This is a genomic window from Brachybacterium epidermidis (assembly GCF_015209585.1).
In the GTDB taxonomy this organism is placed as follows: domain Bacteria; phylum Actinomycetota; class Actinomycetes; order Actinomycetales; family Dermabacteraceae; genus Brachybacterium; species Brachybacterium epidermidis.
This window is the reverse complement of record NZ_JADEYR010000002.1, coordinates 115,344-173,014: the sequence shown is the minus strand read 5'-3', so window position 1 is coordinate 173,014 and position 57,671 is coordinate 115,344. Positions and strand designations below refer to the sequence as shown.

43 protein-coding genes, 1 tRNA gene and 2 pseudogenes (2 of these 46 cut by a window edge) are annotated in these 57,671 nt (G+C 70.6%); 19 read left to right on the top strand and 27 right to left on the bottom strand.

Annotated features, from left to right (window positions below; all coding sequences use genetic code 11):
• Nucleotides 1–971, bottom strand: partial view of a lactate racemase domain-containing protein gene (locus IOE58_RS03445; RefSeq protein ID WP_193865030.1) — the 5' portion only. Its footprint begins 370 nt before the window's first position; the window shows 971 of its 1,341 coding nt (coding positions 1–971); its start codon is at nucleotides 969–971; its stop codon lies beyond the left edge, outside the window.
• Nucleotides 972–1,277: 306 nt separating this feature from the next.
• On the opposite strand from IOE58_RS03445, the gene IOE58_RS14170 reads away from it, so the two are divergent.
• Entirely contained in the window at nucleotides 1,278–1,523 is a 246-nt protein-coding gene (locus IOE58_RS14170) for a hypothetical protein (RefSeq protein WP_228018777.1), read from the top strand.
• A gap of 12 nt (nucleotides 1,524–1,535) precedes the next feature.
• Nucleotides 1,536–1,850, top strand: coding sequence for a CueP family metal-binding protein (locus IOE58_RS14165; protein WP_228018852.1), 315 nt, complete (start codon nucleotides 1,536–1,538; stop codon nucleotides 1,848–1,850).
• A 13-nt stretch (nucleotides 1,851–1,863) separates the two neighbouring features.
• Here the strand turns inward: IOE58_RS14165 and IOE58_RS03435 are convergent, their stop codons facing one another.
• A complete protein-coding gene (locus tag IOE58_RS03435) occupies nucleotides 1,864–3,801 on the bottom strand; it encodes a heavy metal translocating P-type ATPase (RefSeq protein WP_396121469.1) in 1,938 nt (645 codons plus the stop codon).
• Between the two features lie 30 nt (nucleotides 3,802–3,831).
• Between IOE58_RS03435 and IOE58_RS14610 the strand changes: the two genes are divergently transcribed.
• The gene (locus IOE58_RS14610; protein WP_193865028.1) at nucleotides 3,832–4,128 is read left to right on the top strand and encodes a hypothetical protein; all 297 of its coding nucleotides are present in this window, start codon (nucleotides 3,832–3,834) and stop codon (nucleotides 4,126–4,128) included.
• A gap of 182 nt (nucleotides 4,129–4,310) precedes the next feature.
• Nucleotides 4,311–5,690, top strand: coding sequence for a nickel pincer cofactor biosynthesis protein LarC (locus IOE58_RS03425; RefSeq protein ID WP_193865027.1), 1,380 nt, complete (start codon nucleotides 4,311–4,313; stop codon nucleotides 5,688–5,690).
• 11 nt (nucleotides 5,691–5,701) lie between these two features.
• On the opposite strand, the gene IOE58_RS03420 is transcribed toward IOE58_RS03425, so the two are convergent.
• A complete protein-coding gene (locus IOE58_RS03420; RefSeq protein ID WP_193865026.1) occupies nucleotides 5,702–6,085 on the bottom strand; it encodes a hypothetical protein in 384 nt (127 codons plus the stop codon).
• Between the two features lie 302 nt (nucleotides 6,086–6,387).
• Between IOE58_RS03420 and IOE58_RS03415 the strand changes: the two genes are divergently transcribed.
• Nucleotides 6,388–6,756: a cupin domain-containing protein gene (locus IOE58_RS03415; RefSeq protein ID WP_193865025.1), complete on the top strand. Its 369-nt coding sequence runs from the start codon at nucleotides 6,388–6,390 to the stop codon at nucleotides 6,754–6,756.
• Between the two features lie 69 nt (nucleotides 6,757–6,825).
• Here the strand turns inward: IOE58_RS03415 and ppsA are convergent, their stop codons facing one another.
• From ppsA to IOE58_RS03365, 10 genes are all read right to left on the bottom strand, one after another.
• Nucleotides 6,826–9,201: a phosphoenolpyruvate synthase gene (ppsA, locus tag IOE58_RS03410; RefSeq protein WP_193865024.1), complete on the bottom strand. Its 2,376-nt coding sequence runs from the start codon at nucleotides 9,199–9,201 to the stop codon at nucleotides 6,826–6,828.
• Nucleotides 9,202–9,271: 70 nt separating this feature from the next.
• Nucleotides 9,272–10,078: a pyruvate, phosphate dikinase/phosphoenolpyruvate synthase regulator gene (locus tag IOE58_RS03405; RefSeq protein WP_193865023.1), complete on the bottom strand. Its 807-nt coding sequence runs from the start codon at nucleotides 10,076–10,078 to the stop codon at nucleotides 9,272–9,274.
• A 271-nt stretch (nucleotides 10,079–10,349) separates the two neighbouring features.
• Entirely contained in the window at nucleotides 10,350–11,009 is a 660-nt protein-coding gene (locus tag IOE58_RS03400; RefSeq protein WP_228018775.1) for a class I SAM-dependent methyltransferase, read from the bottom strand.
• Nucleotides 11,006–12,046 carry a hemolysin family protein gene (locus IOE58_RS03395; RefSeq protein ID WP_193865022.1) on the bottom strand — a complete coding sequence of 347 codons (1,041 nt, stop codon included), beginning with the start codon at nucleotides 12,044–12,046 and terminating at the stop codon, nucleotides 11,006–11,008. Before IOE58_RS03395 ends, IOE58_RS03400 begins: the two co-directional genes overlap by 4 nt.
• Nucleotides 12,043–13,509, bottom strand: a complete 1,467-nt coding sequence (locus tag IOE58_RS03390) for a CNNM domain-containing protein (RefSeq protein ID WP_193865021.1) — start codon at nucleotides 13,507–13,509, stop codon at nucleotides 12,043–12,045. Before IOE58_RS03390 ends, IOE58_RS03395 begins: the two co-directional genes overlap by 4 nt.
• Before the next feature lie 275 nt (nucleotides 13,510–13,784).
• On the bottom strand, nucleotides 13,785–14,447 hold the full coding sequence (locus IOE58_RS03385; RefSeq protein WP_193865020.1) for an alpha/beta hydrolase: 663 nt from the start codon (nucleotides 14,445–14,447) through the stop codon (nucleotides 13,785–13,787).
• Between the two features lie 29 nt (nucleotides 14,448–14,476).
• The gene (locus IOE58_RS03380) at nucleotides 14,477–14,878 is read right to left on the bottom strand and encodes a hypothetical protein (protein WP_017823556.1); all 402 of its coding nucleotides are present in this window, start codon (nucleotides 14,876–14,878) and stop codon (nucleotides 14,477–14,479) included.
• Between the two features lie 163 nt (nucleotides 14,879–15,041).
• A complete protein-coding gene (locus tag IOE58_RS03375; protein ID WP_193865019.1) occupies nucleotides 15,042–16,613 on the bottom strand; it encodes an HNH endonuclease signature motif containing protein in 1,572 nt (523 codons plus the stop codon).
• 393 nt (nucleotides 16,614–17,006) lie between these two features.
• Nucleotides 17,007–18,437, bottom strand: a complete 1,431-nt coding sequence (locus IOE58_RS03370; protein ID WP_193865018.1) for a PGAP1-like alpha/beta domain-containing protein — start codon at nucleotides 18,435–18,437, stop codon at nucleotides 17,007–17,009.
• On the bottom strand, nucleotides 18,434–19,294 hold the full coding sequence (locus IOE58_RS03365) for a hypothetical protein (protein WP_193865017.1): 861 nt from the start codon (nucleotides 19,292–19,294) through the stop codon (nucleotides 18,434–18,436). Before IOE58_RS03365 ends, IOE58_RS03370 begins: the two co-directional genes overlap by 4 nt.
• Nucleotides 19,295–19,661: 367 nt before the next feature.
• On the opposite strand from IOE58_RS03365, the gene IOE58_RS03360 reads away from it, so the two are divergent.
• Entirely contained in the window at nucleotides 19,662–20,033 is a 372-nt protein-coding gene (locus IOE58_RS03360) for a hypothetical protein (protein WP_193865016.1), read from the top strand.
• Nucleotides 19,996–21,471, top strand: a complete 1,476-nt coding sequence (locus tag IOE58_RS03355; RefSeq protein WP_348981850.1) for a DUF4091 domain-containing protein — start codon at nucleotides 19,996–19,998, stop codon at nucleotides 21,469–21,471. Before IOE58_RS03360 ends, IOE58_RS03355 begins: the two co-directional genes overlap by 38 nt.
• Nucleotides 21,472–21,503: 32 nt before the next feature.
• Here IOE58_RS03355 and IOE58_RS03350 read toward each other — a convergent pair whose 3' ends face one another.
• The 3 genes from IOE58_RS03350 to IOE58_RS03340 all read right to left on the bottom strand — a co-directional run bounded on the left by IOE58_RS03350 (nucleotide 21,504) and on the right by IOE58_RS03340 (nucleotide 24,099).
• Nucleotides 21,504–21,755, bottom strand: coding sequence for a hypothetical protein (locus IOE58_RS03350; protein WP_193865014.1), 252 nt, complete (start codon nucleotides 21,753–21,755; stop codon nucleotides 21,504–21,506).
• 43 nt (nucleotides 21,756–21,798) lie between these two features.
• Nucleotides 21,799–22,356: a DJ-1/PfpI/YhbO family deglycase/protease gene (locus tag IOE58_RS03345; RefSeq protein ID WP_193865013.1), complete on the bottom strand. Its 558-nt coding sequence runs from the start codon at nucleotides 22,354–22,356 to the stop codon at nucleotides 21,799–21,801.
• Between the two features lie 204 nt (nucleotides 22,357–22,560).
• Nucleotides 22,561–24,099, bottom strand: a complete 1,539-nt coding sequence (locus tag IOE58_RS03340; protein WP_193865012.1) for a protein adenylyltransferase SelO — start codon at nucleotides 24,097–24,099, stop codon at nucleotides 22,561–22,563.
• Nucleotides 24,100–24,210: 111 nt separating this feature from the next.
• Here IOE58_RS03340 and IOE58_RS14160 point away from each other — a divergent pair, with 111 nt between their 5' ends.
• From IOE58_RS14160 to IOE58_RS03310, 5 genes are all read left to right on the top strand, one after another.
• On the top strand, nucleotides 24,211–26,325 hold the full coding sequence (locus IOE58_RS14160; RefSeq protein WP_228018773.1) for an ROK family protein: 2,115 nt from the start codon (nucleotides 24,211–24,213) through the stop codon (nucleotides 26,323–26,325).
• 106 nt (nucleotides 26,326–26,431) lie between these two features.
• Nucleotides 26,432–27,493, top strand: a complete 1,062-nt coding sequence (locus tag IOE58_RS03325; protein ID WP_193865011.1) for a Gfo/Idh/MocA family protein — start codon at nucleotides 26,432–26,434, stop codon at nucleotides 27,491–27,493.
• 360 nt (nucleotides 27,494–27,853) lie between these two features.
• Nucleotides 27,854–28,492 carry a RodZ family helix-turn-helix domain-containing protein gene (locus IOE58_RS03320; protein WP_193865010.1) on the top strand — a complete coding sequence of 213 codons (639 nt, stop codon included), beginning with the start codon at nucleotides 27,854–27,856 and terminating at the stop codon, nucleotides 28,490–28,492.
• 8 nt (nucleotides 28,493–28,500) lie between these two features.
• The gene (locus tag IOE58_RS03315; RefSeq protein ID WP_017823543.1) at nucleotides 28,501–29,049 is read left to right on the top strand and encodes an NYN domain-containing protein; all 549 of its coding nucleotides are present in this window, start codon (nucleotides 28,501–28,503) and stop codon (nucleotides 29,047–29,049) included.
• 62 nt (nucleotides 29,050–29,111) lie between these two features.
• The gene (locus IOE58_RS03310; RefSeq protein WP_193865009.1) at nucleotides 29,112–30,185 is read left to right on the top strand and encodes a hypothetical protein; all 1,074 of its coding nucleotides are present in this window, start codon (nucleotides 29,112–29,114) and stop codon (nucleotides 30,183–30,185) included.
• 30 nt (nucleotides 30,186–30,215) lie between these two features.
• On the opposite strand, the gene IOE58_RS14605 is transcribed toward IOE58_RS03310, so the two are convergent.
• The 8 genes and pseudogenes from IOE58_RS14605 to IOE58_RS03270 all read right to left on the bottom strand — a co-directional run bounded on the left by IOE58_RS14605 (nucleotide 30,216) and on the right by IOE58_RS03270 (nucleotide 38,863).
• Nucleotides 30,216–32,651, bottom strand: a complete 2,436-nt coding sequence (locus tag IOE58_RS14605) for a TIM-barrel domain-containing protein (RefSeq protein WP_193865008.1) — start codon at nucleotides 32,649–32,651, stop codon at nucleotides 30,216–30,218.
• A 187-nt stretch (nucleotides 32,652–32,838) separates the two neighbouring features.
• A tRNA-Leu gene (locus IOE58_RS03300) sits at nucleotides 32,839–32,922 on the bottom strand.
• 142 nt (nucleotides 32,923–33,064) lie between these two features.
• On the bottom strand, nucleotides 33,065–34,495 hold the full coding sequence (locus tag IOE58_RS03295; RefSeq protein WP_193865007.1) for an amino acid permease: 1,431 nt from the start codon (nucleotides 34,493–34,495) through the stop codon (nucleotides 33,065–33,067).
• A gap of 179 nt (nucleotides 34,496–34,674) precedes the next feature.
• The gene (rplI, locus tag IOE58_RS03290; RefSeq protein ID WP_193865006.1) at nucleotides 34,675–35,145 is read right to left on the bottom strand and encodes a 50S ribosomal protein L9; all 471 of its coding nucleotides are present in this window, start codon (nucleotides 35,143–35,145) and stop codon (nucleotides 34,675–34,677) included.
• A gap of 17 nt (nucleotides 35,146–35,162) precedes the next feature.
• A complete protein-coding gene (gene rpsR, locus IOE58_RS03285) occupies nucleotides 35,163–35,399 on the bottom strand; it encodes a 30S ribosomal protein S18 (protein WP_010533203.1) in 237 nt (78 codons plus the stop codon).
• Nucleotides 35,400–35,505: 106 nt separating this feature from the next.
• Nucleotides 35,506–36,066, bottom strand: coding sequence for a single-stranded DNA-binding protein (locus IOE58_RS03280; protein ID WP_193865005.1), 561 nt, complete (start codon nucleotides 36,064–36,066; stop codon nucleotides 35,506–35,508).
• 45 nt (nucleotides 36,067–36,111) lie between these two features.
• Nucleotides 36,112–36,405 carry a 30S ribosomal protein S6 gene (rpsF, locus tag IOE58_RS03275; protein ID WP_193865004.1) on the bottom strand — a complete coding sequence of 98 codons (294 nt, stop codon included), beginning with the start codon at nucleotides 36,403–36,405 and terminating at the stop codon, nucleotides 36,112–36,114.
• 161 nt (nucleotides 36,406–36,566) lie between these two features.
• Nucleotides 36,567–38,863, bottom strand: a pseudogene (locus tag IOE58_RS03270) (catalase).
• A 376-nt stretch (nucleotides 38,864–39,239) separates the two neighbouring features.
• Between IOE58_RS03270 and IOE58_RS03265 the strand changes: the two are divergent.
• Nucleotides 39,240–40,298 (top strand): 3-isopropylmalate dehydratase small subunit, encoded by a 1,059-nt coding sequence (locus tag IOE58_RS03265; RefSeq protein ID WP_228018769.1) that lies wholly within the window; start codon nucleotides 39,240–39,242, stop codon nucleotides 40,296–40,298.
• Nucleotides 40,299–40,593: 295 nt separating this feature from the next.
• Here the strand turns inward: IOE58_RS03265 and IOE58_RS03260 are convergent, their stop codons facing one another.
• A complete protein-coding gene (locus IOE58_RS03260; RefSeq protein ID WP_284690631.1) occupies nucleotides 40,594–43,092 on the bottom strand; it encodes a transglycosylase domain-containing protein in 2,499 nt (832 codons plus the stop codon).
• 208 nt (nucleotides 43,093–43,300) lie between these two features.
• A pseudogene (locus IOE58_RS03255) lies at nucleotides 43,301–44,715 on the bottom strand (CCA tRNA nucleotidyltransferase).
• A 239-nt stretch (nucleotides 44,716–44,954) separates the two neighbouring features.
• On the opposite strand from IOE58_RS03255, the gene IOE58_RS03250 reads away from it, so the two are divergent.
• From IOE58_RS03250 to IOE58_RS03225, 6 genes are all read left to right on the top strand, one after another.
• Nucleotides 44,955–47,375 (top strand): DUF6049 family protein, encoded by a 2,421-nt coding sequence (locus tag IOE58_RS03250; RefSeq protein ID WP_193865003.1) that lies wholly within the window; start codon nucleotides 44,955–44,957, stop codon nucleotides 47,373–47,375.
• Nucleotides 47,372–49,099, top strand: a complete 1,728-nt coding sequence (murJ, locus tag IOE58_RS03245; protein WP_193865002.1) for a murein biosynthesis integral membrane protein MurJ — start codon at nucleotides 47,372–47,374, stop codon at nucleotides 49,097–49,099. The genes IOE58_RS03250 and murJ overlap by 4 nt, the downstream gene beginning before the upstream one ends.
• A 1,373-nt stretch (nucleotides 49,100–50,472) precedes the next feature.
• Nucleotides 50,473–51,708, top strand: coding sequence for a discoidin domain-containing protein (locus IOE58_RS03240; protein WP_193865001.1), 1,236 nt, complete (start codon nucleotides 50,473–50,475; stop codon nucleotides 51,706–51,708).
• A 44-nt stretch (nucleotides 51,709–51,752) separates the two neighbouring features.
• A complete protein-coding gene (locus IOE58_RS03235; RefSeq protein WP_259890427.1) occupies nucleotides 51,753–52,235 on the top strand; it encodes a hypothetical protein in 483 nt (160 codons plus the stop codon).
• A 57-nt stretch (nucleotides 52,236–52,292) separates the two neighbouring features.
• On the top strand, nucleotides 52,293–53,465 hold the full coding sequence (gene trxB / locus IOE58_RS03230) for a thioredoxin-disulfide reductase (protein ID WP_193864999.1): 1,173 nt from the start codon (nucleotides 52,293–52,295) through the stop codon (nucleotides 53,463–53,465).
• Nucleotides 53,466–53,757: 292 nt separating this feature from the next.
• The gene (locus IOE58_RS03225; protein WP_193864998.1) at nucleotides 53,758–54,108 is read left to right on the top strand and encodes a hypothetical protein; all 351 of its coding nucleotides are present in this window, start codon (nucleotides 53,758–53,760) and stop codon (nucleotides 54,106–54,108) included.
• Nucleotides 54,109–56,519: 2,411 nt separating this feature from the next.
• On the opposite strand, the gene IOE58_RS03220 is transcribed toward IOE58_RS03225, so the two are convergent.
• On the bottom strand, nucleotides 56,520–57,671 hold the 3' portion of the coding sequence (locus IOE58_RS03220) for a ParB/RepB/Spo0J family partition protein (RefSeq protein WP_193864997.1). Its footprint extends 630 nt past the window's final position; the window shows 1,152 of its 1,782 coding nt (coding positions 631–1,782); its start codon lies beyond the right edge, outside the window; its stop codon occupies nucleotides 56,520–56,522.

Genomic DNA, 57,671 nt, shown 5'->3' with positions numbered 1-57,671 from the left:
ATCACCTCGCCGCCGTCGGCGCACACCGGCTCGGACTTGTAGAAGCCCTTGGCGCCGGTCCAGATGTCCTCGTACATCTCCGGCACCAGCGCCACGATGCGCTTGAACGGCTTCTCCACGTAGGTGATGTGGGTGAGCGCGGAGATCCTCGCGATCGCGGCCCACGCCGCCTGGGGGTCGCCGAAGGCGAGGGCGTTGAGGTCCTTGCCGCCGGAGATCACGTCCATGGTGAAGCAGAGCTTGTCGGTCTCCACCAGGTCGCTGGCGGCGTCGATCAGCTGGCGCACGGGGGTGATGCCCAGGGTGCCGATGATGCGGCTGGCGGTGATCAGGGCCCCCACCCAGTGGGACACGTCGATCACGTCGTGCACGGAGCAGCCGGGAAAGAAGTACTTGTTGCCGCCGGAGAATCCCACCACCTCATGCGGGAACACGGGGCCCACGATCAGGTCCACGTCGGACTCGACGCACAGCCGGTTGATCTGCACCCGCATGGGGGTGTCGGCCAGCAGTCCGGCGGTGAGCTCGCTGATCCGCTCAGCGGGGATCTCGCCCAGGTCCGCGATCTGCTCGGGGTCGTCCCAGGCGTGGTTGACGATCTTCCAACCGGGGTAGGCGGCCGCGATGCCGTCGGCATCAGGGGCGCCGACCAGGCGGGCGATGGCCTCTGGTGCCATGGCGGCGTGGGTGCCCAGGGCGATCAGCACCGTGACGGAGGCGGCGCGGCCGGCGAGCGCAGCGTGGATCGGCTTCAACACCCGCGGCAGGGGCACGGCGCGGGTGCCGTCGGGGATGATCAGGCACACGCTCTTGCCGTCGAGGTCCTGGCCGGCCAGCTGCTGGGCAACGAACTCGTCGATCTGCTCCTGGGCGAGGATGCCGCCCGGGCCTCCGAGGAGGGCGGCGCGTTCGGCCAGGCCCTCGGGGATCGGGTGGATCGCGGGCTGCTGGGTCGCCGTCGTCTCGCTCATGGCTCCCACTATGCGCCGTGGCCTGGCCGGGAACAAGGACGGCCCGGCCCATGTCCGTCTCCGAGCTGCCGCCGCGGCCGCCCGAGGCGTCGGAGCTCGCGACCCTCGCAGCCCACCCCTTGGTGCTCCACGCCCTCACCTCACCGCATCGGCGGTGCCCGGACGGCCGAGCAATCGGCGTGGCCTGGCTGGCCGAGGCGCGGACTCGCGTCGACGGGTGGGGCCGCGGGACCGCGGTCCCAGCTCGCGCATACCCTGCCCGGGTATGGTCGGGGCGTCCTCGCCGTCGTCCCGAAGGATCCTCCGATGACTCTCGCCCTGCCGCGTCGGACCCTGCTCGCCGCCCTCGCCGCGACCCCGCTGGCGCTCGCCGGCTGCTCCGCCGGCCCGTCGGCCGCGGAGGAACTGCTCTCCGCCCACGACCTGCCCGCCGGCACGGCCCGCGAGGTGATCGACGCGCTCGAAGCGCTGCCGCTCGACGAGCGGCCCTCGGAACTGCTCGCCTCCGTTGGCACCGACGTGCTCACTCTCTCCGACACCGCAGGGCGGTAGGCGACCCTCGAGCTGCCCGCGGAGGAGCTCTACGTCTCGGTCGCGCCGTTCGTGTCCAGCACCCATGAGTGCTTCCTCCACAGCCTCACCACGTGCCTCGGCGAGCTGGCGGAGGAGGAGCTCGCGGTGCGGGGCGAGGACGCCTCCGGGACGGTGCTGATCGACGAGGAACGCACCACCGCACCGAACGGCTTCCTGGGCCTGTGGCTGCCCCGGGAAACGGAGCTCACGCTCACCCTCGCCGGAGCGGCAGGCGAGGCCACGACGACGCTGCGCACCGACGCCGAGGCCCCCACCTGCATCACCACGATGCAGCTGGGGGCCTGAGCAAGGCAGGGCCTCAGCGCCGGGCGGCGACCGCCTCGGGACGCAGGTCCAGACGGCGCAGCAGCTGCGCGTTCAGCGCCACCACGACGGTCGAGGCGCTCATCAGCAGCGCGCCGACGCTCATCGGCATGACGAACCCGATCGGGGCAAGCACACCGGCGGCGAGCGGGACCGACAGCAGGTTGTACCCGGCCGCCCACCAGAGGTTCTGCCGCATCTTGCGGTAGGCGGCGCCCGACAGCTCGATCACCGACAGCACCGCGCGCGGGTCCGAGGAGGCGAGCACCACCCCGGCCGAGCCGATCGCGACGTCGGTGCCGGCACCGATCGCGAGGCCGACGTCGGCCCGGGCGAGGGCGGGGGCGTCGTTGACGCCGTCGCCGACCATCGCGACCTTGCGGCCCTCGTCCTGCAGCGCGGCGACGCGGCTCGCTTTGTCCTCGGGACGCACCCCGGCGAAGATCCGGTCGATGCCGAGCTCGGCGCCGACGTGCTCGGCGACGTTCTGCGCATCGCCGGTGATCATGACGACCTGGATGTCGCGGGCGTGGAGCGCGTCGATCGCCTCTCGGGACTCCCGGCGCACCGCGTCGACGAGCTTGAGGGCGCCGACGGCCTCGCCGCCCTGCAGCACGTGCAGCACGATCGCGCCCTCCTCGCGCCAAGCGGGGGCTTCCTCGAGCTCCGCGGCGCCGGTCTCCTCGAGCAGGCGCGGCCCGCCGACGCGGATCTCGTGCCCGTCGACCTGCGCGCTCACGCCGAGCGCGGGGGCGGAGGCGACCTCGGAGGCGGCGGGGACCGCGACCCCGTCGGCCGCGGCCCGTTCACGGATCGCGCCGGCGAGCGGGTGCTCGCTCTCGGACTCGGCCGCGGCCGCCAGGCCCAGCAGGTTCTGCTCGTCGAGCCCGCTGCCGGGGGCGACGGCGATCTCGGAGAGCTCGGGCTCGCCGCGGGTGAGGGTGCCGGTCTTGTCGAACAGCACGGTGTCCACGGTGCGCATGCCCTCGAGGGCGAGCCGGTCGGTGACGAGCACGCCGGCGCGGGCGGCGCGCTCGGTCGCGAGCGAGACCACCAGCGGGATCGCCAGGCCCAGCGCGTGGGGGCAGGCGATGACCAGCACAGTGACGGTGCGGATGACGGCCTCGTCGGGCATGCCCAGCAGCGCCCAGACGAGCGCGGTGATGACGGCGGCGCCGAGCGCGAACCAGAACAGCCAGGCGGCGGCCCGGTCGGCGATGCGCTGGGCGCGGGAGGAGGAGGACTGCGCCTCGGAGACCAGGCGCTGTATCCCGGCGAGCGCGGTGCCCTCTCCCGTCGCGGTGACCTTGATGCGCAGGTTCGAGTCGGTGGCGACGGTGCCGGCGACCACGCGGTCTCCCGTCGTGCGCGGGACGGCCCGGGACTCGCCGGTGATCATCGACTCGTCGACGTCGGCGCGGCCCTCGACGATGGTGCCGTCGGCCGGGATCGAGGCGCCGGGGCGGACCAGCACGACATCGCCCTCGCGCAGGTCGGAGGGGGCGACGGTGACGATCTCGTCCCCCTCGATGCGCTCGGCCTCATCGGGCAGCAGCGCCGCGAGGGAGTCCAGCGCGGAGGAGGTCTGCGCGAGTGAGCGCATCTCGATCCAGTGGCCGAGCAGCATGATCACGATCAGCAGCGCGAGCTCCCACCAGAACTCGAGCTCGTGGTGGAGCAGGCCCAGGGTCGCGCCCCAGGAGGACAGGAACGCGACGGTGATGCCGAGGCTGATCAGCAGCATCATCCCCGGTGCGCGGGAGCGGAGCTCGGAGAGCCCGCCGCTGAGGAACGGCTTCCCGCCCCACGCGTACATGACGGTGCCGAGGATCGGTGCGATCCAGCCGAGACCCGGCACGTCAGGGATCGTGTAGCCGATCAGGTGCGCGAACATCGGCGAGAGGCCGACGACCGGCACCGCGAGCACCAGCATGATCCAGAACATCCGACGGAACTGCGCGACGTGATCGCCGTGCCCGCCATGTCCCCCGTGCCCGTGGTGCCCGGCGTGCATGTCGTGACCGGCGTGCGCGTCGTGACCGGCGTGCGTGTCGTGGCCGCCGTGATCGTGGTGAGCCCCGCTCCCGTGATGCCCGGCTTCCATGTCGCGCCCGGCGTGCGCGTCATGGCCGTCGTGGCCCCCGCGGCCCTCGTGCTGGTGCGTGCCCCGATCGCCGCCCTCGCCGCCGAGAGCGACGTGGGAACCCTGTCGTCCGTGCCCCTCGTGATGCGTGCTCATACCGAGACCATTTACCCCTAGGGGGTATTGACCAAGGGCGGGGGGCCGACGCCACCCACCACTCCTCACCGAACGCCGGCCTGGTGGCCGCCATGCTGGCGCTGGGCGAGGTCGCCGTAGAGACCGTAGGGGTCTCCGACGAGGCGTGAGCGACCGCGACGGCCTGCTCGATCTCGGCGAGCCCGGGCCGATACGATCCGGTCATGGATCCCGCCACGCCCCGCACCGCCTATCTCGACGCGACCGCCGGGATCGCCGGCGACATGCTGCTCGCCGCGCTCGTCGACGCCGGCGCGGACCTCGCGGGCGTCCAGCGCGTGCTCGACGCGCTGGTCCCGGACTCGGTGCGCTTCGTCCGCTCCGACGTTGACCGCGGCGGGCAGCGCGCGGTCAAGGTCGACGTGGAGGTGCTGGTCGACGACCCGCCGCACCGCACCTGGGCCTCGATCCGGGAGCTGCTGGAGCGTTCCCGTGGGAACGTCGACGTCCCTGAGCGCACCGTCGACCTGGCGCTGGCGGTGTTCGGCCGACTCGCCGAGGCGGAGGGCGCCACCCACGGGGTGCCGGCCGACGAGGTCCACTTCCACGAGGTGGGAGCGCTGGACTCGCTGGCCGATGTGATCGGCGCCTGCGAGGCGTGGCGGCAGTTGGGCATCACCGAGGGCACCGCGAGCGTGATTGCGGTCGGCTCCGGGCGCATCCGCGCCGCTCACGGGGACATCCCGGTGCCGGTGCCGGCCGTGGCCCGCCTGGCCATCGGCTGGCCGACAGTGGCCGGGGAGATCCTGCCCGGGCGCGGCCATCACCACGCGCACGACCACGACCACGACCACGACCACGACCATCATCACTCTCACGACGAGCACCTCCCTGCCCACGCACAGGGCGGCCCCCACGCGCACGGCAGCCGGAAGGTCCCCCCGGGCGTCGCCCCCGGCATCGGCGAGCTCGCCACCCCTACCGGAGTGGCCCTGGTGCGCGGCCTGGCCACCACGGCGGGCCCACAGCCGGCGATGACGGTGCTGGCCCTCGGGATCGGCGCCGGCACGAAGGACACCCCGGGCCGACCGAACGTGGTGCGCGTGCTGATCGGCGAGCCCGTCGGCCATCCCACCGGCTCGCCGCTCCACGACGTCCATGACACCCCCACCTCCGCCGTGCAGATCGAGGCGAACGTGGACGACTTGGATCCGCGCCTGTGGCCAGGGGTGGTCGACGCTCTCCTGGACCACGGCGCGCTGGACGCGTGGCTCACGCCGATCGTGATGAAGCACGGCCGCCCTGCCGTGACCGTGCACGCCCTCGCCAGGCACGACGCCGCCGATGAGCTCGCCGATCTGCTGATGCGCTCCACGGGCACGCTTGGCGTGCGGATGCATGCCGTGGAGCGCCGCATCCGCACCCGGTCCTTCGAGCACGTCGAGGTGCGCGGCCAGCGGATCGCGGTGAAGGTCGCCCGCGACGACGACGGCACTGTGGTGCGGCGGGAGCCCGAGTTCCGGGACGTGGCCGCTGCGGCCCGCGTCGCGGGGCTCACGGAACGGGAGATGCTCCACCTGGCGCGCACCGCGGCGGAGGGGTAAGCGCCGTGTGATCAGATGTAGGTCTCGAACGCCAGGAACTCGCCTGGATCGCCAGTGCGGCACAGGTTCAGCTCATAGAACTGCACGTTCTCCACATCCCATCTGCACGCGGTGGGGTGCACGTCGCTGACGTCGTCCCCGGTCTCGCCGGCTTCCTCGATCAGCTGGTCCAGGTGGGCGGCGTCGCCACCATCGGCTGCCCGGGTATACGTCTCCGGGTCGAACAGGCTTCCGGGCGCTGGATCAGGAACTCGGATGCGGTAGATGGTGACGAAGTCGGTCGTGAATCCCCCGTCGGAGCGCGCCACCATCGTGAACTCGGCATCCGCGGGCAGCTCTATCCCGGACTTCTGCTCGAAGACGGCCCGCCAGTCAGGTTCCTCGACGGCATCCATCAGGCTGCACCCGGTCACTCCCACGCCGAGGATCACCGCTGCGAGAAGGCTCCGCGCACTCCTTCCCCTGCTCGCCCTCAGCTCTTGGATGTCCATGGCGACCTCCGTCGGGTCCAGTGCCTGACCGTGCTCTCCACCTGACCGTAAGGGGCCGCCGCCGATGCGTCTCGACATCCACCATGTCCGCGCTGAACCTGCACCAGTCCTCCCCTGCGCCGACCGCTTGCCCGGTGATTCACCTGACGGATCCGCTGTCCTGGCGGATACTGTGCAGGGACATCCGCCGCTCCCCAGGAGGAATCATGGCCGCCCTGTCCGACACCATCAGCCTCGCGATCGACAAGGCCCTCGCGGCCCCCCACGGCCGCCACGCCGAGATCCTCGTGAACGACGGCCCGCTGCGGCAGACGGTCATCGCCCTGAAGAAGGGGGTACGCCTGGCCGAGCACAACTCCCCGCCTGCGGCGTCCATACAGGTGATCCGCGGGGTCCTCCAGGTCTCCGGCGAGGACGAGGTGGTGATCCAGGAGGGTCACGTCGAGGCCCTCACCCATCAGCGCCACGCGGTGGAGGCGCTGGAGAACACCGTGTTCCTGCTGACCACCGTCACCAGCATCCCTGGCCGGACCAGCCACACCGGCCAGATCCCGGTGGTGGACCCCGAGGTGTGAGGCACCCGGCGGTATTGCCGGGTCACGTCCGGGGAGCCGGTCCCACGGGCCAGTGCTGCCTCCGTGGTCTCACCCCCGTCGCGCGATCCTCAGCCAGGTGTCCACCACCGTGTCGGGGTTCAGGGACATCGAGGCGATGCCCTGGTCCACGAGCCATTGGGCGAGGTCCGGGTGGTCGCTGGGGCCCTGACCGCAGATGCCCACGTACTTGCCAGCCACGCGGCATGCCTCGATGGCGCGCGACAGCATGAACTTCACGGCCGGGTCGCGCTCGTCGAAGGTCTCTGCCACCAGGGCGGAGTCGCGGTCCAGGCCCAGGGTCAGCTGGGTCATGTCATTGGAGCCGATGGAGAACCCGTCGAAGTGCTCGAGGAACAGCTCGGGGGTGATGGCGTTGGAGGGCACCTCGCACATCATCACCACCTGCAGGTCGTTCTCCCCGCGGCGCAGGCCGTGCTGGGCCAGCAGGTCGATGACGCCCTTGCCCTCCGCGGGGGTGCGCACGAAGGGGATCATGATCTTCACGTTGTCCAGGCCCATGTCCTCACGCACGTAGCGCAGGGCCTCGCACTCCATCGCGAAGCAGTCCGCGAAGTCCTTGGAGAGGTAGCGGGAGGCACCGCGGTACCCGATCATCGGGTTCTCCTCGTGCGGCTCGTACACCTCGCCGGCCAGCAGGTTCGCGTACTCGTTGGACTTGAAGTCGCTCATCCGCACGATCACGGGGTTGGGGGCGAAGGCTGCGGCGATGGTGGCCACGCCCTCGGCGACACGCTGCACGAAGAAGTCGCGGGGGCTGTCGTAGGCGGCGATGGCCTCCTTCACCTTGGCGGCCACGTCCGGGTGCTCGGCCTGGAGGGTGTCCAGCTCCAGCAGGGCGCGGGGGTGGATGCCGATCTGGCGGTTCACGATGAACTCCAGGCGGGCCAGGCCCACACCGGCGTTGGGCAGGCGGGAGAAGGCAAAGGCCTGGTCGGGGTTGCCCACGTTCATCATGATCGAGGTGGGCACCTCGGGCATCGAGTCCACCTGGGAGGTGGAGACGTTGAAGTCCAGCAGCCCCTCGTACACGAAGCCGGTGTCGCCCTCGGCGGCGGAGACGGTGACCTCCTCACCGTCCTTGAGCTCACGGGTGGCGGTGCCGGTGCCCACCACGGCAGGGATCCCCAGCTCACGGGCGATGATCGCGGCGTGGCAGGTGCGGCCGCCGCGGTTGGTGACGATCGCGGAGGCGCGCTTCATGATCGGTTCCCAGTCGGGGTCGGTCATGTCGGCCACCAGCACCGAGCCGGGCTGGAAGTCGTGCATCTGGTCGAGGGAGGTGAGCACCGAGACGGGGCCGGAGCCGATCTTGGCGCCGATCGCGCGGCCCTCGGCGCGCACGGTGCCGCGGGAGGACAGGTGGTACTTCTCGACGGTGGAGCCGGCGCGGGACTGCACGGTCTCGGGGCGGGCCTGCAGCACGTAGATCTGCCCGTCGGCGCCGTCCAGGCCCCATTCGATGTCCATGGGGCGGCCGTAGTGCTCCTCGATGATGAGGGCTTGGCGGGCCAGGTCCAGCACCTGCTCGTCGGTGAGGGACAGCTTCGCCTGCTCGGCGGGAGCCACCTCGACGAACTCGGTGGTGCGACCCACGGCGGTGTCCTGGGCGTAGATCATCTTGGTGGCCTTGTCGCCCACGGCCCGCTTGAGGATCGCGGCCTTTCCGGCGCGCAGGGCGGGCTTGTACACGTAGAACTCGTCGGGATTGACGGCCCCCTGCACCACACCCTCGCCCAGTCCGTAGGCGGAGGTGATGAACACGGCCTGGTCGAAGCCGGACTCGGTGTCCACGGTGAACATGACGCCGCTGGCGCCGATGTCGGAGCGCACCATCTTCTGCACGCCGGCGCTGAGTGCGACGGAGGCGTGGTCGAAGTCGTGGTGGACGCGGTAGGCGATGGCGCGGTCGTTGTAGAGGGAGGCGAACACCTCGCGGATCGCGGTGAGCACGGCGTCGATGCCGCGCACGTTCAGGAAGGTCTCCTGCTGGCCGGCGAAGGAGGCGTCTGGGAGGTCCTCGGCGGTGGCGGAGGAGCGCACCGCGAAGGATGCCTCGGCGCCGCTGCCGGCGGCGAGCTTCTCGTATGCCTCGCGGATGTCGGCCTCGAGCTGGGCGGGGAAGGGCTGGGCGACGACCATGTCGCGGATCTTCTTGCCGGTGTCGGTCAGCGCCATGGTGTCGTCGGTGTCCAGGCCGGTGAGCATCCCGTCGATCCGCTCGGCCAGGCCGGTGGCACCCAGGAACTCCCGGTAGGCGTCGGCGGTGGTGGCGAAGCCGTCGGGCACGTGCACGCCGAGGCGGGCGAGGTTGGAGAGCATCTCGCCGAGGGAGGAGTTCTTGCCTCCCACCTGCTCGAGGTCGGCCATTCCGAGTTCGGAGAACCAACGGATGCTGGAGGTCATGGTCATGCTCCTTCCGGCGGCGGTGCCGCGATGGGTGCGCTTCGTTGCGTCGTACAGCAGGATCGGGGGGTCAGGGGGCGGGGCGGTCGGTGAGGGACTGCAGGATGAGTGTGGACATCTCCTCGACGGACTTGCTCGAGGAGTCCACGAACGGGATGCCGTAGTAGTCGTAGATGCGGCGGGCGCGGGAGAGCTCCCAGTGGGTCTGGTCCACCGAGGCGTACCGCGAATCGGGCCTGCGCTCCCCCCGCACCTCGGAGAGGCGCTTCGGGCTGGTGAGCAGGCCGAAGCAGCGATCGGACAGGTCGGCGATGGTCTGCGGCAGGTTGCCGTTCTCGAAGTCCTCGTCCACCAGCGGGTAGTTCGCCACGAACACGCCGTGCATGAGGGCCAGGTACATGCTGGTGGGGGTCTTCCCGCAGCGGGAGGGGGCGATGAGGATCACGTCGGCCCGTTGGATGGCGCGCACGGACTGGCCGTCGTCGTGCTCGATCGCGAACTCGACGGCCTGCATCCGCCGGTTGTAGCGGCGCACGTCGCCCACGCCGTGCAGGCGGGCGGGGGCGTGGTCGCTGGAGAGACCCAGCTGCGCCTCGATGCGGGCCAGGTGCCCGGAGACGAAGTCGATCACGGGGGCGCGGGTGCCCAGCAGCACCTCCCGCACCTCCTCGTCCACCACGGTGAGGAACACGATCGGCTCCACGGGCCCGTCCATCGCCTGGTTCAGCTGCTCGCGCACCTCCTCCGCCTCCCTGGTGGTGCGCAGGAAGGGGATCAGGCGGCGTTCGAACGGGACGGTGGGGAACTGGGCGAGCAGGGCGTTGCCCATGGTCTCGGCGCTGATGCCGGTGGAGTCGGAGATGAAGTACACGGGCACGGCACCGTGGGTCTCCTGGACCGGTGCGTCACTGCCATCGGGGGCGACGGTGGGGGCCGGGGCGGCGGGTGAGGTGATCTCCCGGCTCTCGGCTCGGGGCAGCGGCCGGGAACAGGCAGCGGAGGGGCCATCGTGGACCTTTCCGTCGGGCGAAGGAACTGACCCGCAGCGACACGTCGTCGTGCTCGCCCTCACCGTAACGCCGGTTTCGCCGCGGCCGCAGGCCGTTCCGCCCGGTGGTACGTCACATCCGGTGCGTCACCCCACGGCATCAGGCCTGCGTCAGCACCGCCACCAGGAACTCGTCGTCACCCTCGGCTCCCTCGCCGCGGGGCTGCAGGTCCCAGCCGGCGAAGCGCTGCTGCACACGCAGGCCCGCGCTCGCGGCATCGACCTCGAAGCGGCCGACGGGGTATCCGTGCCCCGGGCCGAAGCCGGCCACGAACCGCCCGTCGGGCGCCAGGTGCTGCGCGATCCGGGTGAGGGCCGGGACGCGCTCGGCGCCGGAGAGGAAGGTGAGCACGTTCCCGGCGCACACCACCAGGTCGAACAGTTCGCGCTGCCCGTGCTCGTCCCGCAGGTCCAGCTCGGCGAGGTTCCCCGTCTCCCAGCGTGCGGCGGGATGGTCCTGGCGGGCCACCCCGATCAGGGTGGGGTCCAGGTCCACGCCGGTCACGTGGTGCCCGACGCCGGCGAGGTAGCCGCCCAGTCGGCCGGTGCCGCAGCCGGCGTCCAGCACCCGCGAGCCCCGGGCGGCCATGGCGTCGATCAGCCGTGCCTCACCGTGGATGTCCTGGCCGGAGGCCTCGATGCGTCGCCACCGGTCCGCGTAGCCCCGGGCATGCTCGGGGTTGCGGGCCACTGCCGCTTCCCAGAGGTTCTGCGCCGGGCCCGACGCCGCAGAGCCGGGCCCGGCAGGCGCGGGGCTCATGCCGCGGCCCGGGAGTCGTCGCGGATCTGTCCCACCAGTTCCTCCAGCATGTCCTCGAGGGTGACGATGCCGATCACGCGACCGGTGCGGTCGGTGGCGGCACCGAGGTGGGCACCGCTGGCCTGCATGCTGGCCAGGGCCGCACGCAGCGGCTGGTCGGCACCCACGCGGGGCAGTGCGCGGATGCGGTCCGCGGGGATCGGCAGGTTGCGGGCCTCGGCGGCCGACTCCAGCAGGTCCTTGATGTGGACGTAGCCCTCGAGAGTGCCGTCGGCCGCCTTGATGGGGAAGCGGGAGAAGCCGTCGATGGCGGCTTCCTCCGCCTGGGCGGCGCTGACCCCGGCGGGCAGGGTGGAGACCCGGTCCAGGGGGATCACCAGGTTCACCAGGCTGCGCTGCTCGAAGGTGAGCGCGCCCAGCAGCAGGGCCTCGTCATTGTCCTCCAGCAGGCCGCCGTCGTGGGACTCGCTCACCATCGCCGCCACCTCGTCACGGGTGAACACGCTGGTCACCTCGTTCTTGGGAGTCACGCCGAACATGCGCAGCACCAGGTTGCCGATGCCGTTCATGGCCCACAGCACCGGGCGCAGCACGAACACCACGCCGGACAGGATCGGGCCCAGCACCAGGGCCATCCGCTCGGGTCCGGCCAGGGCGATGTTCTTGGGGATCATCTCGCCGAACACCACGTGCAGGTAGGTCACCAGGGTCAGGGCGATCGCGAAGGAGATGGGGTGCACCAGGGCGTCGGGAACGCCCAGCCACTCGAAGGGGCCCTCCATGACGTGGGCGATGGCGGGCTCGCTGATCGCACCGAGCGCCAGGGAGCACACGGTGATGCCCAGCTGGGCTCCGGCCATCATCAGCGAGACGTGCTCCATCGCGTTCAGGGTGACCTTGGCGGCCCATTTCCCCTCGTGGGCCTGGGGCTCGATGATCGAGCGGCGGGCGCTGATCAGGGCGAACTCGGCGCCCACGAAGAACGCGTTGGCGATCAGCAGCACGATGGTCAGGGCGATACCGGTGAGGAAGCTCATCGCTGTGCCTCCTCATCGCTGGAGCGCCGGGATGTCGCGGCGTGGGAGCCGCCCGGTCCGTTCGGGGTGCTCGGGGAACTGGGCGAGTGCGGCGACCGCGGGGAGCTCGGGGAGCGCGGGCCGTCGTCATCGGCGGGAGGCTCGATGCTGACGTGCAGGGTCTCGATGCGCAGGCCGTCCATCTCGCGCACCTCGAGGCGCAGCTGGGCGGGGTCCTCCCCCGGTTCGGGGTCGGTGGGGACGACCACTTCGTCGCCCACCTCGGCCAGGCGTCCCAGTTCCATGGTGACCAGGCCGCCCAGGGTCTCGTAGTCCTCGTGCTCGGGAACGGTGACACCCAGGCGGTCGCTGGCCTCGTCCGGTCGCAGGATCGCGTCGAGGTCCCAGGAGCCGTCGGGGTCGGGCACGTCGTCGGTCTCGTCGTCGTGCTCGTCGCGCACCTCGCCCACGATCTCCTCGACCAGGTCCTCCAGGGTGATCAGGCCGTCGGTGTCGCCGAACTCGTCGACCACCAGGGCCATCTGCAGGCCTCCGGCACGCAGGGTGTCCATCAGGTCGTCCAGCGGCACGGTGTCCGGGACGAAGGTGGCACTGCCCATCACGGAGTCCACGCGGGTGGTGGGGCGCTGCTCGAAGGGAACCGCGAGGCCGCGACGGATGTGCGCGACCCCGGCCACCTCGCCCTCGTCGTCCAGCACGGGGAAGCGGGAGTGGCCGGTGGTGCGGGCCAGTTCCAGCAGGTCCTGCACGGAGTCGTCCACGTCCAGGGTGTCCATGCGGCCGCGGGGCACCATCGCGTCGTGGGCACGGCGGTCGCCGAAGGCGAGGGTGCGCTCCACCAGGTCGGCGGTGTCAGCGGTCAGGGCACCCTCGTCGGCGGAGCGCCGCACCAGGGCGGAGAGCTCCTCGGGGCTGCGGGCGGAGCTGAGCTCCTCCTGCGGCTCGATGCCCATCTTGCGGATGATGGCGTTGGCGTTGCCGTTGAACAGTCGGATCGGCCAGCGGAACACCGAGGTGAAACCGCGCTGGAAGCCGACAACGGCGCGGGCGGTGCGCAACGGTTCGGCTATCGCCAGGTTCTTGGGGACCAGCTCACCGAAGATCATGGTGAGCCCGGTGGCGAGCACCAGGGCGATGGCCACCGAGACCGAGCGGGCGGCGAGATCGCTGAGACCGGCGTCGATCAGCGGCGGGCCCACGAGCTTGGCGATCGCGGGTTCGGCGAGGAAGCCGATGCCCAGGTTGGTCACGGTGATGCCGAGCTGGGCCCCGGACAGCTGGGTGGAGAGGGTCTTCATGCCCTCCAGCACTCCCTGGGAGCGCTTGTCGCCCTTGGCCGCAGCGGCTTCGACGTCGTTGCGGTTGGCGGTGATCAGGGCGAACTCGGCGGCGACGAATCCGCCGCAGGCGGCGATCAGCAGCAGGCTGACCGCCAAGGATATGAGGGGGCCGATCAGATCCACGGACGGATCCTCCCGGTCACTGGTGTCACGTGCAGGCCCGAAGGCCTGGGACTGTCACCGGGTGCGTCGCTTGCGGCGCTCATGTTCTCCTGGTTCTCCTCGATCCGCGGCGTCTCTCGGCGCGGAATGAGAGCAGACTACCGGCTGCCCCCTGTGCCGTCACCGGTGATGTGGACGGCGCTCGCAGCGGCGCGGAACCGTGGGCTGATCCGTGATACGGCGTGCGGCGGCGCCTGGCAGATGGCAGCCGGGAGCCTCAGGCGCGGGAGGAAGCCTCAGGCGCGCTCGTCGGCCCGACGCTGCAGGAAGGCGGCGATGGCGCGCAGCTCCACCTCGTCGACGGCGTGGCCCAGATGGGGGCGGCGTTCCTCCTCCAGCGTGGTGTGGGCGCGCATGTACTCCCGCACCCGCTGTTCGCGGTCCTCGTCGAACAGGGGGTCCAGGCCGCCGTGGCCCCACAGGGCAGGGGGCTTCACCTCCGCGAGCGCCGCATCACCGGGCATGGCCGCAGGGAAGGGGGCGCCGGAGAGCTGCACGATCCAGTCCAGGGCGTGCGGGTCCCGTCGCAGCAGCTGCAGGCCCAGGATGCCGCCCTGGGAGAAGCCGATGGCGCCGACCACGGGGGCGGTCTGCTGGGCGATCCAGGTCTCGACGGCAGCGGCGGAGGTCTGGATCTTCTCGGTCGCGGCGGGGCCGATGTCGGACTCGAGCCAGGCGTAGCCCTGCACGTAGCGGTAGATGCCGCGCAGGGATGCGTAGGCGAAGCTCGGCGGGAGGTAGGGCACCAGTCCGGTGAGGTCGCGCTCGTGACTGCCCAGGCCGTGCAGCAGCAGCACGACGGGGGCCTCGGGATCGCGGGAGCCCATGCGCACCACGGCGGTCTCGTCGATCTCCGGGGCGATCAGTTCGACGGGCGGGTTCATGGGGGTGCTGGTCATGCCTCGAGGGTACTCAGGTGCCGTCGTGGTCAGGTGCCGTAGTGGGCGGCGAGGTCGTCGGTGTCGGGGTGACCGGCGGACGCCGGGGGCACGACGTCCTCGGCGGCGGCGGAGAGACCGCGGTCGGCCTCCGCACGCGCGATGACGGCGACCTGGGCGGGGTCCTTCGGCGACAGCTCCCGGTAGGCGGCCGACAGGCGCTGCAGGACGTCGTCGTAGGCGGTGAGCAGTTCGTCGTGGTCCGCGGCGCGCAGGGTGAGGGCTCCGTCGATCGCGGTGCCTCGGCTGAAGGAGCTCAGGTAGCGGATGCTGCCGACGACGTAGTGCTCGCTGCCCTCGACGGCCTGCTGCAGGGCGGCGGTGACAGTGGCGTCATCGGGCCCGCGGTTCACACCGCAGGCGGCCAGCAGGGTGCCGAGCAGTCCTGCCATGGCGATCCTCCGTCCCATAGGTTCCATCCCCTGATTGTCCCCGACGCCCGGGCCATCGCGTATCAGGGCGGCAGGGGGTCAGGGCACCGGGACGCGGGGCCGGCAGGGCGACACGGCCCGTGCTCAGCTCAGTTCAGTTCAGTTCAGTTCAGTTCAGTTCAGTTCAGAACGGAGGATCGCCGTACTGGCTGATCGGATCGTCAGCCCCGGTCAGGTCGTTCCCCGCAGCACCCGGGGTGTTCGCATGCCTGTTCCCGGAGGGATCGTCGTCCCCCGCTGCGGAGGTGTCACCGCGGGGGCGCCTCCGGGGTCCATGACGGCCCTGTTGCTCGCGCCATTCCTCGTTCATCTCGGCGGCGAGCTGCGGGGCGACCAGGTCGCGGTCGTCCCACGTGGTGGTGGTGATCTTGCCGTCGATGGTCCACAGCGTGCGGTCCATGCCCGAGGGCCAGCTGTTGTGGAGATCTGCGTCGTCGCGCACGGGGTCGAGCCGACCCAGGGTCTTCCACTTGCGGTGCAGCCAGCACAGCAGGTGAAGGTTCTCGAGGCTGGTGGGGCCGCCACCGCTGGGGTCGAGGTGGTTGAACTCGATGATGTGGTCGGCCTCGCTGGCGAGGATGGTGGGCCTGGTGCAGCCCGGGGCGTTGCAGGTGGGATGCCGGAACCGGAGCTGTTCGAGAAGAGCCGCCGGGGGCCGGTAGGTGGTGGGCGCGGCGGGCAGGTACGCACCTGTCGCCGGATCGGTGAGGATCCGGAACCAGGTGGACTCGCCGCCGGCGAGCGCGCGGGCCTGATCGACGGGGACGGGCACCAGGCCGTTCAGCATCCCCGGCATCTCCGAGCGACCCTGCAGGGTCAGCGCCGGGACCGTGACGTACAGCTTGAACCGTGGGGCCGGCACCTGCACGGTGCCCGTCTCGAGCACGGAGCGGGTGAGGATCGCGTAGCGGATCGCCGCCAGCGACAGTGGGCGGCCCCGCTCGAGCACGTCACCGTCGATGTCGAAGGGGATCTCCGCTCCGTTCTCGTCCTGCAGGGCGGCACGCTGCGCCTTCTGCACGGCATGGGCGCACACGTCCAGACGGTGTGAGAGGGCCATGATCTCCGGGATCGGGCCGGTGATGGTGAGGGAGGCCGTGCCCAGCTCGGGATCGGCGAGGTGGAGGTCCACGCTGCGCAGTGCCGACGGCGGTTTCGGGGTATCCAGTGCGGTGACCATCGCGACCAACCGGCGCAGGTGGCGCACAAACTGATCACGGGAGATCGAGGCGAGGTCCCAGCTGGCCACGTGCTCGTCGATGTGCTGGACGTGGCCCTCGTCCAGCGGCCGCACCAGGCGCAGCAGGTGCACGTGCCACTCCTCTGGCAGTTCCCCCTCGGCCAGGCGGTGGAAGGTGCCTGGCATCTGCTCGACGGCGCGGTGGGCATCCCGGATCATGGCGCCGGCCCGGAAGGATGAGGTGCGAAGGCCCACGGCGATCTTCATCGCGGAGATGTCGGCCTCGTCCAGTGCGCCCTGGGCATCAGGGTCGTAGTGGAAGAACGTGGCCATGTCGCGCAGCTGCCGGGCGTACAGGCGGGTGCGGGTCTTCATCCGCTCGTGCATGCGGCAGGCCAGAGCGGCTTGCGGGTCGCCCGACGGAGCGTCCACCTCGTCGATGATCCGCTCCTGCGTGAGGGGTGAGCGTGCGCGCACGGGCCAGCGCCGTACCGGGGTGAACAGTTCCCCACCCATGCCTCCACCTCCCCACAGCCGATCAGTACATCCAGACTACTCTTTCGAATGCCCGTACGAAAGGGCCACCGAGAATCTGTGGATAAGCGTATCGGGGAGCATGAAAGCGAACATGAGTGGGGACAGAAATGTGGACGAATATGTGCACAAGTGCGTTCTGGGGAGGAACTTCAATACCCCCTACTACCTGCGAGATGTGGAGAGACATGTGGAAAGCCGTGGCATGGGGAGGAACCTCGACAGCCTCGAGCACCCCGGGACTGCAGCCCCCTGCGTCCCGAGCTCTAACGCGAAAGGGCTGTGGACGACAGGGCGCCACCGGCGACCGCCGGGTCAGGGCGCGAGGCAGGCCTCAGCTGTCTCGACCCAGGCCTCAGCTGTCGCGACGCAGGCCTAGTTGTTGCGATGCACGTCGGAGACGTAGTGATCGGCATAGCCGGTGTCCCCCACCAGGAAGTCGGCCACTGATCCGCTGTGCTGATACTGATGCAGCTGCGAGCCGTTCTGCGCCAGCTGCTCGGTGACGGTGGTGTGGTACTCCCCGGAGGAGTGGTTGTCGCCCGGCGAGAAGATCCCTCCCGGGGAATCCGCCGTCACCGTCGTCACATTGGGCGAGACCACAGGGGGATTGAGGAAGATGTCGCGCCCGCCGGCATCTATCTTCGGGACCAGGTCGTTCCCGTGCTGGATGTGCAGATAATCCGTCCCGGAGTTCACCGGATCGTTCTGCACGGGAGAACCGTAGGTCATCACATTCGTGACGTTGAACTGATTCGAGAAATCCGGGTCCCCAGCGAGGCTCGAGGCGATCATCCCGCCCTGCGAATGACCGTTCAGCATGAGAGGCGTGCCCGGGGGGAGGTCCAGGTCGGAATAGAGCTGTGCGATCGCATCGGCCGTCGCCTCCGAGCCCGCGGACCACCCGTTGGGGCCCGCCTGCGCGGCGTTGCCCGAGAGGTCCATCGGATTGTTCGAGGCGAACGGGCTCCACTGCTCCGTCCCCGGGATGTTGGCGATCACCCCGGTGGGGTTCCCCTGGGCATCGCGCACCACGGTCAGCCCCACCTGCCCGTCCTCCGGTGCACCGTAACTGGCATTGGTGTTGTTGATGATGTCTGCCAGGGAGTGCGGATCGACGTAACCGGGATCACCCGGCCCGCCCAGTTCCACCTGCTGAGGGGCGTCGGCATAACCGGTCCCGTCGTCGGCCAGATTGAGGTCCAGGCCGGTCGTCGCGTGCACCAGGGTGTTGATGCCGTCGAGACCGGCATCGATCAGGCCCACCCCGAGCTCGGTCAGGCGCGGCCACTCCCCATTCATGACGGCGTCGGCGGCCATCCCGAGCAGGCCGGTGGTGGACCTGCCCAACTCCTGCAGGTTGCCCAGCAGGATGCCCGGGTAGTCCCGCAGGTCATCCGGCCACCCGGCGATCTGCTCCCCGATCTCATCGGCCACCCAGTCCACCACCCCGGCCACCCCGGAGGCGAAGTCGGAGATCTTCTCCGCCGCACCGCTGAAGAAGTCAACCACGCCGTCCCAGAACCCGCCCCCGGAGTCCCCGTTGGAGGAGGCCTTGTCCTGCTCCTCGGCGTGACGCTCCAGCTCGCCGGAGCGGTCCCGAATGCCCGGGACCACCACCGACTCGCCCTGGCTGCGCACCACGTGCCAGTTCTCGCGGAACGAATCGGCATCAGGGCCTCGCCATTCCACGGCGTGGGTGGCGGCGTCGAGCCGGTCCAGCACCTCCCCCAGTCGCTCAGCTGCGGTGCGGAGCCCCTCGGCCTGGTCGCGCACCTGGTCCGGGTCCATCCCCTGGAAGCTCATCGCTCATCCCCCTCGGTGGTCTGCCCGGCACCCTCAGCGTTGTCAGCGCTGTCCGCCCGGTCGGCCGTGACGTGGTTGATGGCCGCGATCAGGTCGGCCTTGAGGATCTCGGTGAGCGCGCCGACGGGGGCGGGCTCGGCGGTAGTGGCCTCGCCAGTGCCGGGGAGCGTCGCGGGCACCGTTCCGTCGGCCCCGAAGGCGTACCAGGAGCGGGCGCGGATCATAGGCTCGCCGGTGGCCGGGTTCGCGGAAACCACGATCTGCACCTGGGCCACGGATGGCGGGTCCACCGAGGGCGGGTCCGTCGTCGCTCCGGGAGCCTCCGGCGCCGTCAGGGATTCGGACGGATCCGCACCGAAGGCGGGGCGCTGGGGCACCAGCGCGGTGATCAGGTCGGAGAAGTGCTCGATGCGGCCCACGGCCAGGGTGAGCGCCGAGCTGCGGGCACCGAGGGACACCGTGGAGTCACTGGAGGTCACCTCGCGCACCTGGTCGATCACCAGCTGGATCTCTCCGGCCACGTGCACGGTGGTGGCCCACGCCCGCGCGCCGTCCACGCTCACCATGTCGATGCGCACGGGGGAGGTGATGGCGCGGCGCAGGAGGGCGTCCCAATGGGGTTCCACCTCGACGGGGTCCGCGGATTGCAGCAGGCCGGCCTGATGGGCCTGGGCGGCCGCGGTCTCCGAGCTCGGGGCACTCCCGTCCCGCACCTGTGCGATCACCCAGGCGAAGGTGGACTCGTCGATCCGCAGCAGACGCGAGGCGCCCGGCAGCTCGGTCAGTCGCGGGGAGTGGTCGAGTGTGCTGGTGGCGCCCATGAGGGCACGGTACGTGCGACCTGGGTCGCCGTCCATGGGTACTCCTCCCCATGGTCACCGCCCAGGCCCTGTGCTGCGCAGGATCGGCCGGCCGGGTCGGTGCACTCGGCGTATCCGGGCATGGGCAGACCCGCAGGTCGCGCTGGGCGCCGGTCGGGGGACGAGTCCGACCCCTGCGGGTCCGGGCAGCTCGAGTGGATTCGCTGCGGTCCGTCGATCCGATGAGCCGCCGGAGCGATCCGACGGTTCGGGCCGATGGTCGCCTCAGCGGCGAGCCACCTCACATGTCCGATGGGAAATCATTCCTCGGATCACCTCCTTTCGGTGTGGGATCACCGTAGGACCGTCGGGGAACGTGCGCAACGGTTTTTCCTGTCGGTCGGCATGCCCGAGCAGACGTCCGATGAGAGGATGGAGGGCCGACGTCGTCGCCCCCGCCCCCGCCGCAGGAGTGAGCACCGTGCAGACCGTTCTGATGGACAGCCTCGAGAAGCTGATGGGCAGGGCGGAACCCCGCCCGGCCTCATTGATCGGAGGTGTGCACGCCTCCGGCTTCCTCGGGGAGCGACTGTCCGTGCAGATCGCGGTGAGGCTCGAGGCCGGGGAGGGCTGCGCCGACGCGCTCGCGGACGGGGCCGGCGAGCGCCCGGCCCCTCGCAGCGCGGGCATGACGGCGGCGGTCGAGGTGGAGCTGCTGGGAGACCTCGCGGCACACACGACCCTGAGCGGTGCGGCGCGTGCCGGTCTCGACCCCCGCCCCCGAGGACCCCGATGAGCACTACCTGGTCACCGAGCCAGGCGAGTACCCCGACGTGCTGGAGCCGCTCACCGGGGAGGCCGGCGCGGGCGGTCCCGACACCGATGCCGGCGACCGCACCGTCGTGCTCGCCCCCCTCACCCCCGGGTGCTGGGAGGCGCTGTGGATCGACGTGCTGGTGGAGGACGCCCTGCTGGCCGGGGAGCACGAGCTGCTGATGCGGCTGCGGCCCGCCGGCAGTGACGGGCCCTGGGAGGAGCACACCCTCCGCCTGCAGATCCATCCCCATCAGCTGCCGCCGCTGGAGATCGTCAACACCCACTGGTTCCACGCCGACTCCCTGTCCTCCTACTACGACGTCGAGGTGTTCTCCGAGCGGCACTGGGAGCTGATCGAGGCGTTCCTGCGCTCAGCCCGCGAGATGGACGTGAACTCCGTGCTCACCCCCACCTGGACGCCTCCGCTGGACACCGCCGAGGGCCACAAGCGCCCCACCGTGCAACTGGTGGGCATCAGCGAGGAGAGCGGTGAATACCGCTTCGACTTCACCGAACTGGACCGCTGGCTCAGGATCTGCCGCGAGGTGGGCATGGTGTCGATCGAGGTGGCGCACCTGTTCACCCAGTGGGGTGCCCGCTTCACCCCCGCCATCCAGGTCCGCACCGCCGACGGGATCGAGGACCGCTTCGGCTGGCACGTGGCCGCCACCGACCCCGAGTACCGCCGGTTGATGGTGGCGCTGATCCCCGCGCTGCGCGAGCATCTGGCCGCCACCTGGGAGGGCCGCGTGCTGCGGCACATCAGCGATGAGCCCAGCGTGCAGGGCCTGGAGGACTACCGGGCGGCGAAGGAGCAGGTGAGCGACCTGCTCGAGGGAGCCGATGTGGTGGACGCGCTCAGCTCACTCGAGTTCGCCGAGCAGGGGGTGGTGGACATCCCGATCGTGGCCACGGACCATGTGGAACCGTTCCTCGACGCCGGTCGCAACCCGTGGGTGTACTACTGCGTGGCGCAGGACCGCGAGGTGGCCAACCGCTTCATCTCCCTGCCCTCGGTGCGCAACCGGGTGCTGGGCCGGCAGCTGTTCGTCCACCACGCCCCGGGGTTCCTGCACTGGGGCTACAACTTCTGGTGGGCACAGTTCGCGCTGAAGCCTATCGACCCGTTCACCGAGACCTGCGCGGGCGGCGGCTTCTACGGGGGCGACTCCTTCGCCGTGTACCCCGGGCCCGACGGCACCCCCTGGGTATCCCTCCGGCACCGCGTGTTCGCGCAGGGGATGGCCGACCACCGGGCGCTGACCTGGCTGGCCTCGCTGGTCGGCCACGATCGCGCCGCCGCCCTGGTGGACGAGGGCGGCGCCCTCACCTACGCGCACTTCAGCTACGACGTCGAGGAGCACCTGCGGGCCCGGCGGGCCGTCGACGAAGCGATCCTTGAGGCACTGGGGAGCTGATCTGCCCAGCGCCTACCAGCTCCCGTCAGGGGTCAGACCAGCGGCTGGTTGCCGGCCAGGTCGTCGATGTCGTCGCCCTCGGAGCGCATCTCGTCCTGATCGCGGTTGCCCTGCTCAGCAGCGGCGAGGTCCTCCTGGCCGCGCTCGACGGTGCGGTCCAGGCCCACGCCCTCGGCCTCGGCCGGGGCGGGACGCTCCGGGTCGCCGGGGCGGGCGGCCTCGAGGGCGTCATCGATGCTCTCGCCGGTGGTGGGCTCGGTCTGGAAGTCCGGGTTCTCGGTCATGGCGTTGCTCCTTCGTGGGTCAGGGGGCGGGCCGTCAGGGCCTTCAGGCGGTCAGGGCCTTGATGATCGCACCGTTGAAGGCGTCGAGATCATCGGGGTTGCGGGAGGTGATCAGCGGGAAGCCGCCGCCGGTGTCCACCACCACTTCCTGATCCGTCCAGGTGGCGCCGGCGTTCAGCAGGTCATTGCTGATGGTGGGGACCGAGGTCATGTCGCGGTCGTCCACCAGGTCCGAGTCGATCAGCAGCCAGGGGCCGTGGCAGATCGCGGCGACCGGCTTCCCGTCGGCTGCGAAGGCCTTGACCAGCTCCTGGGCGGATTCCTCGGCGCGCAGCGTGTCGGCGTTGAGGGTGCCGCCGGGGATCACCAGGGCGTCGTACTCATGGGCGTCGGCATCCTCCAGCAGGATGTTCGAGGGGACCTCCGGGCCGGGCTCGCGGTCGAGCTTCAGGGTCTTGACCGGGCCTGACTCGGCGGCGGCGACGACCACCTCAGCGCCTGCCTCCTTCAGCTCTGCGAGGGGGCGCTGGATCTCGTCGGTCTCGGTGCCGAAGTTGGTGGTGATGATCAGGATCTTGCGGCCTGTGAGCGTCGCGGTCATCGTGCATCTCCTTGTGTAGAGCGGTCGATGGACGGCCCTGCTGCACGGGCGCCGAGCTGAACGCGGGGCTGTGGGAACAGGTGCCGACCCGTGTCGCGACCGTAGCACCGCGCGCCCGGAAGCCGCCGACCGAGCGGTGGGAGCCAGCGGAGGGAATGGGCAAGGGTCCGAGCACGAACAGGGTGGGGCAGCGGTCGCTTCCCCTCAGGTTCCGCAGTAGATGAGGAACACGTCCCCACCCTCACCCGGCCCCGCCAGATGCTCCAGGTGGGCGCGGGCGTGGAACGGCGAGCGCACGGCCTCCATCATCTCCTCGACGCCGGAGAGGTCGCCGAGGTGGGCCCCGCGCAGCGCGGCGTCCAGATGGACGTTCCGTGGGATGTACACGGGGTTAACATCGTCTCGGGGCGAGGATCCACCCAGGCCAACGCGTCTGCGGTCCCATTGCTCGAAGGGGGCGGGATCCGCGAACAGCTCGCGCGCGGTGCCGCCCGTGAGGGCGCGGAAGAACCTCGTGTGGTCCACTGCCTGGGCTTCGAGGAGGGCCAAGAGGTCCTCCCCGAGTGCGCGGACCGCCGCGAGCTGGACGCCAGCGCTGTCGGAGGCGGCATCAGCGTCGGAGGCGGCATCAGTGCTGGTGCCGGCAGCCGCGCCAGGTCCAGGGCTCTCGGGGACCCCGAGCTTGGCCGCCATACCGCGGGTCCAGGCATCGAGGTACGCGGGCTCGTAGCCCTGCAGCACGGCAGTGGCAGCCTCGATCCCCGCCTCCGGCTCGTCGGGGGCGATGACCGGCAGCAGGGTCTCGGCGAAGCGGGAGAGGTTCCACAGGGCGATGCCGGGCTGGTTGCCGTAGGCGTAGCGCCCCTGCTGGTCGATCGAGCTGAACACCGCGCGGGCCCGGTGCTCGTCCAGGAATGCGCAGGGCCCGTAGTCGATCCCCTGCCCCGAGATGGTCATGTTGTCGGTGTTCATCACGCCGTGCACGAAGCCCACCAGCATCCACTGCGCGACGAGGCGGGCCTGGGCCTCGGCCACGCATCGCAGCAGCTCGAGGTACGGGTTCTCCGCATCCCCCGCTGCGGGGTGGTGGCGGTCGATGGCGTGATCGGCGAGCGGTCGCAGCACGTCGGGGCCCAGGTGCCAGGCGGCGTACTCGAAGGTGCCCACGCGCAGGTGGCTGGAGGCCACGCGGATGAGCATGGCGCCGGGCTCGGGGGTGATGCCCTGCCGGGGACGGATCCGCTCCCCCGTGCTCACCACCGCGAGGGCCCGCGTGGTGAGGATGCCCAGCGCATGCAGGGACTCCCCGATCACCGCCTCGCGCAACATCGGGCCCAGCGGAGCCTTGCCGTCACCCGCTCGGGCGAAGGGGGTGCGGCCGGCGCCCTTGAGGTGCAGGTCGAAGTGTCGACCATCGGGGGCGACGATGTCGCCGAGCAGCACGGCGCGCCCGTCGCCCAGCTGGGGGTTGGGCTGTCCGAACTGGTGGCCGGCGTACACCTGGGCGGTGGTGTCGGGGACCTGTCCGGTGAGCAGCGCGAGTCCCTCGGGCCCGCGCAGCCACTCCGGGTCGTACCCGAGCTCGGCCGCAAGTTCTTCGTTCAGCCAGGTGAGCTGGGGCGAGGGGGGCGCCTCTGCCTGGTGTGGCACCGAGAGCTCGGGCACGGTCTCGGCGTAGGTCTGCTGCAGGGCGGGAATGGATGGGGTGGTCGGGGTGGTCGCGGGGCTGTCGATCATGGGCATCGCCTCCTGCGGTCACGGTACCGGGACGACCTTGACAGGACTCCCGACGCGGCGAAGACTGAACCCAAGCATTTACACAACCGGGTTTCATAATCCCGTCGAAGGGCATCCATGGGCACCGCCGACAGCGCTGCTGTGCGCCAGGGCAACGCGCGCGCCTGCCTGCTGGCCTTGCGCGAGGCGACCCAGCCCCGCACCGTGGCCGAGGTGTCCGAGCACACCGGGCTGTCGCGCCCCACGGTGGACGCCGTGCTCACCTCCCTCGTAGAGACCGGGCCCGTGCGCATCGTGCCCGCCGCGCCTGCCTCCTCCCCCGGCAGGCCGGCCCGCCGATTCGCGTTCCATCCCGGGGCGGCGACCGTGGCGGCGGTGGACATCGGCGACCGCTCCGTGCGGTGCCTGCTCACCGATGCTGCAGGCCGGATGGTCGCCACCGGGCGCCGCGAGTGCGCCGGAAACGGCGCTGCTGCCCGTCTGGATGCAGTCGCTCAGGTGGTGCAGGACGCCGCTGACGAGGGCGGGACCGATGAACGCCTCTCCCCGGCGGTCGTGGGCATCGCCGTGCCCGGCATCCTCGATGCGGATGGCCGGCTCGCCCAGAGTCTCGCGGTGAAGGACCTGGAGGGCACGGACATCGCCTCGGAGCTGTCCTTGCGCCTGGGTTGCCCGGTGGCGGTGGAGAACGACATCAAGCTCGCCGCCTACGCCGAGCACCACCTCTCCGCCCGCCCCGCCGACATCGCCTTCGTGCAGATCGGTCACCGCATCTCCGTGGCCCTGATCCTGGGCGGCCGGATTCTGCAGGGCCGCCACCGGCTCGCCGGTGAGCTGGGCACGCAGCGCGGCATGCGGTGGACCAGCACCTCCCGGCGTGGCCGCTTGAGCTGGTCCACCGGGGACGACGCGGCGCCGCTGTTCGCTCGGGCGGCCGACGGTGACCAGGCGGCCCTGGCGGAGATCGACGCGTTCTGCGCCGAGATCGCACCGCGCCTGGCCACCCTGCTGCTCACCGTGGACCCTGAGCAGGTGGTGATCGGCGGCGGTCTGTCCCGCGCCGGCGACCTGCTGCTGGACCCACTGCGCCACCACGTGCACCACCTGCTCACCAGCCCCGGGAAGCCCGTCTTCCGCACCGCACGCCTCACCACCGACGGCGCTCTCGTCGGTGCGCTGGGTCTCGCCTTCGAGCACGGCTCCGTGCAGGGCACCGGCGTGCTGGAGGTGCCCCCGCCCTGGCACCGCTTCCCGGCACCACCCGACCGCCCCCGCCAGGCCGGCCCTCCTGCTGCAGACCCTCCCCCGCAGTCCCCGCCCGGAAGGAACCCCGTGACCGATCAGATCCGCTTCGGATTCAGCTCCTACAGCTTCCACTCGAAGCTCGCCACATCCCAGATGACGCTGCCGGAGGTGATCGACTGGGTGGCGGCCTCCGAGGGTGAGCACCTCGAGCTGGCCTCTCTCAGCGAGCAGACCGACGACCCCGTGCCCAGCATCGCCTCGGACCCCGCCTACGTGGACCAGATCCGCGAGAAGGCGGCGAGCGCGGGCGTTGTCCTGTCCAACCTGGCGATCGGCGCGGACTTCACCTCCGAGGATCCCGCGGAGGTGGCACGCCAGGTGGAGCGGGTGAAGCAGTACGTGGACCTCGCCGAGCGCCTGGGGATCGAACGGATGCGGCACGACGTGGCCGGCCACCCCGGCCTGCCCGGTGATGACACCCCGCTGTTCGGGCGTGCTCTCCCGGGGATCGTCGCCGCCTGCGCGGAGATCGCGCAGTACGCGGCCACCAAGGGCATCACCACCAGCCTGGAGAACCACGGCTTCTTCGTGCAGTCGGCCGACAGGGTGCGGCGCATCATCCATGCGGTGGACCAGCCGAACTTCCGCACCACCCTGGACGTGGGCAACTTCGTGTGCGTGGACGAGCAGCCCGAGGTGTCGGTGGCCCAGAACCTGCCCTACGCGATGGTGGTGCACTTCAAGGACTTCTACATCCGGCCCGCCCGGCAGGATCCGGGCGCGGGCTGGTTCCGCAGCCGCGGCGGCAAGCATCTGCGCGGGGCGGTGGTCGGCAACGGCGACATCGACCTGCGTGCGGTGGCCCGCGCCATCAAGGACTCCGACTTCTCCGGCTACGCCGCGATCGAGTTCGAGGGCTGGGAGGACTGCCTGATCGGCTGCGAGCGCGGCATCGCGAACGCCAAGCGTCTGCTGGCCGAGGCCTGAACCGCCCCCGCCCCGGCCGTCTGAGCCGTTCTACCGCCCCGCCCATCCGGCCCGTTCCATCCGCCCCCTCCCGTCCTTCCCACCCCCGTCCCCTGAGGAGACCCCCATGACCACTTTCCGAGTCGGCGTCATCGGCGCCGGGAGCATCGCCCGCGCTCACCTGGAGGCCTACGCCGCTCACCCCGAGGTGCAGATCGTCGCCATCAGCGACATCAACGCCGCCCGCGCCCGCGCCGTGGCCCAGGAGTTCGGTGCCTCCCGCTCCTACGCCGACGCCCATGAGCTGCTGGCGCAGGACGACATCGACGGTGTCAGCGTGTGCACGTGGAACGACTCCCACGCCACCTGGACCATCGCCGCCGTCGAGGCGGGCAAGCATGTGCTGGTGGAGAAGCCGATCGCCCGCACCGTTGCCGAGGCCACCGCCATCCAGGACGCGGTCAGCAGGAGCGACCGGGTGGTCCAGGTGGGGTTCGTGCGCCGTCATTCCCCGAACTGCCAGGTGCTGAAGTCCTTCATCGACGCCGGGCAGCTGGGCGAGATGTACTACGCCAAGGCGAGCCTGATCCGCCGGATGGGCAACCCCGGCGGCTGGTTCGCCGACAAGGAGATCGCCGGCGGCGGGCCACTGCTGGACATCGGCATCCATGTGCTGGACCTGGCCTGGTACCTGATGGGCTGCCCGAAGGCGGTGTCCGTCTCCGGGAACACCTACGAGGTCCTCGGCAACCGCGCCAACATCACCACCATGCCCCGGTACAAGGTCTCGGACTACGACCCGGACAAGAACACCGTGGAGGACATGGCCAACGCCGTGGTGCGCTTCGAGAACGGCGCCTCGCTGCTGCTGGAGTGCTCCTACTCCCTGCACGCCACCAAGGACTCCACCCTGGTGTCGGTCCATGGCACCAAGGGCGGCGCGGATCTGGAGCCCAGCCTGCAGATCGCCGCGGAGATGCACGACTCGGTCGTCAACATCACCCCGCAGATCTCCTCGGGCACCTTCGAGATGGGAGCCGGTTTCGGCAACGAAATTGCGAACTTCGTCGATGCCTCCCTGGGTCGCGCCGAGTCCGTGGCCCCGGCGGAGCACGGGGTGGAGATGGCGCGGATCCTCGAGGCCGTGTACACGTCGGCCGCCGAGGGCCGCGAGGTCCGTCTGGACTGAGCAGGGAACCGTTGGGCCCCGGGAGCACCCGGGTACGCTTGCGGAGACTCCGTCGAAAGGTTCGAGCACATGAGCAGCCCCTACCCCGGCAACCCGTCCCCTCGGCAGCCTCAGGGCGGTGCGCCGCAGGGAGGCGAGCCGCAGTCGGGGGCGCCGCAGTCGGGTAGCCAGCCTCCCAGCAGTGGCCAGTGGGGCTCGCCGCCTCCTCCGCCGTCCTCGGCTCCCGGCAACGGGTACCCCGGTGCCGCAGGAGGCACGGGTGCCCCCGCCGGACCGGGCGTCCCGACGGGTGGCGGGGCCCCCTACCCGGCCCCTGGCGGCGGCCAGCCACCGCAGAAGAAGAAGCCGTGGCCCTGGATCGTGGGCATCTGCGGCTGCCTCACCCTGCTGGCCCTGGCAGCGGGTGGCGGCGGCCTCGCACTGCTGTCGATGAACGGCGGGGATGATCCCACCGAATCTCCCTCGGCCGGCCCCACCTCGGAGGAGACCACCCTCGAGGACCCCACCGACCCCGCGACGTCGGACTCGCCCCCCTCCGAGGCCCCCCCCTCCGAGGGGCCGCCGTCCGAGGCCCCCCCGTCCGCTGAGCCCACGGGCGCCGTGGGCCTGCCCGGCTCGGACGTCTACGTGGACACCCCGGTCCAGGACCCGACCGACGCCGACCTCGACGCCGCCAAGGACACCGTGATCGCCTACCTGATGGGACTGTCCGACGACGACCCCGCCGCCTCCTGCGCGCTGCAGATGGACCCGCTCACCGGCAAGGGCATCGACGACAGCTCGATCCTCCAGGACACCTGCGTGGAGTCCACCCAGCAGGCGATCGACGATCAGGACCTGGGGGGCAAGGCCACTCACCTCACCCGCGACCACTTCGAGGCGAACCTCGATGCGGAGGGCCGTGTGGTGCTGGTGCACAGCATCCACGCCGATGATCCCTCCCCGATGAAGATCGCCAAGGGCACGGACGGCAAGCTGTACGTCGCACTGGGAGCATGACGGATCAGATGACCGACCGCACCACGTACCTCCTGGTCGACGGGGAGAACATCGACGCCACCCTGGGGGTGTCGGTCCTGGGCCGCCGGCCCCAGCCGGAGGAGCGGCCCCGCTGGGGCAAGCTGCTGACCCATGCACAGGACGCCTGGGGCAATCCGGTCTCGGGCCTGTTCTTCCTGGCCGTGGGCGACAGCCTGCCGGTGGGCTTCGTGCAGGCCCTCACCGCGATCGGGTACCGACCGGTGCCGCTGCGCGGCGAGGGCAAGGTGGTGGACATCGCCATCCAGCGCACCGCCGAGGCCCTGCAGGACCGTGCGGCCGACGTGATGCTGGTCAGCCACGACGCGGACTTCGTGCCGCAGATGACGGCGCTGGCTGGCACCGAGGGGCGTCGCACCGCCCTGGTGGGCTTCCACGAGTTCTTCTCCGGTGAGCTGCGCGGCATCCCCGGCATCGAGATGTTCGACCTCGAGTACGACGTCGAGGCGTTCACCAGCCCGCTGCCGCGGATCCGGATCATCGACATCGACGAGTTCGATCCCTACGAGTTCATCTGAGAAGAGGCCCTCCGATGGGGCTCGATGCGCAGTCACTGCTGGCAGGGCCCCGCGGGAGACGGATGTGTCTCGACCTGGCCTGCCGGTTGGACGAGCGGATCGGCCTGGGTGCCTCGATGCTGGGGGCCGAGCTGGATCCGAGTCCCTCGTTCCGCTCCGTGCTGCTGTTCGGTCCCGTTGCCGGGGGCAGCGGGGGCAGCGGGGGCGACGGCGGCGCGGGCCAGGCCGACCGTGAGCCGCCCCGCACCATCGAGGAGCTGGCCCGCGATCTGGCAGCCCTGGACCTGACCGTTCTCGATGCGCCTTCCCCTGGCAGGACTCCCGGCGGGGACACGGCCCAGCTGCTGCATCGGGCGCTGTCCTCGTCGGTGGAAGCTGCCATGTACTGGCAGGAGCCCGATGATCAGGACGCGCTCGCTGCTCTCCCGGACATCGGCGATGCGCTGCGGCCCTTGGCCGAGAGGGTTGCCGCATGGGCACCGGTGCTGGGCTGGGACCGGCCGTGCGCGCCGCAGCAGTGGATCCTGCCCTGGGACCGGCCGGGTTCTCCCGACGACTCCTGGCTCCATCGGGACGTGTCCCGATGGGCCGCGGATGCCCGGGAGGGTGAGGCAGCCGCACGCAAGAAGCAGCCCCGGCATGCCCGGAACGCACCGTCGGGGTCATGGTGGTCGACCCCGTTGGGACTGCAGCAGACGGTGGACCGGGTCCCCGCCGCACTGGACCTGGTGGAGGACGAGATGGGCTGGGTCGACGCGTGGGTGACACCGGTGCACGGGCCCGGCCGCACCCTCGAAATCACAGGCGCGGAGGACTGGATCGCCCTGTGCCGTGAGCACCCGTTGGAGGTCTCGGCCTCGCGCAGGGGTGACTGGTACCAGGTCACTGGCCGGGACGGCAGATGGGTGGTGCCCGACTGGGAGCAGGTGGCGCAGCAGTGGGACGCCGTGCACCTGACGGTGGCCGGGTACCTGCAGGCCGCCACCCGTGCCCTTGAGGTCGATGCCGATACCGCGAGCGTGATCGGCGGCTGGGACCCCGGATCCACCTACTGGCTGACCGGCGACGTTCCCGCCGTGACCGGCGAGGTGCAGCGGTGGCTGCACCAGGACGAGGGCTGGGTGCGCACGCCCTGACCTGAGCCCGGACGAGTGCACCCGTTCCTGTCACCGATCAGCGAGCAGCAGCTCCGTGAGGGCGGCGACCAGCTCCGGGGTGGGGTGGCCGTGCTCGACATCCTCCGGCGTGAACACGGGCACCGTGCCGTACGCGGCGAGGGAGCTGAGGGCGGCGGCGCCGTCACGCTCGAGCTGGGCGAACAGCAGGTCCTTGGTGAAGTAGCCGATGGCCGCGCCGCGCAGCACCTTCTCCACCTGGCCCAGCACGTCGCCGGGCCCGGTGGTGCCGAGCCCTGCGCCCTCCAGCACCACCGGCTCGGTGCCGGCACCGACCAGGCGCACCCTCACCCGACCGTCGGAGGTGGTCACGCTCTGGATCTCGGCACCGCGTACGGTGAGGTCGCCGGCCGCCTCCGGGCCGAAGCCCAGGAGCGTCAGCTCCCAGATGGTGCGGGCCGGGAATCCGTCGCCGGTCGCGGGCTCGATGGTGAGGCGCCCGGCCTCGACGTCCAGCGAGAACACGGTCTCGGCCCAGGTCCCGGGCTCGGTCTCCTCGGCCAGCGTGAACGTGCCGTCGGCGCCGCCGGCGACGAGCACCTCGAGCGCCGGGCCGGTCTCGCGGATGTCCAGGGACTCCCCCTCGGCGACCAGTGGCAGGAACCCGCCGGCGCGCAGCAGCACCGGGATCGAGGACACGTCGCGGTGCAGGCTCGCCAGTCGGCCCCCGCGATAGGAGATGCCGGTGGTGACATCGGTCCAGCGGCCCGCGGGCAGCCACGCCTCGGCCACGGCGAGCCGGGTGGTGCGGTCCGCGGGTCGCACGATCGGCGCCACCAGCAGCTGCGAGCCGAAGAAATACTGGTCGCGGTACATGTACGCCTCGATGGACGTGTCCTCGAAGTAGGTGGGCTCCACCAGGGAACGACCCTCGCGGTGCGCGCGGCGGTTCATGGCATGCAGGTAGGGCACCAGACGGTGGCGCAGGCGCAGCTGCTCCACCATCACCGCGTGCGCGGGCTCGGGGAACATCCACGGCTCCTTGCCGGTGAACCGGGAGCTGGAGGAGTGCAGGCGCATTATCGGGGAGTACACGCCGAACTGCACCCAGCGGGTGGCGAGCTCGTCGTCCCAGTACCCGCCCATGTGGCCGCCGATGTCATGGCTCCACCAGCCGTAGCCGATGTTCGCCGCGGCAGCCGTCATCCGCGGCTGGAACGCCAGGGAGTCCCAGCTGATCACGGCATCACCGGAGAAACCGACCGGATAGCGGTGACTGCCTGGTCCGGCGTAGCGGGACAGGATCAGTCCCTCCCCCATCTGCTTGCGGGTGTCCTCGTACTGGACATGGTTGAGCACCCACAGCGGATCCATGCCGGGGACCTTCGAATAGGGGCCCGACTGCCAGTCCAGCCACCAGAAGTCGGTGCCCAGCTCCTCCAAGCCTCGATGCAGCGCCGCCAGGTACGCCTTGATGAACACGGGATCGGTGACATCGAACTCGACCGCGGAGCCGTCCACCTCCTTGCCCATGGCCTCCACGACCCGACCGTAGAGGGCCTCGAAGGCGCGAACACCATCGGCCGGGTGATCGTTGAGGGTGACCTTCAGGCCCCGTTCATGCAGTTCGCGTTGGAACCGCTCCGGGTCCGGGAACAGCTCCGGGTCCCAGGTGTACCCGGTCCAGCCGGAGCCGTAGACAGGGTCCACCTCGGTCACGTGCCAGTCCATGTCAATCACGGCGACCGAGAACGGCACACCCTCAGCGGCGAAGCGGTCCATCAGATCTAGGTATGTCTGCTCCGTGTAGCGGTGGAAGCGGGACCACCAGTTGCCCAGCGCCCAGCGCGGGAGCAGCGGCTGCGGACCGGACAGCGCGAACAGATCCCTCACGGCAGCCACGTGGTCGCGGCCCGCGGCGAACACGTACAGGTCAACGGAACCCGGCTCGGCACCCCGCGCCTGCAGTTCACCGTCGGGCCCGAACACCATCGAGCCCGAGTCGTCGATGTCCGCGTAGCCGTAGGTGCTGTTCACCCCGGGATCGAGGTCAACGGCGCCGTCGGCCTCGTCCAGGGTGCGGGTGGCCCCGCCCAGGTTGCCGTCCAGGGGCCGGGTGGTGCGGCCCTCGCGGCGGGCCGTGCGGTGGGCCGGCAGGGACAGATCCTGCTGGTACCGCCAGATCGAGTGGTAGTTGGAGACGCCGCCCAGCACCGACAGGGAGAGACCGTTGGCGGAGAACTCGCCGCGGTCGTAGTCCAGCACGTAGTGGTCGGTCTCCACGCGCACCCCGGTGGCCGTCTCGCTCACGCGCGCGGACTCGTCCCGCAGCTCGCGGTTGGTGGCGAACACGGAGGGGCGGTCCTCGAAGGGGCCCGAGGGCGACCATTCCAGGCGCACCAGGCGCGGCGTGATCGGAGTGATGCGGAAGTTGTCCCCCTGCAGCAGGGAGTTCTCGATGAAGCTCTCAGGGGCTGGGGTTGTCACAGGGTCATCCCTTCACGGCGGCGCTGGGGGCTCCCCCAGCGTCTCCCCACACGTGTGGCTAGCGCAGCCCGTCGGTCCCGACCACGCAGGACCCATCCTCGCCCTGCGCCACTCACCGCCACACCACCGAGGCACGAAAAACCCCCTCCACCGGCATTTCTGCTGGTGAAGGGGGTTTTCCTCGCGGTGCGCGAGGGGGGAGTTGAACCCCCACGCCCTTTCGGGCACACGGACCTGAACCGTGCGCGTCTGCCAATTCCGCCACTCGCGCGAGACTTCAACACCGGGTTTCAACACACCGAGGTCGAAGGTTCCTACAGATTACCCCCAGGAACGCTGTCGCCCAAACCGGATCGGACGTACCGTAACGAACACCACGTGACGGTCTGCGCGGGGAGACCGGGAGGGCGGCGTCAGCGCATCGTCTCGGCCTCGGCGAAGGCCTCGTCGATGTCGGCCGGTTCGATGCGGTGCCGGGCCACCGCCAGGTACAGCACCGAGGCGAGCACCACCGCGGGCACACCCACCATCGCCGCCACCTGCATGCTGGGCCGCACCGCGACCGTGGCGAACACCGCCGCCAGCCCTACCAGGCCCACCACGGCGGTGCCGATCCCGCCGGGCATCCGGAAGGTGGCTCCGGTGGTGCCGCTGCGACGGAAGCTAATGTAGGTGAGCAGGATCAGGGTCCACACCATCAGCACCGAGAACACCACCAGGCTCATCATGTACCCGAACACGCCGCCCACCCCGCTGAACGCCAGGATCGCGGCGCCGAGGATGCCGATCGAGCTGCAGGCGATGCCCACCACCGGTACCCGGCTGCGGGTGGTCCAGGCGACGGCCCGGGGTGCCAGTCCGTCGGAGGCCAGGGAGTGCAGCATGCGGCTGCCGGCGTAGAGGTTGGCGTTGGCTGCCGACAGCGCGGCGATCAGCACCAGCAGGTTGGTCACGTGCGCACCACCGGGGATGCCCACCCGGTCGAACACCATCACGAACGGGGAGGTGGCCACGTCCTCACCGGTGCCGGCGGCCTGCCGCCACGGCACCAGGCACAGCACGATGCTGATGCACGCCACGTAGAAGAACGCCAGGCGCACCACGGTGGTACGGGCGGCGGTGCGGATGGAGCGGGCCGGGTCCTTGGCCTCGGCGGCGGTGATGGACAGCAGCTCGATGCCGCCGAAGGAGAACATCACGATCGACAGGGCCACCCACACCGGCGCCCATCCCATCGGGGCGAAGCCCCCGTCGGCCGTGAGAAGGGCGAGACCGGGGGCGGGCTGGGAGGGCAGGCCCACGAACACCAGGAACGCCCCGACGACGATGAACACCGCAACGGCGATCACCTTCACGGAGGAGAGCGCGAACTCGACCGTGCCGAAGGAGCCCACGCTGGCCAGGTTGATGCCCACGATCACCGCGGCGAACAGCAGGATGCCCGCCCACAGCGGCACTCCCGGCGCCCAGTACGAGAGGTAGGCGGCACAGGCCACCAGTTCCGCGCCGGTCACGCCCACGGTGACGATCCAGTACAGCCAGCGGCTCAGGTAGCCCCAGAACGGGGAGAGGTAGCGGGCTGCGAGGGTGCCGAAGCCACCGCGCACCGGGTGGCGGGAGGCCATCTCTCCCATCGACAGGGCGATGGTGGCAGCGATGAGGGAGCCGATCGCGAAGGTGATGATCACGGCGGGGCCAGCCAGGGCGATCGCCTCGCCGGAGCCCAGGAACAGCCCGGTGCCCAGTGCCGAGCCCATCGCGATCATGGCCATCTGACCGTGACCGAGGGAGCGAGCGAGCTGCCCGTCGGCGCGCTCGTCAGAGGAGGAGGTCTGGGTAGTCACCCGTCGAGGTTAGCCCGACCCTCAGCGTCGCGCTCCAAGGCTGGCCGGAACCGTTCCGGAGCAACGAAGGGCGGCGGGAGCTCGAGGGCGACCGAGCGCACCGTCGGCCGAGACAGTGGGGGTAGCAGCAGCGCCCCGCACCGTGAGGGTGCGGGGCGCTGCAGGGTCGATCGGGCCGATCAGGCCTTGGCGGCACCCTTGGCGGCCACGACCTGGACCACCAGGTTGGCGAAGATGTCCTCATGCAGACGCACGGTCGCCTTGTGCTCGCCCAGCGACTTGATCGCGGTGGCGAACTCGACGGTGCGACGGTCGATGTCCTTGTCGAAGGTGGTCTTCACGGCCTCCGCGACCTCCTTGGAGGTCACGGCGCCGAAGAGACGGCCGTTCACGCCGGCGCGCTCGGCGACGACGACCGGCTTGGCCTCCAGGGCCGCCTTCAGCGCCTGGGCCTCCTCCACGCTCTCGATGGAGCGCTTGCCGCGAGCGGCGCGGATCTGGTCGAGCTGACGCTGACCGCCCTTGGTCCACGGGGTGGCGAGACCGCGGGGCAGGAGGAAGTTGCGGGCGTAGCCGTCCTTGACCTCGACGACGTCACCGGCGGCACCGAGGCCGGTGACCTCGTTGGTGAGGATGAGCTTGCTGGTCATGTGCTTCCCTTCCTCGCTCAGCGACCGGAGGTCGAGTACGGCAGCAGGGCGATCTCGCGGGCGTTCTTCACGGCCTTCGCGATCTTGCGCTGCTCCTGGACGGAGACGCCGGTGACCCGACGGGCGCGGATCTTTCCGCGGTCGGAGATGAACTTGCGCAGCAGCGCTGCGTCCTTGTAGTCAACGGTCTCGAGACCCGCTGCCTTCAGCGGGTTCTGCTTCTTCTTCGGCTTGCGAAGAACAGGCTTGGCCATCGTGGTGCTCCTTCTTCCTAAGGGAGCCCGGGCATGCACCCGGGATGGAATGGATAGGGGGTGTGATCAGGGCCGATGCCTCACGTGCGCGAGGCGGGCCGGGTGATCAGAAGGGGGGATCGTCGTACCCGCCCTGGTTGCCGCCGCCGGCCCACGGGTCGGAGTCGCCGCCGGACTGGCTGCCGCCCTGGGGGCCGCCGCCGTAACCGCCGCCCCCCTGGTTGCCGCCGTAGCCGCCGCCCTGGCTGCCGCCGTAGCCGCCGCCCTGGCCGCCGCCGCCGGAGAAGCCGCCCCCGCCGCCGCGCTGCACCTTGGTGGGCTTGGCGGTGGCGTACTTCAGGGAGGGGCCGATCTCCTCGACGTCCAACTCGATGCTGGTGCGGTTGTTGCCCTCACGGTCGGTGTAGGAGCGCTGCTTGAGGCGACCCTGCACGACCACGCGGGTGCCCTTCTCCAGCGACTCGGCCACGTTCTCCGCAGCGTCGCGCCAGATCGAGCAGCGCAGGAACAGCGCCTCCCCGTCCTTCCATTCGTTCGCCTGGCGATCGAAGGTGCGCGGGGTGGATGCGACGGTGAACGACGCGACCGCGATGCCGGACTGCGTGAAACGCAGCTCCGGGTCAGCGGTGAGGTTGCCGATCACCGTGATGACGGTGTCATTCGCCATGAATGCTCCTGTGCTTCCGGGACGGGTGGGGGACGTCGTTCGGTCTTACTGGGTCTCGTCGAGGCGCATCAGCTTGGTGCGCAACACGGACTCGTTGAGGCCCAGCTGACGATCCAGCTCCTGGGCGGTCTCGGGCTTGGCGGTGAAGGTGAGGACGATGTAGATACCCTCGGACTTCTTGTCGATCTCGTAGGCGAACTTCCGCTTGCCCCACACGTCGACGTTGTCGACGGTGCCGCCCTCGGCGGGGGTGACCCGGACGAGCTTCTCGAAGGGTCCGCTCACGGTCCGCTCATCGACGGACGGGTCGAGGATCACGACCATTTCGTACGTGCGCATGTCTGGTACCCACCTCCTGTGGTCTTCGCGGCCACGGTCTCTCCGTGGCAGGAGGGTTCATGCCATCCGCTGGACGCACCGGGTGGCGCGGGTGACGGACCGGCCCAGTCTACCCGGCACCGGAGATCCCGGCCAGGGCGGAGGCCGACGTGGGCCGGGGATCACAGGCCCCGGTCCACGTCGGCCCAGGATCCCTGTGCCGGGGCCGAACCGACCCGCCCCCACCCCCGGTGCGAGCCCAGCAGCTCCTGCCCCGGGGCAAGCCCCGAGGCGCCGTCCTCGCCCGCCACGACACCGGGCGCACCCTCCGGGGTGCGGGTGGCCAGCAGCTCGCGACCGCGACCCCAGGCACCGATGGCCTTGGCGTGGCGGTAGCACTCCTCCACCATCAGGCCCAGGCGCGGGTCCGCACCGTCGCCCGCAGGTGCGCCGCCCTTGGTGTCCACCGACGGCCACGCGTCGGCGCCGGGAGCGGGGCTGCCCGCGATCAGCAGGGCGTCGAACTCCACGGAACGGGCGGTGGCGAAGGTGCGGCTCACGGGCACACCGGCCACCTCCCCACCGCGCGGCGCGATCACCACGGGGGTCATGGAGGCCTTCACGACGGCCTCGTGGAGGGCCAGCAGGTCCTTGTTGTCCTCCTCCGGATCCACCACGATGCCGATCACCCGGCCGTCCGCGGGCCAGGTGCGGCCCAGCTGAGAGAGGGCCTCGCTGGTCTCCACGCCGTCCTCGCCGGCATGCTCCCCGGTGGGCTCGGGGGCCGGCAGGCCAAGCGCCTCGGCGACCCGTGAGCACAGCTCCCGGTCGATCTCGGCCAGGCACTGCAGCTGGCGCTCCTTGATGGTCTGCTCGTAGCACTTGCCCAGCTCGAAGGAGTACGCGTCGACGATGTGGTCCTGCTCGATCTCCGTCATGCTGCGCCAGAACAACCGCGCCTGGCTGTAGTGGTCCTCGAAGGTGGCCGACAGCGCCCGCTCCTTGACCCCTTCGGTGACCTGCACGGGCAGATCGGTGAAGGCGGCGTCATCGGCGCCGGCCATGAACGGGCATCCGCCGTCCAGCGAGTTCGGGCGATAAGGAGCCACCCCTGCCGGGTCGCCCTGCTGGCCGTACCCGTCGCGCAGCATGTCGTTGACCGGCGCGTGGGCGCGGTTGATCGGCAGCTGGGCGAAGTTCGGGCCGCCCAGGCGGGTGATCTGCGTGTCCACGTAGGAGAACAGCCGCACCTGGAGCAGCGGGTCGTCGGTGACGTCGATCCCGGGCACCAGGTGACCGGGGTTGAAGGCCACCTGCTCGGTCTCGGCGAAGTAGTTGCGGGGGTTGCGGTTCAGGGTGAGCAGGCCGACGGGCTGGACGGGCGCCAGCTCCTCGGGCACGAACTTGGTGGGGTCCAGCAGGTCGATGCCCTCGAAGCTCTGCTCCTCGTTGTCGGGGAACACCTGGATGCCCAGCTCCCACTGGGGGTGGGCTCCCGCCTCGATGGCGTCGGCCAGGTCCCGGCGGTGGAAGTCGGGATCGGCACCGCCCAGCAGCTGCGCCTCCTCCCAGGTCAGCGAGTGCACACCCAGCTTCGGCTTCCAGTGGAACTTGGCCAGCGAGCCGTTGCCCTCCGCATCGGTGAGGCGGAAGGTGTGGATCCCGAAGCCCTCCATCATGCGGTAGGAGCGCGGGATGCCGCGGTCGGACATGTTCCACAGGGTGTGCGCCTGGGCCTCGGAGTGCAGGGACACGAAGTCCCAGAACGTGTCGTGGGCGCTCTGGGCCTGCGGGATCTCCCGGTCCGGGTGGGGCTTGGCGGCGTGCACCACGTCGGGGAACTTGATGCCGTCCTGGATGAAGAACACCGGGATGTTGTTGCCCACCAGGTCGAAGGTGCCCTCGGCTGTGTAGAACTTGGTGGCGAATCCGCGGGTGTCCCGGGCGGTGTCCAGGGAGCCGCGCGACCCCAGCACGGTGGAGAAGCGGGTGAACACCTCGGTGACCGCGCCCTTGGCGAGGAAGCCCGCGCGGGTGATCGACGCGGCGGTGCCGTAGGACTCGAACACGCCGTGGGCGGCGGCGCCGCGGGCGTGCACCACGCGCTCGGGGATCCGCTCGTGGTCGAAGTGGGTGATCTTCTCGCGCAGGTGGTGGTCCTGCAACAGCACCGGGCCGCGGCGGCCGGCCTTCAGCGAGTGGTCGGTGTCCCTCAGGCGCGCCCCCTGGGAGGTGGTGAGGTACGCGCCCTGCTGGGCGGTGGTGGCCGGGTCGTCCGAGGGCACCGCGCCGGTCGCGGTGCGGGGCTGGATCCCCTGCTGGTCCTCCTTGGGGGCAGCGGGTCCGTGGGCTCGGTGGGCTCGGCGAGCGCGGGGGCTGAGGCGCGGGGGCGCCGGGGGCGGGGTGGGGCTCTTGTCGGTCTTGGCCATGACGGGTCCCTCCTCGAAGGGCTCGGTGTGATCTCGCAGGACCGTGCCATTGACACGCTACGCGCGCGGCGGTGCACCGCGGCCGGGTGGAGGGATGAAACCGCAGGTCACGAATGCATACCGACCGGTCCGACGGAAGCACGATCGGTGGTCGCCCCCGGTCACCGGGGACGTCGGCCTCCGGGCACTGCGTACGTAGGCCACCGGACACCGCGGAGGTGACCTGGATCCCTTCCGTGCCAATGCAGCCTCCCGGGAGTGCCCACCTCTGGCAAGGAGAAGCGAAAGCCCGGTTCAAACGGTTGGCATCGCTGAGCATCGGGATAGGGTCACCCCTGATGAGCACCTCAGCCCCTCTGAACCCGCCCCCACCGGCGGCTCCCGCGCAGTGACGGGAACCCCGCTCCTCACTCCCCAGGAGAAGCGATGCAGAACCGAGCAGGCCACGGCATCACCGTGGTGATCCTGGCCGACCCGGGCCGCTGCACCCTGGGCGCCCAGTCCGCCCAGGAGCCCCTCCAGGAGGAGCTGTCGCGCATGTTCGGCTCCGCCGAGGTGCGGGTGCAGCCGGAGATGCTGGGGATCAGCAGGCACAACACCTTGGAGATGTCCACACCCGGATCCGTGCGCAGCGCCGACCGGGACGTGGACGCGGTGCTGATGCTCACCGAGATGCCGCGCCGCTCCGGCGGGATCCCGCTGATCGCCGAGGTGTTCCCCGAACAGCATGCCGCGGCGGTGGCGTACCCCGTGGTGGGCGTCATGTCCAGCAGGAAGAGGCTCACCTCGGTGTTCATGTCGTGCGTGCTGCGGATCCTCGGCACCGGCACGCGGGAGGACCACGAGCGGTACGCCCTGCCCTGGAACCAGTGGACCGAGGCGACTGAGCACTCCACGGCACAGCTGAAGGCCCACACCGTCACCGGAGTGCCGCGCACCATCATCGGGATGGTGGCGACCAATGCGCCGTGGCGGGCAGCCCCCAGGCTCTCCAGCGCCCTGGCCGCGGCCTGCGCCACCGGTGCGTTCGGCATCTTCTACAGCAACATCTGGGAGATGTCCGCCGCGCTGTCCACACCGCGACTGCTGATGATCGGGCTGCTGGCGATGACCCTGATGGTGGTGTGGCTGATCGTCAGCGGAGGCCTGTGGGAGAGAGCCGAGCGCGAGGACCCGACCACGGTGCACCTGTACTACAACCTCTCCACCGTGCTGACCCTGTTCCTGTGCGTGCTGGGCCTGTACGTGACCATGGTGGTGCTGATCTTCCTGGCCGGCCTGGTGGTGATTGATCCTGACTACATGGAATCGGTCATCAAGCAGCCCGCGGATCTCGGCCGCTACCTCGACATCGCCTGGATGAGCGCCGCCCTGGGCGTCGTCGCCGGTGGCCTGGGCGCCACGTTCGACGACGATACGGACCTGCGCACCCTCACCCACGGCCGCCGCGAGCACCAGCGGCGCCCCGAGGCACTGCAGGACTGAACCAGGGCGACGAACGGGCCCCGCGCTGATACCCAGCACAGGGCCCGTTGGTCGTGGTGCGCGTCAGGCGGAGCCGTCGTCGCGACCGCCGCCGGCCGGAGGGCCCTCGGCGCCCGCGTCACCGCCGCCGCGGCCCGAGCCGCCCCCGCCACGGCCCGTGGTGCCGCTCTGCTGATCCTCGCCGCCCTGCTGATCCTCGCTCGTGGGCTCCTCGGTGGGGCGCTGGTTGCCTTCGTTGCCCTCGCCTCCACCCTGGCCGCCGCCGTTGCCCGGCTCCGTGGTTGGCTCCGGCGCCTCAGTGGGCTCGGGCTCCTCGGTGGGCTCCGGCTCCTCCGTGGTTGGCTCGGGCTCCTCGGTGGGCTCCGGCTCCTCGGTGGCCGGCTCGGGCTCCTCCGTGGTCGGCTCCTCGGTGGTGGGCTCCGGCGCAGGGGCCTCCGTGGTGGGTGCGGGGCGCTGCGTGCGAGACGGTGCGGGGGCCTGGGTGCGCACCCGCTTCTGGTTGTCCAGCTGCACCTCCTCGGGGAAGTCGAGGAACTCCTGACCCTCCAGCGAGCGGGACATGATGGACCCCCAGATCTGGGTGGGGAAGCTGCCGCCGGTGATGTTGTCGACCCCGCCGAAGCCCGTGAGGGCCTCCTCGGCGCTGCCGTCCTCGGAGGGCTGGAACATGCCCACGGCCGTCACCAGCTGCGGAGTGAAGCCCACGAACCAGGCCGACCGGAACGACTCCGAGGTGCCGGTCTTGCCGGCCACCGGGCGACCCCATGACGTCCTGCAGCGAGCGGGCCGACCCGCGGGTGGGCGGGCCCTGCAGGCCGACGGTCGCGTTGATCGCCACCTGCTCGTCCAGCACCCGCTGCTCGTCGATCTCGTGCTCGTACTCGAGCGTGCCGTCGCTCGCGTGCACCGTCTGCACGATGTAGGACGGGCGATGCACGCCGCCCGCGGCCACCGTCGCGTACACCTCCGCCATCTCCCGCACCGTGGGGGAGGCCGAGCCCAGCACGTTCGAGGGTTCTGCGCCCAGGCCGGGGGTGTTCTCCGGCAGACCCAGCTTGATCGCCGTCTCCTGCGTGCGCTCGGGACCGATCTCCAGGTTCACTTCCGCATAGGCGGTGTTGATGGAGTTGGTGGTGGCGCGCTCCAGGGAGACCCTGCCGTAGGAGAGGTCGTTGAAGTTGTTGACCGTCCAGCCCACCTGCGGGAACTCCTTGGGGGCGTTGCCGTCCCAGCGGGAGTGCAGCGGGTAGCCGTCCTCCAGGGCGGCGATCAGGGTGAAGGTCTTGAAGATGGACCCGGCCTGCATGCGGGACTGGGTGGCGTCGTTCTGCGCCTGCTGCACGAAGTCGGGACCGCCGTACATCGAGCGGATCGCCCCCGTGGAGGGATCCACGGTCAGGGTGCCCACCCGGTTGCGCTCGGGCCGGTCCTCGGGGAGCTCGTCGACCGCGGAGACGGCGATCTCCTGCATCCGCGGATCGATGGTGGAGACGATCCTGAAACCGCCGGTGTTGAGCTGGTCCTCGGTCATGCCCTGGGCGAGCATCTCGTTGCGCACCGTGTCCAGCAGGTAGCCGTTCGTGCCACCCAGCGCGTTGGTGCGTCCCGGCGGGATGGTCTCGGGGGACACCATCGCGTCGGCCTCCTCGGGGCTGAGACCGCCGGTGGCGTTGACACGTCGCTCGATCACGCGGGTCCACAGCTGCTCGGCGCGCTCCGGATCCTCTGCCGGGTCATAGGACGAGGGGGCGGGGATCACCGCGACCAGCAGTGCGGCCTCCTCGTCGGTGAGATCCACTGCGTCCTTGTCGAAATACGCCTGCGCGGCCTCCTGCACGCCGTAGGCGCCGCGACCGAAGTAGATGGTGTTGAGGTAGCGCGAGAGGATCTCGTCCTTGCTGAGCTCCTGGTCGATCTTCAAGGCCAGGATCGCTTCCTTGGCCTTGCCCACGTAGGAGGTCTGGGTGCCGGTGTGGTACCGCTCCACGTACTGCATCGTGATCGTCGAGCCGCCCTGACGGGCGTTGCCCGAGAGGTTGTTGATGACGGCGCGCACGATGCCTCGGGGGGACACGCCGCGGTTCTCGTAGAAGCTCGAGTCCTCGCTGGCGACCACCGCGTCCTTGACGTTCTCGGGGATCTCGTCATTGGGGATGATGGTGCGGTTGATCTCGCTGAACTGCCCCATCTCGGTCTCGTTGTCGGCGAAGTACACGCGGGAGGTCTGGGCCAGGGCGATGTCGTCGACCGCCGGCACCTCGGTGTCGTTGTACAGCCACACGGCGAAACCCAGACCGGCGATCACGAACAGCGCCATCGCACCGACGATCATGCGCAGCGAGGGGATCCACCGCCACGGGTTCTTGGCACCCGCGCGCGGGTAGTTCAGGACGTTGGTGGCAGCGACCTTCTTGCCGCGCCCGCCGCGACCCGAACCGGATCGCCCCCTGCCCGAGCCCCCTGCCTTGCCGGAACCGCCGCCCTTGCCGGAGCCTCCGCGACCGGGACCCGTCGGCCCCGATCCCCGGCCCGAGCCGGAGCCGCCGCGACCGGAGCCGCTGCCACCGCCGGCAGCAGCGGCGGCTGGCTTCCCGCCGCCGGCGGCAGCACCCGGGCGGGCATGGCGGGCGCCGACGGAGGTACGGCCTGCCGCCCGGGGCCCCGAGGAGCCGGTGGTGGCGCCGGAGCTCGACGCCTTGCCGGCGGCGGCTCGCTTGCCGGGCTTGCCGGAACCGGTGGCGCGCCGGACTCCGGCGGCGCGACGGGCGCCGGTCGAGCGTCGGGACTCGCTCATTGCTGCTCCTGGGCGTTCTGGGGTACGGGGATCGCACCCCGCAGGGCGCGGGTGCGCGACCTCTCAGTATGGACACCCTCCCCACCCGGAGGGAACGACCCGTTGGTCACCGTCACAGGGTGTGCACGTTCCCTGCGGTATCCGTCACAGGCCCGTCGGAGCACGGGGGTGACCCGGGGGCACCGCCTGCACGCTGCTGCAGGACCCTTCAGGCCTCCTCGCGTGACTCCCACCAGGTGCGCAGCTCCTGCTCGGCGCGCTCCTCGCCCAGCGGGCCGTGCTCCATGCGCAGGTCCAGCAGGTGCCGGTAAGCGGCGCCGACCGCGGGGCCCGGGCCCACGCCCAGCAGCTCCATGATCCGGTTGCCGTCCAGATCGGGGCGGATCTTCCCGATCTCCTCCTGCTCGGCCAGGTCCGCGATCCGCTGCTCGAGCTCGTCGTAGGCGCGGGCCAGGTGGCGGGCCTTGCGGCGGTTGCGGGTGGTGACATCGGCCCGGGTGAGTCGGTGCAGGTGCTGCAGCAGGTCCCCGCGTCGGTGACGTAGCGCCGGACCGCGGAATCCGTCCACGGGGAGTCGGCGTAGCCGTGGAAGCGCAGATGCAGTTCGACCAGGCGCGCCACCTTCTTGGTGGTGTCCTTGTCGAAGGTGAGGGCCTTCATGCGCTTGGCGGCCATCTTCGCGCCCACGGTCTCGTGGAAGCGGAAGGTCACCGTGCCGCCCTCCTCGTAGCGGCGGGTGGCGGGCTTGCCGATGTCGTGCAGCAGGGCGGACAGGCGCAGCACCAGGTCCGGCGCCTCGCAGGGTCCACCGGATCCCGCCGGGCTCTCCAGGTCCATCGCCTGATCCAGCACGGTCAGGGAGTGCTCGTAGACGTCCTTGTGGCGGTGGTGCTCGTCGATCTCAAGGCGCATCGCCGGCAGCTCCGGCAGCACGTGCTCGGCCAGGCCCAGATCCACCATCAGCTCGAGGCCATGACGGGGGTGCTCGCCGAGCATCAGCCGCACCAGCTCCTCCCGCACCCGCTCGGCAGAGACGATGGTGATGCGATCGGCGAGCGCGCGCACCGCGGCTGCGGTCGCCTCCTCGAGCACGAACCCCAGCTGGGAGACGAACCGCACGGCCCGCATCATCCGCAGGGGATCGTCGTCGAAGGACTGCTCGGGAGCCACGGGTGTGCGCAGCACGCGGGCGGCGAGGTCGGCCAGACCGTCGAAGGGGTCCACCAGCTCCAGGGAGGGGATGCGCACCGCCATCGCGTTGACGGTGAAGTCCCGGCGGGAGAGGTCCCCGACCAGTGTGTCGCCGAAGGCCACCTGGGGCTTGCGACTGGTGGGGTCGTAGCTCTCGGTGCGGTAGGTGGTGATCTCCACCTTCACCCCGTCGCGCACGCCGCCCAGAGTGCCGAACTGGCGTCCCATGTCCCAGATCGCACCGTCGCCCGTCCAGGAGCGCAGGATCGTCTCGGTCTGCTCCGGGCGTGCCGAGGTGGTGAAGTCGAGGTCGGCGCTGGAGCGCCCCAGGACCGCATCGCGCACGGGCCCGCCCACCAGCGCCAGCTCGTGGCCCGCCTGCTCGAAGAGTCGGCCCAGCTCATGGACCTCCTCGGGGAGAGCCTGGAACATGACGGCCGCGCGGGTGCGGGCGATCTCGAGCCGCGTCGGCGTCTTGGGGGACGCCCCGGCGGTGGCGGCACCGGAGGCGCCGCCGACGGCTTCGGGGCCTGCGTGGTGGGCGGAGGGATCGGTCACGAGGGTCCTGTCCTGGAGTGGTCACCGGGAGGCCGCCTGCGGCGCAGGCACCAGCTGCCGCACCTGCGCGAGGCGGCGGGACCTCTACGGTAGTCGGCGCATAGGGTGTCCCCATGCCGTCGTCCCCGCTGCCCGTGCGCCCCGTGCTCGCGGCGCTGCTCACGGCACTGCTGGCGATCGCACCGATGCTGGCCACAGCCGCCCTCACCCCGTCGGCATCCGCCCTCACCAGGGTCTCCCCGCAGCCAGCAGCGCCCTCGGAACCGGCAGCCGACGCCCCCGCGGTGCTGGACCTGGAGTCGCTCACGCCGACCGCCCTGGCCGCCGGTGGCACCCTGACCGCGCGGGTGACCGTGACCAACACCTCCTCCTCCCCGATCACCGCACCGCAGTTGGACCTGCGCACCCGCAGCGCGCGGGTGACCGACCGGGGGACGATCGCCGAGTGGCAGGCCCGCACCGAGGTCGACACCACCGGGGACCCCGTCGACAGCTCCTCCCCGGGCCAGGATCTCGCCCCCGGGCAGTCCGCCACCCTCCAGGTGAGCGCGAGCAGCGAGGAGCTGGGCTACAAGGACCAACCCTACTTCTGGGGCACCCGCCGCATCTCCCTCACCCTCAGCTCGGAAGGGACGCCGCTGGCCTCCCTGTACACCTTCGTGGTGTGGCGGCCGGCCGGTGCCCAGGACGCCGTCACCCAGTCCGTGCTGCTGCCGGTTGCCACGCTGGACCCCTCCGCGCCGATCACCGCCCCGGACGCCTTCGCCGAGACGGCCGAATCGGGGCGGTTGGCGGACCTGGTGGACCTCGCGGTGCGCGAGGACGTCGACTGGTGGATGGACCCGGCGCTGCTGGACCCGCCCCTGGTGGCCGCCGACACCGCCGACGGGGACGGTGCGCCGGTGACCGACCCCGCTGATCCCGCCGATGGCGAGGCATCCCCGACGCCGACGGTGCCCGCGTACGAGCCCCATCCGGTGGCCGCGCCCCTGGCGGCCACGTTGCAGGAGAACGTGGGCGAGCGCACCGTGCTGGCCATGCCCTATGCGCATGCCGATCGCGTGGCCCTGGAAGCGGCCGGGACCGACGCCCTCTCCGCCGCAGTCCCGGAGGCCGGTCAGCAGGCCTGGCAGGAGGCAGGGATCGAGCCGCACGGCGATGCGCTGGCCACGGCCGCACAGCAGACCCGGCCGGAGACCCTGGAGGCGATGGCCGAGGCGGGGGCGTCCACCCTGATCGTCCCCTCGTCCTCCCTGCGCACGGACCCGAGCGCGCCGGTGACCCCGAGCTCCGTGGGCAGCTACGCCACGGAGGCGGGCCCTCGCACGGTGCTCGCTCCCGACCCGGTGCTCTCGGCCGAGTTCTCCCTGCTCACGGGCACGACGGACACAGAGCAGACCCGTCAGCGGCTGCTGGCCGAGACCGCCACCATCGCCTCGGAGTTCACCACCGCACCGAGGCACCTGCTGATCGCCCCCGACCCCGGCACCGCTCTGGACGCCCAGGCGGCCGGATCGGTGCTGGACACTCTCGCCGAGGCGCCGTGGATCCGGCCCGGCCGCACCGCGGATCTGATGGATGCCGTGCAGACCGGGGAGTGGACCACCCAGACCCAGGACGAGAGCGGGGCCATGCTGACCCTGGGTGAGGTCGCTCCGCAGCAGGTCCAGCCCACCGGACCGGACGAGATCGGCACCTACACCGCACTCCCGCGGGCAGAGCCGCTCCCTCTGACCAGTCGCGCCGTCCTCGAGGACCTCGCCGGCTCCTGGGAGCGGCTGGACCGGCTGGGAACGGCGATGCAGGACGATGCCGCCCTGGACGGGCCCCGGCTGATGGCGCTGTCCGGGACCTCGGTGGGGTGGCGCGGCATGAGCGGGGCCCCCGCGGAGCGAGCGCGGGAGACAGGCAATGCCGTGGACGCCCTACTGGGCGGGATCCGCGTGCAGCCCGCCTCGGGCTACAACCTGATCTCCGACTCCGCCGGTGTGCCGATCACCCTCAGCAACGACCTGGACACCCCCCTCACGGTGCGCACCTCGCTCAGCTCGGACCGTCCGCTGGTGCGGATCAGCGAGGAGCAGCCGGAGGTGACGATCCCCGCCCACGGGCAGGCCGACATCGCGGTGCCTGTGGAGGCGATCGCCAACGGCACGGTGCAGCTCACCGTGGGCGTCACCACCGTGGACGGCCGACCGCTCACCGAGCCGGTGGAGGTGCCCCTCACCGTCAACCCCGCCTGGGAGAACTGGACCACCCTGCTGCTGGTGATCGCCATGGGCATCCTGGTGGTGGTGGGTGTGACCCGTGCCCGCCGCACGGGCGCCACCACTCGAGCGCCCGGCGTGCACGTGCCGGAGGACCCGGTGGAGCTCTCCCGCAGCGGGCTGTCCCGGCCCGCACGCCTCTCGGAGCCCGCGAGCCCGGCGCCGAGCGGGGGTCCAGCTGAGCCGAGCCCGGCGCCGAGCGGGGGCCCAGCCGAGCCGAGCCCGGAGCCCGACGACCGTACCGATACCCAGGAGGACCGAGCATGACCCGCGAGCTGAGGGCGGTGCACGTGCCCCGACACCGCCGACCGGGCGTCCCCTCCAGCCGGTCCGCCCTGATGCGCGCCAGTGTGCTGATGGCCTCCGGCTCGATCGTCTCTCGCGTGCTGGGCTTCGTGCGGAACTTCCTGTTCGGCATGATCCTGGGCGGTTCCATGACGGCCGCCGCCAATGCGTTCAGCGCCGCCAACACCCTGCCCAACACGATCTGGATCCTGGTGGGCGGCGGCACCCTGAACGCCATCCTGGTGCCCGCGATCGTGCGCGCCGTCAAACGGCCCGATCGGGGCAGCGACTACATCTCGCGCCTGATGACCCTGGTGGCCACGTTCGCCCTGGCCATCACCGCGGTGTGCATGGTGGCGGTGCCGCTGCTGCTGGTTCTCACCAGCGGTGTGCTGCCCCCCGTGACCTACGCCCTGGCCATCCAGCTGGGCCTGTGGATGATGCCGCAGATCTTCTTCTCCGCCCTGTACGTGATGTGCGGACAGCTGCTGAACGCCCACGACTCCTTCGGCCCGTACCAGTGGGCGCCGGTGCTGAACAACCTGGTGGGCATCGCGGGAGCCGGCATCTTCCTGGGCATCTGGGGCACCGTCGCCGAGGCGGAGCTGTGGACCATGCCGATGGTGGCCGCGATGGCGGCGATCAACGTGGGCGGCTCGGCCGCACAGGTGCTGTTCCTGTTCTGGTACGTCAAGAAGCTGGACCTGCACCTGCGTCCCCGCTGGGGCTTCCGCGGCCTGGGCCTGGGCAAGCTGAGTCGGATCGGCCTGTGGACCCTGGGGATGCTGGGGCTGGGACAGCTGGGCATCTGGGCGTCCCGCTGGGCCACCAACGGGGCGGTGCGCGCCTCCGAGCTGCTGAGGGGCCAGCCGGAGGCGGCGGCACGGTACCCGGCGCTGCTCACCATGGAGTGGGCGTACATGGCGTTCATGATCCCGCAGGGGATCATCGCGGTCACCCTGGTCACAGCGACGTTCCCCGCCATCTCCCGACACGCGGCCGATGGCGACCACGGCGGCGCGCTGACGCGCTACGCGGAGACCAACCGCCTCCTCGCCGTGCCGATGGTGCTGTGCACCGCGGTGTTCGTGGCGCTGTCCGGGCCGATCATGTGGGTGATCGGCGGCGGCACCGGGGAGATCGGGGCCCGCGCCAACGGCACCGTGCTGGTGGCATACATGCTGGGCCTGGTGCCCTTCGCCTCGCTGTACCTGATCAAGCGGCTGTTCTACGCCTACGAGGACGCGCGCACCCCGTTCCTGATGCAGATCCCGATCGCCGCCATCACCCTGCTGTCGGTTCCGGTGATCCTCACGGTGGTGGATCCGCGCTGGGCGGCGATGGCCGCGGCGGGTGCCACCAGTCTCGGCAACCTGGTGGCCTGGGCCGTGGGCCTGCTGATGCTGCGCAGGCAGGCCGCCCGGCTGGGTGTGGAGCCGCCCGGGATCCGCAAGGGCGCCGTCGTGCTAGCGAAGCTGCTGGCGGCGGGGGTGGTGGCCTGGCTGCTGGGTACCGGCCTGGTGCAGCTGACGGAGGGCCTGATCTGGTCGCACCGCGTGTGGGCGATCGTGCTGGGCAGTCTGATCGGTGCAGTGATGAGCGCTGTGTTCCTGGGCCTCACCTGGCTGCTGCGCGTGGATGAGGTGCGGTGGCTGATCGGGATCGTGCAGCGGCGCGTTCTTCGGCGTGCCAGGTCCACCTCGTAGCATGGGGAACGCTTCGGGCAGGCACGGGCCCGTCGGACGAGAGAAGGACGGTCGGTGAACACCATCCCGCATCAGGACGCGCTGCGCTCCCGGTGGACCCTGGAGGGGACGATCCCCCTGACCGGGGTGGCCGAGAACGCCTCCTGGCAGCGTGCTCGTTCGGTGGCCACCGGGGAGAGGGTGGCCCTGTTCGTGGTCCACGGGGCAGCAGCGCTGGAGACGGCCGACGCCGCGCGCCGCGCCTACCTGGTGGAGGATGCCCGATTGATCCCGGTGCGGGACGTCATGGTCCTGGACGATCCGCGGGAGGACGGGGCCGACGCCTCGGGCGCTGATCCGCAGCCGCTGACCGTGGTCGAGTACCCCTTGCCGGCGGCCCCGCCGCTGGCGGCCCTGCTGCGCGGCCGCAGCCTGCACCCCGAGACGGCACGCGCGATCATCGGGGAGGCCGCCCGGGGGGTGGAGACGGCTCGCCGCCGCGGGGTGCGCCACCAGTTCCTGGACTCCAACCGCGTCTTCGTGGACACCGCATCCGGCCAGGTCACGATCCTGGGCGTGGGGGTGGAGGCCGCGTCACATGCGGGGCTGGACCGTTCGGGGGCCATTGCCTCCTTCCAGGACACCCGGGCTCTGGTGGCCCTGCTGTACCGGGCACTGGCGGGTCGCAGCCCGCACCGCAGCGGGGCGGGCCCCGTCCCCCGCCCCTCGCAGATCGCACAGCCCCCTGTGCCCGCCGATCTCGACCTGCTGTGCGATCTGGTGCTGAACGAAGCCGCTGAGGTCATCCCCGAGACCAGCCGGGATCTGATCGCCGAGTTGGAGCCGTGGCAGTCGATCCCGGTCACGCTCGAGGCGTACGAGCGGAACGAGGAGAGCGCCCCTGGCAGGGATGGGCAGGCGGCCCCTGCTCCCGGCAAGGAGGCGCCCGATCCCGCTGCTCCTGAGCAGGGGGATGCCGTCTCCGATCAAGGGGCCACCGCCGCCGAAGCTGCAGCTCTCGCAGGCTCGGCCGGGGCCGGTGTGACTGCCGGCGCGGCCGGTGCAGTGGCAGGGGCGGGTGCGACTGCGCGCCTGGGCGAGCACAGCGCGGCCGAGGACCCCGTCCCTCGGTCGCCTCCACCGGGGCGGGCGACGACGGCGATCCCGCCGCGTCGGAGGACCCGGCCACGCCGGCGCCGCAGGACCCCTCCCACTCCCAGCAGGCTCAGTCGCTCATCAGGGACCTTCGCCTGGACCAGAAGCGCGATGACGCCGCTTTCCCCGGGCACCTCGACATCACCCTGCCGCGTCGACCGCAGACCGCTGAGGCGTCGCAGGACGCGCTGGGCTCCGACGCTGCGCGCGACTCAGACGCCATGCGCGACTCGGGCGCCATGCGCGACTCAGAGTCCGGGCGCTCGGAGGACCGGACTCCCGGCCCTGCCGCTGCCGACGTCGACGCTCCGGATCGGGGCGCCGGTCGCGGCGCTGCCGGTGTCGCTGCTGCTGGTGCCGCTGCCGCCGGTGCTGCTGCTGGGGCGAGCAGCAGCAGCGCGGGCTCCTCGCCGCTGCCGGCGCGTCGCTCCGGCACCCTGTGGCCGCTGGCCCCGCGCCGCGAGGACGATCCTGCCCAGCCGTCGGGCGATCCTTCCCAGCCGCCGGCCGAGGACTGGGCGGACGGGTCCCGCACGCCCTCGCAGGCTGCGCTTACCCCGGGCGTCGTCGGACAGCCCGCCGAGGGCGCTGCCACCCCGTCGTCCCCGGAGCAGACGGCTGCCATGGCACCGGTCGCGCCGTCCGAGCCGACCGGGCCGATCGTGGTGCGCGGGCGTGACCGCTCCTCGCTCGAGGGCACCGACCTGGACACCACGGTGCCGATCGGACGGGCGGCTCTGCTGCGCGACGTGGTCAACGTGGCTGTGGACTCGGACGACCCCGACGCGTACACCATGGGGCCGCTGCCGGCCGAGCAGCGTTCCCGGATCTCGCAGTGGATCCTGCTGGGCGGCGTGCTGCTGGTGATCGTGGCGATGGTGCTGGCCCTGTCCACCATCACCTCCGGGCTTCGCGACCGGGTCACGAATCCTCTCAACACCGATCCCCCCGAGGCGTCGGCGGGGGCCCCGGTCAGCGACGGCGGGGGCGAGGAGCCCGCGGAGGAGGAGCCCACCGAGGAGGAGCCGCCGGCCCCGCCGGCCGCTCTGCGCGGCGTCGAGGTGTTCACGCTGGGCTCGGACCGTGCACCGGACAACGCCGACCAGACCGAGCGCATCACCGACGGTGATCCCGGCACCTTCTGGTCCACGCAGATCTACACGAACTCGCAGTACGGCAACCTCAAGGACGGCGCGGGGCTGCGCCTGGATCTCGGGGAGCCCTCCACGCTCACAGCGGTCGTGGCCACCACCGCGCGCAACAGCGGTGGGGTGATCGAGCTGCGCGCCGTGGGTGAGGACGGCTCCCTGGGGGACGTGCTCGCCACCGGCCAGTTCACCGGTGACGGCGAGGTGCGGCTGGCACCTCCGGAGCCGATCGAGACCCAGCAGGTGGCGCTGTGGTTCCCCGAACTGCCACCGGACAGCAATCGTGACGGCTTCCGCGGCCGCATCGCCGAACTGCGGGTCGAGTGATGGCGCACTCGCGGCGCAGCAGGCTGCCCGCGCGGTCCCGCTCCGTGACCGGGATCCCGCTGTCCCTGGCCCTGATCGCCCTGCTGCTGGGGCTGCAGCTCTCTGCGGCGCTCGACAGCGGCACCACCAGCCGGGTCCGCACCGGGTCCTCCTCGGTGGAGGGAGCGGCTGTCCCCGGGAAGAACGAGTCGGGTCTCCCCGTTATCACGGAGATGACCCTCGGGACCGAGGTGCAGCGCCTGATCGACAGCGGAGCCATCCTGCCCATGGCGAGCTTCGACGCCGCGCAGTGCCTGCGTGAGCAGAACATTCCCGATTCCGTGCTGATCATGGAGGAGGTGGCATGGGGCGCCGAGGAGACACCCGGCTGGCTGCTGGTGCACGGTCCCGGGGACCGCGAGACGCTGCGCTCCACCGGCGGCATCGTCTCGGCGACCGTGGTGCTGCCCCAGTGCGGATCGGTCCAGGACGCCGATCCCGCCGCGAACCTGCTGTGGACCGGCCAGGTCATGGTCGGCAGCGTCTGAGGTCGCTCCGGTGACCCGCACCCCGAACTCCCCGTACCCCATGGAAGGAACCCACCCGTGAACCAGCCCATCCAGGCCCTGAACATCCTCGGCACGACCCCTCTGGGCGCCACCGCCGAGCCCGAGACGCAGCAGGCGGCCCCCGATCACAGCGACGCCCCCGTGCACGATGTGGTCATCGTCGGCTCCGGCCCTGCCGGCTACACGGCCGCCGTGTACGCGGCCCGCGCCGAGATGAAGCCCGTGGTGATCGCGGGCGCTCTCGACGCCGGCGGCGCGCTGATGACCACCACTGACGTGGAGAACTTCCCCGGCTTCCCCGGGGGCGTGCAAGGGCCCGAGCTGATGGCGCAGATGCAGGAGCAGGCCGAGCGGTTCGGCGCTGAGATCCTGTTCGAGGACGCGGTGGACCTCCAGCTGGAGGGTGAGATCAAGACAGTCACTCTCGATGACGGCACCGTGCACCGCGCGAAGGCCCTCATCATCGCCACCGGTTCCGCCTACCGCGAGCTCGGTGTGGAGGGCGAGGAGCGGCTCTCGGGCAAGGGCGTCAGCTGGTGCGCCACCTGCGACGGCTTCTTCTTCAAGGACCAGGACATCGTGGTGGTCGGCGGTGGCGACAGCGCCGTGGAGGAGGCCACGTTCCTCACCCGCTACGCCACCAACGTGACCCTGGTGCACCGCCGGGACGAGCTGCGGGCCTCCAAGATCATGGCCCGGCGCGCCGAGGCCGATCCCAAGCTGCGCTTCGCCTGGAACAGCCAGGTGGTGAGCATCAACGGTGAGGACAAGGTGGAATCGGTGACCCTGCGGGACGTGGAGACCGGGGAGGAGCGCACCCTTCCCACCGGCGCCGTGTTCGAGGCCATCGGGCACGTGCCGCGCACCGAGCTGCTGCGCGGGAAGCTCGAACTGGATGCGCAGGGATACATCGTGTGCAAGGACCGCTCCACCTACACGTCCGTTCCAGGAGTCTTCGCTGCCGGCGACGTGGTCGACCACACCTACCGGCAGGCCATCACTGCCGCGGGATCCGGCTGCCAGGCCGCGCTGGACGCGGAGCGCTGGCTCACCGACCAGGCAGCGCTGGCTTTCGCCGGGGAGGCAAGCCCCCGCGAGGCCGCCGCCGACGAGGTGCCGACGGAGCCCTCCGCACCGGAGGCCCAGCTCACCCCCGTCACGCCGGGGACGGAGTCCGACGCGTCGACGACACTGCCCGCAGCGGAGTGATCGGCGCGGCACCGATCCGAACCGACCTGGGCTCCTTCTCATGAGCAGCCCCTCCATGCCAGGGGCGGGGAGGCCTTCGCGGAAGGACCGGTCGGCTGACGTGGAGCACCCGGTGCACCCAGACCAGCCGACTGACCTGGAGCTGCTCGCTGATCCGGAGCAGCCGACTGACCTGAGCGGGGACCGTCCTGCCGTGGTGCTGGTGACCGCATCGTGGTGCGGTCCGTGCCGACCGGCACCCACGGTGCTTCGTGAGCTGGGCCGACGGTGGGGGCCGTCTGTGCATGCGGTCATGATCGAGGACCCGTCCGATGAGGTGCTCGATCAGCTGGTGATCGACGTGCTTCCGGTCTGGCTGCGACTGGCGCCGGGAACCGTTGCCGCACCGGGGCCCGGCTCTACCCCCGTGTCGCCAAGGACTCCACTGCGCGTCGGCAAGGAGCACAGCGTGCCCGCCGGGTCCGGCGTACCTGCGGACGCAGACCCACCTCACCCGCTCATCGCCGACCTGCGCGGTGCCTTTCCGGATGGCACGCCGGTGCGACTTCGCGGGGAGTGGTCCATCACCAAGCGTCACGACGGTGCCCTCCCCAAGCACGAGGTCGACGTGCGGTTCGGCAGCGTGGATGCGGGTCTCGACTGATCCTGTCAAGTCATCCCGTACTCCTACCGCTGACATGCACGAACTCGCCGTGCACCATGGTGTGCACACAGTTGTCCACACACAGCGGCACATCAGTCCACAAGGTCATCCACAGGAAAATGTGGACAAGGTCGAGGTCGTGAATCATCTCTACTCACGTGTACAAAGTAGCGTCTGACCTGCAGTTTTGCTCATTCCCGCAGGCCACCCAGGGTAAGGGGCCTGGGCCTGGCGTGCACAGCCTGGTCCGGAACAAAGATCGACCGAGGGGGATTGTCCACACACCTACTCACAGTGTGCAAAGTCGCGGATTGAGTGGCCCTCCTCCCTCATGGCCCGGCTCCACGAGGAACATGGCTGTACCGCTCCGCTGGCTGTTCCCAGTGATGATTGCTGTCGACTTCGCCGGTGCGCTGGCGGGCGCTCGCGTCGCTGCAGCCCGCCCGGTCATTCATCAACGGCGGCCTCATGCAGCTGTGGGCAGCTCTATGTTCCGCGTGAAACGCCGCCGTCTGCGGCCGGATAGTAGAGGGTCCTCTGTCGGCGAAGCCCGCGGTGGGGTGCTCTGTCCGAACGATTCTGCCGGTTTCACGGCGAACGGGTAGACCCACTGGAGGGTTCCTAATTGAACAGCCCCCCGTGAATTGAGTCGTGACGGTGTGGCCTGCACCGCCCAGCAGCCATCACCTGGCGGTCAGAGGTTGTGTTCCATGTGAAACGGGATGCTTCGCTCGGCAAGGCCGTCGTTTCACATGGAACATACGGCGCCCATCGTCGTGATCGATCGAGTGACCTCTGTGCTCCCTAGACGACGCTGTCATTGTGGATCGGCTACCAGGCGCGACGCTAGGCGAGTTCTCCGCACAACCGAAGCCCACTCGGCGCCGCAGTCTCGGTACTGCGAGAACTCCGTTTCACATGGAACGCCCCAAGAGCTCGGCGCCACACTGGATCCGTCCGATTATTGCCGCTTCTCTTGACGCGACCGTATCGCTGCCCGCATGAACCGCGGGTGAGAGTTTCACGTGCAACCAGCTCACGTGCTGGGTGGTGACGCCGTGCGTCCAGATGGGAACGGGATCCAAGCATCGCCGATAGCACCCTTTTTGGTAGCTTCACGTGAAACTGCCCGGCACGTTGCGTGGACCGCGGTGAGCTTCGGCCTACCTGGCCCCGCTGCGCATAGCACTGGCTCCGGCAGGCGGGGTGTGCCGCTAGGAGGACGCGCGACGCTCGGGGCTACCGTAATGAGAGGCGTCCATCCGCGGCCGCACATCAAAGACACCTTGCTCCGCACGCTCCATCCACCACGGCCCGGACTGTGCGGCTGTTTCACGGGAAACTAGAGCATCGTGCCGTTACAGCTGACAACGCCGCCGACGGGGAGATGGCAAGTTGTGTTTCATCGTTGCGTTTCACGTGAATCTCATGCGCGGCTCGTAGCCAGGTTCGTGGCGGCCGCCCCGGGCCACCCCGTGCGCGGGATGGCTCCGGCCCTCGACCTCGGGAGAGCCCGCACGATCCCACCCCGCAAGTGAGCCCAGCGGCCTCGGCTGTGCGCCTGACGAGTGCTGGCCGGATCAATCCCGCTTGACCTGGCAGCCCGTCCGCGTTCCACATGCAACGCGTCATGCGGTGCAGCCCCAGTCACGGGGAATCAACTCGAATGCCCGGCAACACGGGTTACACGTGAAACATGGTGTCGGCCCCTTGCGGGGCGAGGAGAGGCCCCGCGGTTGTAATTCTCCGGATGTCCCTCGTCCACGGGGCGCACCGCTTTCTACACGGCAAATCTATACGGCGCTGTACGAGTCGCACGCACTTACTTCGCCGTTACACGAAATCTGACGTTTCCCGTGGAACCTCTGCGTCGTCCGCGTAGCCGCCCGCAAGCAAGCCGCGTGACGACTTGGCGAGCCCGCGCGAGGAGATGACGAGCGATGATCCACGTGAAACCGTTCCCGCAGTAGCGCCCAGCCTCACGCTAACCCTGATTCACGTGGAACAACGCAGCGAACGTCCGCATCATCTCACCGACCCCAAAAGGTACCGCTAGCACGTGATTCAGGGCCGTCACCGGAGCAGGACAACCGAGCGATCACCAGCGGAAACGCGTCTCATCCACACGTCTGTGCACAATGGTGGATTCAGCAGGGGCACGATGCGTCGGCGTATGCACGTGGATGCGGTCTCGCAGTGCTCTTGGGCTCAACGGGCACGTGCGTGTCACAACCACACCAGAAATGCGTGACCCGTCCGCCGCTGAGGAGGAGCGACACCGCCGAGGCTGCACGCTTATGCAGTGGACTGCATACTCTTGCACCGGGTCGCGGAACCCACCCCTATGCCGGAGCCCGGCTCTGTGCGATGTCCAGGCGCCGAGTTGCCCCGCGCCGTACACAGGGTGCCGTTCAGACCCGCTGGTCGTTCCCGTGGAACTGGGCCGGCAGCTCCAGCCCGATGCGTTCCACCAGACGCTCGAGATCCTCGATGTTGGAGAACTCCAGCGTGATCTTTCCCTTGCGCTTGCCCACGTCGATGCGAACGGGAGCCTCCAGACGATTGGAGAGCCGGCTGGTGATGTCCACGACGTGGGGATCGTAGGTGCTGCGTCGCGGGGTCCGAGTGACCGTGGGCTGTGCACCGCGGGTCACCAGGCGTTCCACCGCACGCACCGAGAGGCCCTCCTGCACGATGCGCTGGGCGAGCTCCTCCATCAGGGACGGGTCATCCAGGGAGAGGAGAGCTCGTGCGTGGCCAGCGCTGATCGCTCCGCTGGCGAGTCGTCGCTGCACAAGAGCGGGCAAGCGCATCAGGCGAAGAGTGTTGGTGATCTGAGGGCGCGACCGGCCGATCCGCTCAGCCAGCTCCTCCTGGGTGCAGCCGAAGTCCTCCAGCAGCTGCTGATATGCAGCCGCTTCCTCCAGCGGGTTCAGCTGGGATCGGTGCAGATTCTCCAGCAGCGCATCGCGCAGGAGGTCGTCGTCCCTGGTCTCACGGATGATCGCCGGGATCCGATCAAGGCCGGCACGCCGAGCTGCACGCCAACGGCGCTCGCCCATGACCAGCTCGAAGGACTCACCATCCTCCGTGACGGAGATCGGCCGCACCACCACGGGCTGCAGCACACCGACCTGCTGGAGCGACTCGGCGAGCTCGTCGAGCTCATCCTCGTCGAACATGGTGCGGGGGTTGCGCGGGTTCTCGCGGATCTCATGGATCGGGACCTCGGCGAACTCCGCGCCCGGCACGGGCACCAGGTCCGCGTCCTCATCGTCCTTGGATGCGGTATCGGGCTCCGCGGTCTCGGTCACCGAGCTCGTGTCCCGCGGCACGGACACCGGGGTGCTCTGGACCTCCTCGACGTCGACCGCGGGGCTCTCGCCAGGAGTCTCGGACACGGTGGAATCCTCCTCCACCGGCGCGGCAGCGATCGGGGAGGGAGCGACCGGTGCAGAAGCCTCGACCGGTGCGGCATCGGCGGAGCCGGACTGCGCAGGTTCGGTCGCAGCGGAGGGGCTCGCCACTGCAGGAGTCTCCTCCGAGGGCGCTTCTGCAGCGGG

What these genes read in the sequence shown, in the direction of transcription:
- IOE58_RS14170 (WP_228018777.1), top strand. Translation starts at nt 1,278, where the DNA reads ATGACTCTCGCCCTGCCGCGTCGGACCCTGCTCGCCGCCCTCGCCGCG.
- IOE58_RS03435 (WP_396121469.1), bottom strand. Translation starts at nt 3,801, where the DNA reads ATGCTGGTGCTCGCGGTGCCGGTCGTCGGCCTCTCGCCGATGTTCGCG.
- IOE58_RS03425 (WP_193865027.1), top strand. Translation starts at nt 4,311, where the DNA reads ATGGATCCCGCCACGCCCCGCACCGCCTATCTCGACGCGACCGCCGGG.
- IOE58_RS03420 (WP_193865026.1), bottom strand. Translation starts at nt 6,085, where the DNA reads ATGGATGCCGTCGAGGAACCTGACTGGCGGGCCGTCTTCGAGCAGAAG.
- IOE58_RS03415 (WP_193865025.1), top strand. Translation starts at nt 6,388, where the DNA reads ATGGCCGCCCTGTCCGACACCATCAGCCTCGCGATCGACAAGGCCCTC.
- ppsA (WP_193865024.1), bottom strand. Translation starts at nt 9,201, where the DNA reads ATGACCTCCAGCATCCGTTGGTTCTCCGAACTCGGAATGGCCGACCTC.
- IOE58_RS03400 (WP_228018775.1), bottom strand. Translation starts at nt 11,009, where the DNA reads ATGAGCCCCGCGCCTGCCGGGCCCGGCTCTGCGGCGTCGGGCCCGGCG.
- IOE58_RS03395 (WP_193865022.1), bottom strand. Translation starts at nt 12,046, where the DNA reads ATGAGCTTCCTCACCGGTATCGCCCTGACCATCGTGCTGCTGATCGCC.
- IOE58_RS03385 (WP_193865020.1), bottom strand. Translation starts at nt 14,447, where the DNA reads ATGACCAGCACCCCCATGAACCCGCCCGTCGAACTGATCGCCCCGGAG.
- IOE58_RS03380 (WP_017823556.1), bottom strand. Translation starts at nt 14,878, where the DNA reads ATGGCAGGACTGCTCGGCACCCTGCTGGCCGCCTGCGGTGTGAACCGC.
- IOE58_RS03375 (WP_193865019.1), bottom strand. Translation starts at nt 16,613, where the DNA reads ATGGGTGGGGAACTGTTCACCCCGGTACGGCGCTGGCCCGTGCGCGCA.
- IOE58_RS03370 (WP_193865018.1), bottom strand. Translation starts at nt 18,437, where the DNA reads ATGAGCTTCCAGGGGATGGACCCGGACCAGGTGCGCGACCAGGCCGAG.
- IOE58_RS03365 (WP_193865017.1), bottom strand. Translation starts at nt 19,294, where the DNA reads ATGGACGGCGACCCAGGTCGCACGTACCGTGCCCTCATGGGCGCCACC.
- IOE58_RS03360 (WP_193865016.1), top strand. Translation starts at nt 19,662, where the DNA reads ATGAGAGGATGGAGGGCCGACGTCGTCGCCCCCGCCCCCGCCGCAGGA.
- IOE58_RS03350 (WP_193865014.1), bottom strand. Translation starts at nt 21,755, where the DNA reads ATGACCGAGAACCCGGACTTCCAGACCGAGCCCACCACCGGCGAGAGC.
- IOE58_RS03345 (WP_193865013.1), bottom strand. Translation starts at nt 22,356, where the DNA reads ATGACCGCGACGCTCACAGGCCGCAAGATCCTGATCATCACCACCAAC.
- IOE58_RS03340 (WP_193865012.1), bottom strand. Translation starts at nt 24,099, where the DNA reads ATGCCCATGATCGACAGCCCCGCGACCACCCCGACCACCCCATCCATT.
- IOE58_RS14160 (WP_228018773.1), top strand. Translation starts at nt 24,211, where the DNA reads ATGGGCACCGCCGACAGCGCTGCTGTGCGCCAGGGCAACGCGCGCGCC.
- IOE58_RS03325 (WP_193865011.1), top strand. Translation starts at nt 26,432, where the DNA reads ATGACCACTTTCCGAGTCGGCGTCATCGGCGCCGGGAGCATCGCCCGC.
- IOE58_RS03315 (WP_017823543.1), top strand. Translation starts at nt 28,501, where the DNA reads ATGACCGACCGCACCACGTACCTCCTGGTCGACGGGGAGAACATCGAC.
- IOE58_RS03310 (WP_193865009.1), top strand. Translation starts at nt 29,112, where the DNA reads ATGTGTCTCGACCTGGCCTGCCGGTTGGACGAGCGGATCGGCCTGGGT.
- rplI (WP_193865006.1), bottom strand. Translation starts at nt 35,145, where the DNA reads ATGACCAGCAAGCTCATCCTCACCAACGAGGTCACCGGCCTCGGTGCC.
- rpsR (WP_010533203.1), bottom strand. Translation starts at nt 35,399, where the DNA reads ATGGCCAAGCCTGTTCTTCGCAAGCCGAAGAAGAAGCAGAACCCGCTG.
- IOE58_RS03280 (WP_193865005.1), bottom strand. Translation starts at nt 36,066, where the DNA reads ATGGCGAATGACACCGTCATCACGGTGATCGGCAACCTCACCGCTGAC.
- rpsF (WP_193865004.1), bottom strand. Translation starts at nt 36,405, where the DNA reads ATGCGCACGTACGAAATGGTCGTGATCCTCGACCCGTCCGTCGATGAG.
- IOE58_RS03265 (WP_228018769.1), top strand. Translation starts at nt 39,240, where the DNA reads ATGCAGAACCGAGCAGGCCACGGCATCACCGTGGTGATCCTGGCCGAC.
- IOE58_RS03260 (WP_284690631.1), bottom strand. Translation starts at nt 43,092, where the DNA reads ATGAGCGAGTCCCGACGCTCGACCGGCGCCCGTCGCGCCGCCGGAGTC.
- IOE58_RS03250 (WP_193865003.1), top strand. Translation starts at nt 44,955, where the DNA reads ATGCCGTCGTCCCCGCTGCCCGTGCGCCCCGTGCTCGCGGCGCTGCTC.
- murJ (WP_193865002.1), top strand. Translation starts at nt 47,372, where the DNA reads ATGACCCGCGAGCTGAGGGCGGTGCACGTGCCCCGACACCGCCGACCG.
- IOE58_RS03240 (WP_193865001.1), top strand. Translation starts at nt 50,473, where the DNA reads ATGCGCGACTCAGAGTCCGGGCGCTCGGAGGACCGGACTCCCGGCCCT.
- IOE58_RS03225 (WP_193864998.1), top strand. Translation starts at nt 53,758, where the DNA reads ATGATCGAGGACCCGTCCGATGAGGTGCTCGATCAGCTGGTGATCGAC.